Source organism: Pantoea sp. X-Soil-TKNS-1280 (assembly GCF_059730475.1).
In genome coordinates this window covers 114,014-171,684 of sequence record NZ_AP035966.1, presented here as the reverse complement: position 1 = coordinate 171,684, position 57,671 = coordinate 114,014, and the positions used below count along the sequence as shown (strand labels likewise).

Annotated in this window: 44 protein-coding genes (2 of these 44 running past the window's edge); 34 read left to right on the top strand and 10 right to left on the bottom strand. The window is 49.8% G+C overall.

Annotation, left to right across the window (positions count from 1 at the left end; translation table 11 throughout):
• Nucleotides 1–5, bottom strand: the start of a protein-coding gene (locus AC6I8X_RS28025) for an MFS transporter (RefSeq protein ID WP_497841982.1). Its footprint begins 1,261 nt before the window's first position; only the first 5 of its 1,266 coding nucleotides appear in the window; the start codon lies at nt 3–5; its stop codon lies beyond the left edge, outside the window.
• A gap of 55 nt (nt 6–60) precedes the next feature.
• Nucleotides 61–3,168 (bottom strand): beta-galactosidase, encoded by a 3,108-nt coding sequence (locus AC6I8X_RS28020; RefSeq protein ID WP_497841981.1) that lies wholly within the window; start codon nt 3,166–3,168, stop codon nt 61–63.
• A gap of 204 nt (nt 3,169–3,372) precedes the next feature.
• Here AC6I8X_RS28020 and AC6I8X_RS28015 point away from each other — a divergent pair, with 204 nt between their 5' ends.
• Nucleotides 3,373–4,443, top strand: a complete 1,071-nt coding sequence (locus tag AC6I8X_RS28015) for a LacI family DNA-binding transcriptional regulator (protein WP_497841980.1) — start codon at nt 3,373–3,375, stop codon at nt 4,441–4,443.
• A gap of 348 nt (nt 4,444–4,791) precedes the next feature.
• Here AC6I8X_RS28015 and AC6I8X_RS28010 read toward each other — a convergent pair whose 3' ends face one another.
• Together AC6I8X_RS28010 and AC6I8X_RS28005 are read right to left on the bottom strand one after the other, a co-directional pair.
• A complete protein-coding gene (locus AC6I8X_RS28010; RefSeq protein WP_299456695.1) occupies nt 4,792–5,661 on the bottom strand; it encodes an ATP-grasp fold amidoligase family protein in 870 nt (289 codons plus the stop codon).
• A complete protein-coding gene (locus tag AC6I8X_RS28005) occupies nt 5,658–6,902 on the bottom strand; it encodes an oligosaccharide flippase family protein (protein ID WP_299456694.1) in 1,245 nt (414 codons plus the stop codon). The genes AC6I8X_RS28010 and AC6I8X_RS28005 overlap by 4 nt, the downstream gene beginning before the upstream one ends.
• Before the next feature lie 1,462 nt (nt 6,903–8,364).
• Here AC6I8X_RS28005 and AC6I8X_RS28000 point away from each other — a divergent pair.
• The 13 genes from AC6I8X_RS28000 (at nt 8,365) to AC6I8X_RS27940 (ending at nt 24,507) form a co-directional block, all read left to right on the top strand.
• A complete protein-coding gene (locus AC6I8X_RS28000) occupies nt 8,365–8,640 on the top strand; it encodes a hypothetical protein (protein WP_299456693.1) in 276 nt (91 codons plus the stop codon).
• Nucleotides 8,637–10,817 carry a polysaccharide biosynthesis tyrosine autokinase gene (locus AC6I8X_RS27995; RefSeq protein ID WP_497841979.1) on the top strand — a complete coding sequence of 727 codons (2,181 nt, stop codon included), beginning with the start codon at nt 8,637–8,639 and terminating at the stop codon, nt 10,815–10,817. Before AC6I8X_RS28000 ends, AC6I8X_RS27995 begins: the two co-directional genes overlap by 4 nt.
• Nucleotides 10,818–10,889: 72 nt before the next feature.
• Nucleotides 10,890–11,633, top strand: coding sequence for a hypothetical protein (locus AC6I8X_RS27990; RefSeq protein ID WP_299456690.1), 744 nt, complete (start codon nt 10,890–10,892; stop codon nt 11,631–11,633).
• 317 nt (nt 11,634–11,950) lie between these two features.
• Nucleotides 11,951–14,101 (top strand): polysaccharide biosynthesis tyrosine autokinase, encoded by a 2,151-nt coding sequence (locus tag AC6I8X_RS27985; protein ID WP_497841978.1) that lies wholly within the window; start codon nt 11,951–11,953, stop codon nt 14,099–14,101.
• 98 nt (nt 14,102–14,199) lie between these two features.
• Complete coding sequence (locus AC6I8X_RS27980; protein WP_299456686.1) at nt 14,200–15,057, top strand: glycosyltransferase; 858 nt, start codon at nt 14,200–14,202, stop codon at nt 15,055–15,057.
• A gap of 31 nt (nt 15,058–15,088) precedes the next feature.
• On the top strand, nt 15,089–16,345 hold the full coding sequence (locus tag AC6I8X_RS27975; protein WP_313683252.1) for an EpsG family protein: 1,257 nt from the start codon (nt 15,089–15,091) through the stop codon (nt 16,343–16,345).
• A gap of 29 nt (nt 16,346–16,374) precedes the next feature.
• Complete coding sequence (locus AC6I8X_RS27970; RefSeq protein ID WP_497841977.1) at nt 16,375–17,412, top strand: glycosyltransferase family 4 protein; 1,038 nt, start codon at nt 16,375–16,377, stop codon at nt 17,410–17,412.
• 39 nt (nt 17,413–17,451) lie between these two features.
• Nucleotides 17,452–18,267: a glycosyltransferase gene (locus tag AC6I8X_RS27965; protein WP_299456680.1), complete on the top strand. Its 816-nt coding sequence runs from the start codon at nt 17,452–17,454 to the stop codon at nt 18,265–18,267.
• Nucleotides 18,268–18,335: 68 nt separating this feature from the next.
• Nucleotides 18,336–19,646, top strand: coding sequence for a flippase (locus AC6I8X_RS27960; protein WP_497841976.1), 1,311 nt, complete (start codon nt 18,336–18,338; stop codon nt 19,644–19,646).
• Entirely contained in the window at nt 19,646–20,182 is a 537-nt protein-coding gene (locus tag AC6I8X_RS27955; protein ID WP_299456675.1) for a serine acetyltransferase, read from the top strand. Before AC6I8X_RS27960 ends, AC6I8X_RS27955 begins: the two co-directional genes overlap by 1 nt.
• Before the next feature lie 70 nt (nt 20,183–20,252).
• Nucleotides 20,253–21,128 (top strand): beta-1,6-N-acetylglucosaminyltransferase, encoded by an 876-nt coding sequence (locus AC6I8X_RS27950; protein WP_299456673.1) that lies wholly within the window; start codon nt 20,253–20,255, stop codon nt 21,126–21,128.
• 49 nt (nt 21,129–21,177) lie between these two features.
• Nucleotides 21,178–22,848 (top strand): hypothetical protein, encoded by a 1,671-nt coding sequence (locus tag AC6I8X_RS27945; RefSeq protein WP_299456671.1) that lies wholly within the window; start codon nt 21,178–21,180, stop codon nt 22,846–22,848.
• An 84-nt stretch (nt 22,849–22,932) separates the two neighbouring features.
• Nucleotides 22,933–24,507, top strand: a complete 1,575-nt coding sequence (locus tag AC6I8X_RS27940) for a phage tail fiber protein (RefSeq protein WP_497841975.1) — start codon at nt 22,933–22,935, stop codon at nt 24,505–24,507.
• Nucleotides 24,508–24,560: 53 nt separating this feature from the next.
• Here AC6I8X_RS27940 and pckA read toward each other — a convergent pair whose 3' ends face one another.
• On the bottom strand, nt 24,561–26,186 hold the full coding sequence (pckA, locus tag AC6I8X_RS27935; RefSeq protein WP_299456667.1) for a phosphoenolpyruvate carboxykinase (ATP): 1,626 nt from the start codon (nt 26,184–26,186) through the stop codon (nt 24,561–24,563).
• A gap of 218 nt (nt 26,187–26,404) precedes the next feature.
• Between pckA and AC6I8X_RS27930 the strand changes: the two genes are divergently transcribed.
• The 10 genes from AC6I8X_RS27930 (at nt 26,405) to AC6I8X_RS27885 (ending at nt 42,555) form a co-directional block, all read left to right on the top strand.
• Nucleotides 26,405–27,304 (top strand): LysR family transcriptional regulator, encoded by a 900-nt coding sequence (locus AC6I8X_RS27930; protein ID WP_299456666.1) that lies wholly within the window; start codon nt 26,405–26,407, stop codon nt 27,302–27,304.
• Between the two features lie 343 nt (nt 27,305–27,647).
• Complete coding sequence (locus AC6I8X_RS27925) at nt 27,648–28,757, top strand: SDR family oxidoreductase (protein ID WP_299456664.1); 1,110 nt, start codon at nt 27,648–27,650, stop codon at nt 28,755–28,757.
• 290 nt (nt 28,758–29,047) lie between these two features.
• The gene (locus AC6I8X_RS27920) at nt 29,048–31,807 is read left to right on the top strand and encodes a hypothetical protein (protein ID WP_497841974.1); all 2,760 of its coding nucleotides are present in this window, start codon (nt 29,048–29,050) and stop codon (nt 31,805–31,807) included.
• Nucleotides 31,791–36,134 (top strand): hypothetical protein, encoded by a 4,344-nt coding sequence (locus AC6I8X_RS27915; protein WP_497841973.1) that lies wholly within the window; start codon nt 31,791–31,793, stop codon nt 36,132–36,134. The genes AC6I8X_RS27920 and AC6I8X_RS27915 overlap by 17 nt, the downstream gene beginning before the upstream one ends.
• 287 nt (nt 36,135–36,421) lie before the next feature.
• Nucleotides 36,422–36,865 carry a hypothetical protein gene (locus AC6I8X_RS27910; protein WP_299456660.1) on the top strand — a complete coding sequence of 148 codons (444 nt, stop codon included), beginning with the start codon at nt 36,422–36,424 and terminating at the stop codon, nt 36,863–36,865.
• Between the two features lie 662 nt (nt 36,866–37,527).
• Nucleotides 37,528–38,628 carry an ABC transporter ATP-binding protein gene (locus AC6I8X_RS27905; protein ID WP_299456659.1) on the top strand — a complete coding sequence of 367 codons (1,101 nt, stop codon included), beginning with the start codon at nt 37,528–37,530 and terminating at the stop codon, nt 38,626–38,628.
• A 27-nt stretch (nt 38,629–38,655) separates the two neighbouring features.
• Nucleotides 38,656–39,933, top strand: coding sequence for an ABC transporter substrate-binding protein (locus tag AC6I8X_RS27900; protein ID WP_299456657.1), 1,278 nt, complete (start codon nt 38,656–38,658; stop codon nt 39,931–39,933).
• 10 nt (nt 39,934–39,943) lie between these two features.
• The gene (locus tag AC6I8X_RS27895; protein WP_299456655.1) at nt 39,944–40,855 is read left to right on the top strand and encodes a carbohydrate ABC transporter permease; all 912 of its coding nucleotides are present in this window, start codon (nt 39,944–39,946) and stop codon (nt 40,853–40,855) included.
• The gene (locus AC6I8X_RS27890) at nt 40,852–41,646 is read left to right on the top strand and encodes a carbohydrate ABC transporter permease (protein WP_299456653.1); all 795 of its coding nucleotides are present in this window, start codon (nt 40,852–40,854) and stop codon (nt 41,644–41,646) included. Before AC6I8X_RS27895 ends, AC6I8X_RS27890 begins: the two co-directional genes overlap by 4 nt.
• Nucleotides 41,647–41,658: 12 nt before the next feature.
• Entirely contained in the window at nt 41,659–42,555 is an 897-nt protein-coding gene (locus AC6I8X_RS27885; protein ID WP_497841972.1) for a metallophosphoesterase, read from the top strand.
• Here AC6I8X_RS27885 and AC6I8X_RS27880 read toward each other — a convergent pair.
• From AC6I8X_RS27880 to AC6I8X_RS27865, 4 genes are all read right to left on the bottom strand, one after another.
• The gene (locus tag AC6I8X_RS27880) at nt 42,552–43,328 is read right to left on the bottom strand and encodes a TraX family protein (protein WP_299456649.1); all 777 of its coding nucleotides are present in this window, start codon (nt 43,326–43,328) and stop codon (nt 42,552–42,554) included. The two genes, AC6I8X_RS27885 and AC6I8X_RS27880, sit on opposite strands and share 4 nt — an antisense overlap.
• 177 nt (nt 43,329–43,505) lie before the next feature.
• Nucleotides 43,506–43,907 (bottom strand): H-NS family histone-like protein, encoded by a 402-nt coding sequence (locus tag AC6I8X_RS27875; RefSeq protein WP_299456646.1) that lies wholly within the window; start codon nt 43,905–43,907, stop codon nt 43,506–43,508.
• A gap of 600 nt (nt 43,908–44,507) precedes the next feature.
• On the bottom strand, nt 44,508–45,782 hold the full coding sequence (gene otnK / locus AC6I8X_RS27870) for a 3-oxo-tetronate kinase (protein ID WP_497841971.1): 1,275 nt from the start codon (nt 45,780–45,782) through the stop codon (nt 44,508–44,510).
• The gene (locus AC6I8X_RS27865; RefSeq protein WP_497841970.1) at nt 45,776–46,444 is read right to left on the bottom strand and encodes an aspartate/glutamate racemase family protein; all 669 of its coding nucleotides are present in this window, start codon (nt 46,442–46,444) and stop codon (nt 45,776–45,778) included. The genes otnK and AC6I8X_RS27865 overlap by 7 nt, the downstream gene beginning before the upstream one ends.
• Nucleotides 46,445–46,642: 198 nt before the next feature.
• On the opposite strand from AC6I8X_RS27865, the gene AC6I8X_RS27860 reads away from it, so the two are divergent.
• A complete protein-coding gene (locus tag AC6I8X_RS27860; protein WP_299456640.1) occupies nt 46,643–47,893 on the top strand; it encodes an alpha-hydroxy acid oxidase in 1,251 nt (416 codons plus the stop codon).
• A complete protein-coding gene (locus AC6I8X_RS27855) occupies nt 47,890–48,585 on the top strand; it encodes a molybdate ABC transporter substrate-binding protein (RefSeq protein WP_299456638.1) in 696 nt (231 codons plus the stop codon). Before AC6I8X_RS27860 ends, AC6I8X_RS27855 begins: the two co-directional genes overlap by 4 nt.
• Here the strand turns inward: AC6I8X_RS27855 and AC6I8X_RS27850 are convergent.
• Nucleotides 48,582–49,616 (bottom strand): LacI family DNA-binding transcriptional regulator, encoded by a 1,035-nt coding sequence (locus AC6I8X_RS27850; RefSeq protein ID WP_313682140.1) that lies wholly within the window; start codon nt 49,614–49,616, stop codon nt 48,582–48,584. The two genes, AC6I8X_RS27855 and AC6I8X_RS27850, sit on opposite strands and share 4 nt — an antisense overlap.
• Before the next feature lie 265 nt (nt 49,617–49,881).
• Here AC6I8X_RS27850 and AC6I8X_RS27845 point away from each other — a divergent pair, with 265 nt between their 5' ends.
• From AC6I8X_RS27845 to AC6I8X_RS27810, 8 genes are all read left to right on the top strand, one after another.
• Complete coding sequence (locus AC6I8X_RS27845) at nt 49,882–51,204, top strand: MFS transporter (RefSeq protein WP_299456634.1); 1,323 nt, start codon at nt 49,882–49,884, stop codon at nt 51,202–51,204.
• Complete coding sequence (gene otnC, locus AC6I8X_RS27840) at nt 51,201–51,839, top strand: 3-oxo-tetronate 4-phosphate decarboxylase (RefSeq protein ID WP_497842023.1); 639 nt, start codon at nt 51,201–51,203, stop codon at nt 51,837–51,839. The genes AC6I8X_RS27845 and otnC overlap by 4 nt, the downstream gene beginning before the upstream one ends.
• Before the next feature lie 45 nt (nt 51,840–51,884).
• A complete protein-coding gene (locus AC6I8X_RS27835) occupies nt 51,885–53,036 on the top strand; it encodes a lactonase family protein (protein ID WP_497842022.1) in 1,152 nt (383 codons plus the stop codon).
• 51 nt (nt 53,037–53,087) lie between these two features.
• Nucleotides 53,088–53,795, top strand: a complete 708-nt coding sequence (locus AC6I8X_RS27830) for a hypothetical protein (protein ID WP_299456628.1) — start codon at nt 53,088–53,090, stop codon at nt 53,793–53,795.
• A gap of 137 nt (nt 53,796–53,932) precedes the next feature.
• A complete protein-coding gene (locus AC6I8X_RS27825; protein WP_313682133.1) occupies nt 53,933–55,339 on the top strand; it encodes a c-type cytochrome in 1,407 nt (468 codons plus the stop codon).
• Nucleotides 55,329–55,853: a sugar dehydrogenase complex small subunit gene (locus AC6I8X_RS27820; protein ID WP_497842021.1), complete on the top strand. Its 525-nt coding sequence runs from the start codon at nt 55,329–55,331 to the stop codon at nt 55,851–55,853. The genes AC6I8X_RS27825 and AC6I8X_RS27820 overlap by 11 nt, the downstream gene beginning before the upstream one ends.
• Nucleotides 55,850–57,487 carry a GMC family oxidoreductase gene (locus AC6I8X_RS27815; RefSeq protein WP_299456621.1) on the top strand — a complete coding sequence of 546 codons (1,638 nt, stop codon included), beginning with the start codon at nt 55,850–55,852 and terminating at the stop codon, nt 57,485–57,487. The genes AC6I8X_RS27820 and AC6I8X_RS27815 overlap by 4 nt, the downstream gene beginning before the upstream one ends.
• Before the next feature lie 148 nt (nt 57,488–57,635).
• On the top strand, nt 57,636–57,671 hold the start of the coding sequence (locus tag AC6I8X_RS27810) for a hypothetical protein (protein ID WP_497842020.1). It continues 1,386 nt past the right edge of the window; 36 of the gene's 1,422 nt are visible here — the first part of the coding sequence; it begins with the start codon at nt 57,636–57,638; the stop codon falls past the right edge of the window.

Below are 57,671 nucleotides of genomic sequence, written 5' to 3'. Positions count from 1 at the left end.
TTCATTGTGACTTTTCCATATTATTATGCCTGTAGGGTAGGGGGCTCGCACCCCCGATTATTATTGGAAATGAATCGTTAACTGATATTGCCATTGTGTTTCGAGCAGCAACCATTGCGGCAGTACGCTGGGTGTCCAGGAATCATCACCACCAACGCCCATATGCTGGCCATCAAGCGTTATCCAGACACCGTTTTCCGGCTGCATCCAGTGCCAGTGGTCAGTCTCCATTAATTGCGCGGTGCTGTAGGGGTGTACGGAGAAGTGGAAATCCCCTGCCACGTGCCAGCGCCCCCAGTCCAGTACTTTGCTGTCGCAACGCAGTCCGTTTTCGCTGGGGAAAATGTATGGCGTGCTCATCTCCTCCAGCGGCAACGTCCAGCGAGAGAAACAGGCGCTGGTACGACGATCCGGGTAGTTCTCATGCGGGCCAAAACCCAGCCACGAGACCGGCGTACCCTGGTCCGGGACCTGGAAATTCAGTCCAACGCGTGGCAGTGGCGGCAGGGTACCTGCACGTTCGCCATCAATCGCCAGATGCAGTTTGCCTTCGGCATCAAAGGTCATCCGCCAGTGGCTGACAATCACCACCTCGTCACCACTCAGGTAGTGCCAGCGGCTATCAATCACCACGTCATGGGCCAGCGTCTGTGCCTCACATTGCACACAGCGTGCGGTAAGGGTGTACAAACCGGCACTTTTCCAGCGTTCTATCCAGGCATTGGGATCGATGCGCTCGACTTCGCTTACGCCGATGTCATTATCCAGTGGTGCACGCACAAACTGGTCGCGCAGTGGGGTGAGCAGTTGCTCGGCACCGTCCACCTGCCAGTGGATCAGCAGACCGCTTTCACGGTCGATCACCCACTGTTGTGATCCGGAGCGTACCGTCCACGCACGGTTGCTGCTCTCCAGCACGGGTGCCATTCCTGCCGATGCCGGAGCAGGTAAAACCAGCGGGGCGGCGAGGGCAAACTGCTGCCAGGCGGCACGATGACCGGCATCAGACCAGACAGTCGCCTGCGGCTGGATAACTTCCAGCGTCAGCCACACCGCTTCGGCACCTGCTGGCAGCGTAAGCGCCTCGCACAGCGTCAGTTCACACTGGGCTTCGGGACGAAGCTCAAGCGTCACGCTGCCGTGGGCAACGGTTTCACCAGCCGCCTGCACCTGCCAGTGCAGCACTTCGTTATCTGTCGCGCGGAACAGGTATTCGCTGGTAATGCTGATACGCAGCGGGTTTTGCGCCAGCAGAGCAAACTGGAAATATTGCTGCGCATGTTTGGCTTCAATCAATGAAGGGTGCGGGCGGCGGTCAGGGAACACCAGACCGTTCATGCAGAACTGACGGTCGTTCGGTTTATCCCCAAAATCACCGCCGTAGGCCCATCCCGTGCTGCCATCGTCAAAGGTTTTGCTGATGGCCTGATCGGCCCAGTCCCAGATAAACCCGCCCTGCAGGCGCGGGTAGTCACGAAATGCCTGCCAGTAATCGGCAAAATTGCCCAGGCTGTTGCCCATCGCGTGGGCGTATTCACACAGGATCAGCGGGCGCTGCTCGCCAGGCATACTGATCCACTTTTTGATCCCCCATTTAGGCACCGCAGGAATCAGGAGATCGTTTTCTACGCGGGCATACATCGGGCAGAGAATATCGGTTGTCGTGCTGTTGGCCCCGCCGCCTTCATACTGCACCGGGCGTGACGGATCATTACGCTTGAGCCAATGGTACATCGCTTCATGGTTGCTACCACCGCCGGATTCATTACCCAGTGACCAGATAATAATCGACGGGTGGTTACGGTTGTTCTGCACCATCCGTGTGACGCGGGCGCTGTAGGCTGGCAGCCAGGAGGGATCGTCGGAAAGACGACTCATTGGCACCATGCCGTGCGTTTCGATATTGGCCTCATCAACCACGTACAGGCCATAGCGGTTACAGAGCTCATACCAGCGCGGCGCATTGGGGTAGTGTGAGCAGCGTGCGGCATTAAAGTTGTTCTGCTTCATCAGCAGAATGTCCTGCACCATGTCTTCTTCGGTAACAACCTGACCACGCTGGTGGTGATGCTCATGTCGGTTGACGCCACGGATCAGCAGCGGTTTACCGTTCAGTTTCAACAGGCCATTGCTGATTTCGACCCGGCGAAAGCCGATATCCCAGGCTTCAGCTTCGATCAGTTCATCGCCGCGCCACAGGGAAACCACTGCCCGATAGCAGTTCGGTGTCTCCGCACTCCACAGCGCCGGGCGTTCTACCGGCAAACTCATTACGGCGCGTTCTGCATAGTTGCCGCGCTCATCAATGATCGGCGAACCGGGCTGTTGCTGATGGCTGGCGACCCGCTGCGTGTCATGCCACAGTTCAACCTTAACTGTCAGTTTTTCCAGCAGCTGCGCCGGAGCGGCAACAGTGACATTGACCTCCAGCCCGGCGTCACGATAAAGCGCATCGAGCTGCGGGGTGAGTTGAACATCACTCAGGTGCAACGTTGGCTTATTCAGCAGCCAGACAGAACGGAAGATCCCGCTCATACGCCACATATCCTGATCCTCAAGCCAGGTGCCCGCGCTCCAGCGCATCACCATCACGCAGATACGGTTATCTCCTGCCCGCAGCTGATTGCTGAGATCGAAGGCCGCAGGCAGACGGCTGTCCTGCGAGTAGCCCACCCATTCCCCGTTACACCACAGATGAAAAGCGGAGTTCACACCATCGAAGATGATTTGCGTCTGTCCTTCGCTCAGCCAGCTTTCGTCAAGGGTGAGCGTCAATGAATAGCAGCCGGTCGGGTTGTCTTCGGGGACGCGCGGTGGGGGAGTGTCGATGGGGTAACGGACATTGGTATAAACAGGGGCGTCATAGCCCTCCATCTGCCAGTTAGAGGGGACCGGCGTACTGCTGCTGTCTGTCAGATCGCTTTCCAGCCAACGGGCATCCACCTCAAACGGGCTACGGGCATAAGAAAACTGCCACTGCCCATCCAGCAGGCGGCGGTGTGCTGAGGGCTGATTATCCTTTGCGCAGTCAACGTCGCGCCAGCTGGCGAAAGTCGGATGGGCTGGTAAACGGTTAAGATGCGTAATGGTTTGGTTTTGCCAGTCTTCACGGACAAGCACTTCATGAAACAAAGGGGCCCGGGAGGTACTGGAATCGTGTTGATGCATATGCATTCCTGATGGATAAATGGAAATGTCATTCGCTAGACAAGTTGGGATGAGTTATCAGATATTTTGTTTAAATCCACAATATTGGCGGAGGCGAAACTCACTATCGATCACGAAACACGACGGAATTGGCGGATTTTTGTCGTCAGTTAGACATAAAATGTTAGCGGACGACATTGCAGTCGAGGAAAAAAGGAGAAGACGATGCAGCGCCATACGGCAACATTAGAAGATGTGGCTCGCGCAGCGGGAGTGTCTGAGCAAACCGTTTCAAGAGTATTGAATAAACCTGATGTGGTATCTGAACGTACCCGCGATAAAGTCATCCGTGCGATGCAGGCGTTGCACTATGTGCCAAATCGCTCGGCACAATTACTGGCGGGAAAGTCCGCACCGTCGATTGGCTTGATCACCGCGTCCTTGACCTTGCATGCGCCATCGCAAATCGCCGCCGCAGTGAAAAGCCACGCGGGTATACATCAACTGGAAGTGGCGATTGCTATGCCAGTAATGGCAGATTACGCCTCACTTCAGGCGCGGCTGAATGAGTTCCGCGCGCAGAATATTCGCGGTGTAATTATAAATTTGCCGCTGGAAAGCAGCATTGCCGAAAAGCTGGTGAGCGAAAACCCGGATATTTGCTGTCTGTTTTTGGATATCTCGCCGGAGACCGATGTTTGCTGCGTGCGGTTTGATCATCTTGATGGCTGCGGGGCCTGCGTAACCCACCTGTGGGAATTAGGGCATCGGGAGTTTGGGCTACTTGCCGGGCCGGAAAGTTCGGTTTCGGCACGCATGCGCCTGAGCAGTTGGCGTGAAACGCTGCATCGGCTGGGGGTGAGCAACGCCGTGACGGTCTTTGGTGACTGGAGTGCGGCCAGCGGCTGGCACAAGGCCTTCGAATTGTTGCATCAGTATCCGCGGATCAGCGCGATTGTCGTGGCGAACGACCAGATGGCCCTCGGCGTGTTAAGCGCACTGGCGCAACTGAATCGCACGGGGAGCAGGGCGGTTTCCGTCACCGGCTATGACGATACGGCGGACAGCCTCTATTTTCAGCCGCCGCTCACGACCGTTGCACAGAATTTTAATAAGCTGGGTAAGCGGGCCGTTGAATTGTTAATCCAGAAGATGGCGGCTCCGCAGATAAGGATCCGCGAATTGTTGCCGACGCGTTTGGTTATCCGTCAGTCAACCTGGTCCAGGGGTGGAGATACCGCAGATGAGAAAGAAGCTGTCATTGCGCAATTAAAATCGCTGGTGGAAAAACTGTGAAAATGTCGCGTTCAGGTCATGTGGTTGAGAGGGAGCGGTGCGGGTCAGGTGTATATTGCAGCTGATTTTGAAGACGTAGCTCCCTAACTGACTCCATATGAAACCGTGACCAGGATAGCGCTGACTGATGCCATACAGATGTAGTCGTTCTCACCAGGCTGCCAGTCCTGACTCAAACGTATTTCATGCAGGTATTTTGTGACGGGAACTGAGGAAAGGAGAATGTGGATCCCTTTTAATTCCTAACCAAGGCGGCATACCGCTGAATTGCCGACTTGTGGTTATTGCCAGACTAAGTGGTAACGTAGTTCTCTGTTCCAATAGTCAGTATCTATATCGGTTTGCACACTATAATTTTAGCTGGCTGCCTAAAACATTATCTGCTTCCTGTAATGCAACATCCAGTCCCGCTGAAGGGGTAAATGTCAGTTCGCCGAAAATAACCATGCCATTTAGCAGGTAGAAGTCAACCCTGACAAACTTAAAATCAGATGCTAATTTAATGGCGTAATCTTTCATTATATCAAAACCATCAGGCATCTTTGGATGCTGATTTTCATTGATTAATTTAATCGTGTCCTCGAAAGGAAGAGGGTTCCAGTTCATGTCAAAATAATAGAACTTAGGTGTTCCTTTGTCTCGTCCTACGCAAACCATTACCGCGTAGGGTTTACCATTGAAACAGTAAAATTTATAATCGTCAGGAAAGCCACCGCGTTCATTTTCAATGAACTTTTCACATAGGATTTTTCTTTCTATCTTTCTATATTGTGGCTCAACAAAATTCGCCGAGTAGTCCTGCTTTAACCATTCAGTGAGTTTTTTGTTTGTTTTCTCAACGTCCATGGATGATTTATCATTGCATATTATGTTATATCCTGCTCCATGGTTGCATTTAAGTGCAAATTTTTCAGGTAACGCATCGTAATCTATATCTTGTGGCTTATCATACACGCCGTAGAGGACATTAAGGATTTCACCACACCCTTTAGAGGAAACATACTCCCTGACCTTATATTTATCAGCACATCTCGTGTAAATATCATTGTTAAGTTCATTGAACTTAAGCCATTGAATTTTCTCATTAAAGCTGGTGGGGTTTGATAAGTTTAATTTTCGCTTGAACCTGATAAAGTAGTGAGCTTTAGCATAAAACTCAGGGAAGGTGTTAGCGCTCATTTGCAGAGCCGATCTAACTGTTTGCTTGATCATTCTCATTTTAATACCCTTGGATTGAAAATATTAAGGTGCATTTTGATGATTGTTTTATTTCCGAAGAAATAATTAAGTAAAGTGCAAGACAGAACCTCTACAATCAAAAAGCAATAGGCAGCGCCATTAATCCCAAATGTACTAATCATCATCCAGGACAATGGTATTGTTAATATGCAACATAAAAACATTTTCTTAGCCAGGTAACTATACCCGGACTCTTTTATTATATACCTGTAACAAATTGTCCCTAACGCAGAGAACATTGTGGCAATAATTATGATGGGGATGATATTAATTGAAGCTATATAATTATCTCCATATAGTAAATGTACAAAAAAATCACCAAAAAGATAAAATCCGCATAAAGCGATAAGAGAAATCAGGATGACAATTCGATTGATTTTAATCAGTAGCTTATCGATGGTTGCCTGGTCTTTTTCATTATATATCTTTGAGAAGAAACTCGTGATTAATGCCAAAACAATGAATGACCAGGCGCCTCCTATTGTTAATGCGACGCTATAAATCCCCAGGTTTGAGTAAGAAAGTATCCTGGTTAAAAAAATACCCGATATCTGAGTGTATATGTCTACTGACAGGCTCGATAAAATTAACGTCCCCCCGGTGTATAGCATGTACCTGTTATACACTCCAGCACCTTTGCTGTTGTCTTCGATTTTTGTCGTGTATTTAAAATATATCAGGCGCATGACATAAGGGATGAGGGGGATTATGATAATGGGTATTGTGAAATAGTAAACCGGCATTTCGAAGTGCGAGATGCTGAATCTGATTAATAACGCAAAAGACAGCCCAATCACATTGGTTATTGTGTTGATCTTTGACTTTAATTGAGTGTTGTTGTAAATGGAAAAGAAATCCATCACGATGTAGTATGTGGCAATGCAATTGGCCACGCCAAATAAAAACACAATTGAATCAGTGAATAAGTAGAGATAAATTAAAATTGAACCTGATGACAGGAGAAAGAGGACCCGCCGTTGGTTCTGAGTGTGTATCGCCATTGCGATTCCGGATTTTGTTCTCTCACTCATGCGTTTAAATAGAATATTCTGACCACCAAACCATGATAATGTTTGCACGAATATAAACAGCGAGGTTGAAATATTTATTTTCCCAAAGTTTTCAGGCCCAATGTACTTCGCCATAAGTGAATTGATATATATCAGTCCGATAATGTTGACCGATTTTTCTAACATGATCCATATTGCGTTAGAGTACATTTCATGTCTCTCATGTGTATAGTTATTTTTGTTGTTTACTTATGAACAAAATGTATATTTATCTGATAGGCTGCTATTTATTCAGATGGATATATATTTTCACTCATTGTTTTACGCATTTTATTTGGTGGGTAGTGTGGTTGTTTATATAAAAATAGTGAAGTCCATTTTCAATAAATCAGATTAATAGCAATGACACCCTTATAATAAGTCCGCATGTTAGTCGTGTTTTATGGTCAGATGCCGCGATGAATGGGATGATGCTCTTCGGGAGTATACTTTTCACTGGACCTGTCGTCAGCATTCTGATCCTGATATTGTTTACCCCCTGTTTAAATAAGGGGTGATCTGCACGCCCATCGGTTTACTCACAGCACATAACAATGTTGCTGCGAGCCTCTATGTTAATTGATGATTTTATTTTTACGCAGGGAAGTGACGACTGGTCTGAATTAAAATCTCACTTAATAATAAATCATTAATGTGATGCGGGTGTTATGAATACACATTAATAATCACGCGTAACCCAAATGGTCAGAATCTGGCAATGGCTTTGCTGTAAGCGCTGGTACTAAGATAAATCGCAGAAGCCGACCATTAAACATTAAAGGAAAATAAAGTAACTGCAATAATGGTTATCAATGTGCCATGGGAGGGGCCTCGTGAGGGTTGTGAAAAACCAGGGTGTAATACCGACGATTGTTACTTTAGATTGGGGGTAATAAGGCAATGAAATCCCACATGGCAGGAATCTGAAGACCTTACGTTACCGAACAGTTCTGACCTGAGTGTCATTATAATGCCTATTCCGTAACTCTCTGTAATTATGATGATTTTTTGAGTATTTAAGCCTGCTTTTTTTTATTCTTCGTATCCATCCATATCATGGCCTATCACCTCTTTCCCACAATCGCTATAAGATAATCACTAAATCAAATATCCTTGCAGTGGTGCCTAAAAGAGCCGTTATGTGCAGTGATCTGAGTCTGAAAAAAATATTCAGGCTTGTTTATGACGTTATGTCCAGATTCTGAAAAACATTGAAAATCACTAAAAATCCTTCTTTAAAAACCGGAGGTTAGAGATTTTAATATTCTGGGTGACGCTATTATATCAATCGGGAAACTACGCTATGGAAAGTAAATCAAGGCGTCAGAAAGGAATAGCCAGATACCGGAATAAGGTTGTCATTGAGTATGCATTGTCAGCATTTCTCGTATTTTCGGAAAGAGGCTATATTCTTTTTAACTTAATAGGCAGATAGTGCCAACCAGGACGAAGACATTTTCTTGCAGGCTACCTGATACCGCGATGTCTGTTTTATTTTCCCTGCCTGCGCCCTGGTTCCTGAACATGTTTTATCCATGAGTAGTCAAGATCTGATTAAGTAAATGGATGCAGATTCGACACCGATGAATATCGGATCTCCTCTCTCCATTGGTACCAAAAATTAATAGAGTCATTGCAACCGAAAACGGTGATTTCCAGCCAATCGCTGGAAGATGAAATTAGAAAAATTCGATATCGTTTCGGCATTGGTGATGTGCTGATGGTTGCGCGTTCGCCTCAGGTAAGAGGGAAAATCATGCTATTCAGGCACGGGTTAGGCCAGCAAGTCATTATCAATACCTGGCACCAAAACACGGAAGCTTGCGAACCGTTTTTCAACTTATCGATCAGGCCTGTAAGCGTGGGGCAACAAGGCTCACTGGCTGATTACACAGGAATCATGGCATGACAACGGCTATCAAACATAAAATCATCACCGCCGAATCAGATGAAATCGATTTGGGGCGCGCGTACGGTGAGCTGCTTGATCATCGTAAATTGATTATTGGCGCGGCAATCGTTTCCACGATGCTTGCGGTAACCTATGCGTTATTCGCCACGCCGGTTTATCAGGCAAATGCGATGGTTCGGATTGAGAAAAATCAGGGTAATGCCATCCTCGAAAGTATTAACCAGATACTGCCGGATACGCAGTCCGTTGCTAAACCCGAAATGGCTTTGCTGCAATCGCGCATGATCCTCGGAAAAACCGTAGAGGATTTGAACTTACAGGCCGTTATTAGTCAGAACTATTTTCCGCTATTTGGTCGTGGCTGGGCAAGAATGACCGGAGAAGTGCCGGGCAAACTCAGTATCAGCCGGTTATATATGCCGCGGACCAGCAAAGATGTCCCGCATATGACCTTGACGGTTTTGGACAACAACCGCTTTCATGTTGAGGGGGATAACATTCAGTTTGATGGTGAAGTGGGTAAGCTCGTGACCCGCGATGGTATCGCTCTGAATGTTGACAGCATGAATGCTCAACCGGGTACCCAGTTCACCATTCAATATGTCTCACGCCGGGCCGCGATTGCTACTCTGCAGGATGCCTTCAGCGTGGAGGATCAGGGTAAAGATACCGGGATCCTGCTGCTGAGGTTGAGCAGTGACGATAAAGCCAGGGCAGGTTTGCTCCTCAACAATATCACCCAGAACTATTTAGATCAGAACGTTATCCGGCAAGCGGCCCAGGATTCACAAAGTCTCGATTTTATCAGTCAGCAACTGCCGCAGGTGCGTAGTGATCTCGATACCGCAGAAGACAAACTTAATCACTATCGTAGTCAGAAAGACTCAGTGGATTTATCACTTGAGGCAAAATCCCTGCTTGATCAGACGGTGAATGTTGATAGCCAGCTGAATGAGCTTGCTTTCCTTGAAGCTGATATTTCCAAGCTGTATACCAAAGGTCATCCAACCTATAAGACGTTACTTGAAAAGCGTCAGACCTTATTGCAGGAACGCGATAACCTGAATAATCGTGTCGCCGAAATGCCCGCGACCCAACAGGAAGTTGAGCGACTGAGCCGCGATGTGGATTCTGGCCGCGCGGTTTACATGCAGCTGATCAATCGTCAACAAGAGCTGGATGTATCGAAGAACAGTGTCATCGGCAGTGTGCGTATTATTGACACTGCCGTCACACAACCTAAACCTGTCCAGCCACAAAAACTGATGGTTGTTGTCACCGGTCTGGTTTTTGGTTTGATGTTTGCACTACTTGTGATCGTGCTGAAAATTTTGCTGCGCCGCAGAATTGCCTCTCCTGAACAGCTGGAAGAGCAGGGTATTAGCGTTTATGCCAGTATCCCGCTGTCCGAATGGCTCAGTAAACTGAATAACCGCGGGAAAGCAAAACGCTTCAAAGGGAAGAACTCCGTTTCAGAGAGCAAATTTCTGGCGATCGAGAATCCTGCTGATATTGCCATTGAAGCCATGCGCAGTCTGCGTACCAGCCTTTACTTTGCCATGATGCAAGCCAGAAACAATGTTCTGATGATCTCTGGTCCCACACAAAATGCGGGTAAGACATTTATTGCCAGTAATTTAGCGGCAGTGATGGCTCAGTCAGGCAAGAGGGTGTTATTTGTTGATGCAGATATGCGCAAAGGTTATGCCCACAAACTGTTTAACCATACGGGCACGCAGGGATTGTCGGACATTATCACTGGCGCAGTGAACCCAGCGGAGTTAGATAAGAAGATCCCCTGCGCAGCATTCGATTTTATTGCCCGCGGGAGTGTTCCGCCGAATCCTGCGGAATTGCTCTCTCATAAAAGATTTGAAGGATTTTTAGCCTGGGCATCCAACAATTATGATCTGGTCCTTGTTGATACTGCACCGATTCTGGCCGTCACTGATGCAGCCATTATTGGACGCCATGCCGGTACGTCGATGCTGGTGGCACGGTTTGAGGTTAACACGCTCAGGGAAGTCGAAGTCAGCATTAAACGTTTTGCAAGTGCAGGGGTGGAAATTAAAGGATGCGTTCTTAATGGCGTGGTCAATAAAATGAGTAGTTATTATGTCTACGGATATAGCCCATATAACTACACCTATGCAGAAGAAAAAAATGGACGATAGCTGTGAGTAAATGCAATTGCCGTCCTAAGAGAGTGCTTTTAAACGCTAAACTCAATGGTTAAGGGTTTTCCTATGCGTAAAACTATCTTCGTAGTGATTTTAAGTGGTAAAAATTACAAAGACTCACGCGTACTGAATTGCATGATGAACAGGACCTATGCTGATACGGATCTTCTGATTATCAACCGGGGACCTAATCCACTACAATTTGATAAAGATTTTATTCATACGCTGGGCTTTTTTGTGAATAGTATCGATATTAAAGAGTCGATTGGTGACCTGCCGCTCGGTGAAGTCTGCAACGACGTCATCAGGGGTAGTGAAAGGTACGAGCGATTTATTTTCTTTGATGATGACAGCATTCTGAACAAAGAATATATAAAAAGACTGGATCGTTATCATGAAAATGGTGTGGATTTACAGATACCGAGTATCCGGGGCCGACTGGATGGGAAAGTATACTATCCCATCATTAACGATTCGGTATGCAAAACCAGTGATGGCCTGAAGATCAATACTGAAGTAAACGTAAAATCATTAGGTTTAGGTCTGGTGATCTATCGCTCTTTGGTGGAGAAATTTTCTGCAATAAGTACGAGCGTATTCGACAGCCATTTTACACTGAATGGTTGTGATACCGGATTTTTTAGTCGGCTCGAATTGCTGAAAATGGAAAAGATTGATGTAGCAATACAGGTGGTTAATACACTTAATTATTCACTGGCGCAATCCCACGATTTAACCAGTAAATGGCGCTTGCTGGACAAGATACGGGACGGATTCTTATCCGTAAAAGTCAGTCGCTTTCGCTATTGAAATGAATTCATTGTTAATGATGCCTTTACGGAAGAACGGGTTGTGCATTTTTAAGATTTTTTCAGAAAATACGTAAAATAAAATATTCAGTGATGTAATTGATTGGATTTACTTTATATGACTACTTTACAGCAGCGCATACACTTTAACGCCGCCTTGTTAATCTCTCTGGCATTGATTCATTTTATGGCGCACTCGCCACTGGCAGCGATTACTGCGAAAAATCTCAATCTGGAGATTGCTGCAGATATTTGCCTGTCTGTCATTTGGCGCGGGCTATGCCTGTAAATTATGCAGCAAGATAACAGGATGAAATCATGGCAACAAAACCCGTTGTGAGTATTTATAGGGAAGAAGAAGATGGCGTTGAGGTAAGCCGACTCTGCGCAGAGTTGCTTGACTCGCGCCATTTGATTCTGGGCATCACCACTGGTTTTATGCTGCTGGCTTTGGGCTACGCCTTTCTATTGCCCGCCACGTACCAGGCAAATGCGCTGATTCAGGTTGAACCCGAACCGACCAACACTGTTCTGGCCAGCCGCAGCAGCCTGATGCCAGACGGTAAGCCGGTCTCTTCAATTGATGTGAAGCTGTTACAGTCAAGACAGATTATCGGTGAGACAGTGGATGACCTGAATTTGCAGGCCGATGTACAACCAAAGCGTTTACCGATAATCGGTAATGCGCTGGCGCAGCTGACGGGTGAAACCGGGGGTGAAATTGATGTAAGTCAGCTCTATCTCCCCGGGGCAACGGACGATAAAACTGACCAGGCAACATTAACGGTGATTGATAGCCATCACTATCAGGTTGACTATCATAATAAATCATTCATTGCTGAAACCGGCAAAGTAGCCGGTCAGGCGGGGATGAAGATTCTGGCAGACAGAATTAGTGCCTTGCCTGGCGCGCAATTTATCGCAACTTATACTTCGCGACTAAATGCAATCAACGCGGTGATGCGTAATCTGACAGTGCTGGACCCTGTCATGAATAGCGGCATGCTGACTCTGACACTGACAGGTAATAGCCGCAGTGAAACCATTAAGATCCTGGATAATATCGCATCGCATTATCTGAGCCAGAATATCAGCGAGCAGGCGGCGCAGGATAGTCAAAGCCTGGCGTATTTAGATCAGCAACTGCCGATTGTCCGCAGTGATTTAGATCACTATGAAGATAAGCTCAATGCCGCCAGAGAGATCAATGGGACGGTTGATCTGCCGTTAGAAGCACAGTCTGTTCTTGACCAGTCGGTAGCCATTGATAGCCAGCTGAATGACCTCACCATCAGCGAGTCTGAAATTGCGCAGCTTTATACCAAAGATCATCCGGCTTATAAGACCCTGCAGGAAAAACGTAACACGTTGCTGACAGCAAAAGCGAAATTGAATGAGAAGATTTCTGGCATGCCCCTTATCCAGCAGGAGATATTGCGCCTGACGCGGAACGTGGATGCTAAACATGATATCTACATGCGTTTGCTGGCAAGGCAGCAGGAACTGAAAGTCGCCATTTCCGGCGCGATAGGCAACGTCCGCATTGTCGATAGCGCGGTTGATGATTCCGAATCACTGTCACTACAAAAACTCATTATTGTTTTTCAGGGCCTGTTATTGGGAGTTTTTGTCTCAGCGACAGTGATCTTTATCAGAATAGCGATGAATAAGGCCGTGGAATCGTCAGATGAGTTAGAACAACGCGGCATGGCCGTGTATTCCAGTATTCCGTATTCGGAATGGCTGGAAAAAAGGAATCGAAAAAAGTCCTGCCAAATGTCTTCGGCTTTTCTGCTACGTGAAAATCCTGACGATTTGGCAATTGAAGCAATGCGCAGCCTGCGTACCAACCTGTATTTCGCCATGCTTGAAGCACGTAACAACATCCTGATGATTTCGGGTGCTAGCGCGAGCGCAGGGAAAACATTCGTCAGCACTAACTTCAGTGCAGTAATTGCACAAACAGGAAAAAAAGTGCTGTTGATTGATGCAGATTTACGCAGGGGGACTGCACATCAAATTTTCAATATCCCGGGTAAGGCAGGGTTAGCGGAAATACTTGCGGCGGATTATCCGATCTCAGCAGTTCTGCCGGTCGAAATCAGTGACAGCCTGCACTTTATCGCTCGTGGCAAAGTTGCTCAGGGTTTCACCGAACTCCTGATGAGTAAACGATTTGGCGAGTTAATGCGGTGGGCCGAGAAAAATTACGATCTGGTGGTAATAGATACGCCTCCGGTGCTGGCGGTGACAGATGCGGAAATTATCGGTACCTACGCCGGAACCACGATGATGGTGGTTCGCTGTGCAAAAAATACAGTAAAAGAAATCGAAATTAGTCTGCGTCGTTTTGAGCGCAGCGGCATCACAGTGAATGGCTTTATTCTGAATGGTGCAAAACTCCGCGCCAATGGTTACTACAGCTACAGCGATATCCAATATTCATATGAATCCGTTGGTAAAGGATAATAGCAGTTATTAAACGAATCAGGCGAGTTGATTTTTATTATAAATACGTTATCTGAAAATAAAGATGCATATTATTTTCTATGCATGGAGATAAGATTATGAATGCCAGGCACACAGCACAGCCATTGGTCACAGTTTACATTCCCACGCATAACCGTTCGTCGCTGGTTAAAAGCGCAATCGCATCGGTGCAAAACCAGACTTATAAAAATCTGGAAATTATTATCTGTGATGATGGTTCATCAGATGACACCGCAGTCGTCATCGCTGAGATGCAAAAGAGTGACAATCGGATCGTTTATCTGAAAAACGATGTACCGATGGGGGCCTGCTATGCCCGCAATCGCTGTATTGAAATTGCACAAGGTGAGTTTATCACGGGTCTTGATGATGATGATTATTTCTTAAGTGAAAGGATCGCTAACTTTGTCGAAGCCAGTCGCAGGCTGAACAAATCATTCCTCTGTGCCAATATGATCTTCAAGAACAGGGATATTGAACGCAAATGGAAAGAATATACCGGTGATGTCACGTTAAATATGATGGGATTTAAAAACTGGGTCGGGAACCAGGTGTTTATTAAAACGGTGATGATGAAAAACATCGGTGGTTTTGATACCACTTTTCCGGCATGGCAGGATTATGATCTCTGGTATCGCATGATTTTGCGTTACGGCGCATGTTACAGAATGAATGATGCAACTTATGTGGTGAACATTGAAGATGATCGGCCAAGAATTACAACAGGAAGTAAGGCCTGGCAGGGATATCAGAAATTTATTACCACACATAAAGCACATCTGAGTCGTCAGCACCTCAATTCTCTCTATTTTCAGGATAAGCAGAACAGGAAAGATGAGATAAATTTTAAAGAATTTATGAGCTACCCTGGCATTGACAATCTGCTAATACTGGCTAAGCAAAAAGTCAGAAAGCTTATTGGTATCCAGAAATAAAGAATCACTGACAATAATATAAGGTGAGCTCATGACTATGAGACTGAATAAGCTAATGCCTTTGAGCTTAGCAATGAGCATGACTATTCCATTAGGCGGTTTGGCACTTTCCTTTTTCTCTCTGGATAAAAAGGGAATGAACCGTCTGCCATTTTTTGTCATGTCGATGTTCTACTTTTTCCTGCTGATTAAGATTCCGCCATTGGGCGATCTTTACCGGCGCTATCTGGAGATCAGCGCCTATGGTCCGGGAACAAGATTTTCAGATATTGCCGGGGTGCATACTGATGTCCTGCTTTATGTCAATGGCTGGATATTCCAGTTGCTGAAAATCCCGTTCTTTTTCATTCCGGCCTTTTATGGCGGACTGATGTGTTATTTGTTACTGGCCTCGTTCAGAAATGTGACGTTGATAAAAAATTCAGGGATAGAAGATCGTCCGGTATCTTGCGGGAAACTGGCATTGACTTATTTTACTGTGTTTTCAACACTCAATATCTTAAACCTGGTGTTGGGCATTCGCTACGGCACTTCACTGGTATTTATGATCTATGCGGTTACCAGCTACTACAGCCGTGGCAAGATACGATGTGGACTATTTATTGCACTTTCAATACTCATGCACTTTTCCATGGCGTTTGTATTCCTGGTATTTTTAGGAAGTCTTTTCGTTAGAGTTGAAAAGAAATTTGTCATTCCGCTGAGCATATTTTTTGGGCTGTTGAGTGCTGTTGCATTGCGATCGATTCTGCCCAGCATTTCTTTTATGGGGGTTGGTGACTATGCAATGGGAGGGTATGTTGATGGTTCTTTTAGTTCCTCCCCCAACGATAGTAATACAATTGTTGTTGCACTCATTACGCGGCTGCTTGGATTTGCTTCTCTGATCTTTTATCTGCTGAGTAAAAGTGAATTGAAAGGATACGATAGATTCCTGAATGTATTCATTCCCAGCTGTTTCATCATGTCTATTTCATACACGGCAATGGGGCGCTACCTTAACATTGCTCAATATTTGCTTGCGATCAGGCTTTGCTATATCTATTTGTTTTCTGCCGGGATTAACTCGGTGAAATTTCGCATTCTGCTCAGGAATTTTCTGGTGGTATTTGCCCTGCTAAGTTTGCTGGTCATCAATATCTATACCCAGAGAAGGACGTTGTCGATGGGGGGGTTATGGTCCTACGCTTGGACAAGCCCGGTATTTCTGCTGAGTTATAGCGAAAATGATTTTGATAAGTACCTCAACGATATCGACTATGACGGGTACTGGATAAAACATAGATAAATTTATCAATTTTTAAAAGACACCATTAAATGAAAAACAAGATCCTTTTTATTGTCCCGAGTTTAAAAAACGCGGGGCCGGTAAACGTATGTCTGACCATAATAAAAAATCTGCCTGACTTTTATGACATTGAAGTATTGGCTCTTAATGACGGCGAACGTAAAGGGGAGTTTGCTACACGAGCGAAAGTCACCATATTCAAACGAACGGCCATTTTACAGGCATTGAAGTTTATCCGGAAAGGAGGATTTTCGGTTGTGCATAGTCATTGCACGGTCTCCGATATCTTCAATTATTTCTCGTTTGCTTCAGTTCCACAGGTCACCACCATACATAACTATTTTGAAGTGGATTTCGTGCAGACCAAAGGATTCGTTAAAGGGATGCTTGAAGGTCTGGTCGGACGCTTCATGATTCGTCATTTCTACAAAGTTGCCTGTTCAAATGCGGTGATGAAACATTGTGTAAGTCATCACGCGATGAAGAAGGTGACTGCCATCCCCAATGGTGTCGAACAGCCGCGTTCTTTACAACATCAGCATCATGGCAATGTGGTGCATTATTTTTATTTGGGTGTGCTAAACAAAAGGAAAAATGTTCAGCAAATTCTGGAAGCGTTTGAGACCTGGTGCCAGGGGAAGCGCGCTGAACTGCATATTATTGGTTCGGGTACTGATGAAGAACATCTCCGCAGCAGATTTAACAACGAAAAGGTTATTTTTCATGGTAGTACCGATCAACCTTATTCACTGTATAAAGATTTTGATTGTTTTATTTCAGCCTCTCACGCGGAAGGTCTTCCATTAGCCCTGATTGAGTCAATGGCCTCGGGTAAGACATTCATCTGTTCAGATATCGAGCCACATAGAGAAGTTCTTAATTCCTGGGAAGAGAAAAGTGGGTTTTTATTTAATAAAACAACATCGGGGCTGATTGACTGCCTTGATGAGCACTATTTTTTCAACGACAAGGCCAGTCTGTCAGTAAATGCCAAAAACAATTATTCGAAAAACTACTCCGCAAAAAAAATGGCACTTAGCTATAGCGAACTTTATCAGGAGATTTGATTGCATTGATTACTGATTACACACAGCAAAAGGTGACGTATGTTACAACAACCATTCTCTGTATTGATGTCCTTATACTTTAAGGAAACACCAGAAAATCTGGAAAGTTGTTTTCTCAGCCTGGAGCAGCAAACGCTTCAGCCTAAGGAAATTATTCTGGTTATCGATGGCCCTATTGATAATGCACTGGAGGAAGTGGTGACACGGTGGGAAAGTAAACTCTCCGTTCAACGGGTACAACTGGAAAAAAATATCGGTTTAGGACTGGCACTGGCCGAAGGAATGAAACACTGCTCCTGCGAATACATCGCGCGTATGGATACGGATGATATCTGTCTTCCGGAACGTTTCCAGCGACAGATGAAGTTTATGGAGGAAAATTCTGAAATTGCCTTACTGGGAGCTGCGGTTATTGAGTTTGATGAAATCGGCCAGCAGCGACTTAAACGTCTTCCTGAGAACCATACGGATATTAAACGCTTTTCAAGACTCAAAAATCCATTCAATCATATGAGTGTGATTTTTAAAAAATCGGTAGTTGATCAGGTCGGAGGCTATCGTCATCATCTATTTATGGAGGACTACAATCTCTGGTTAAGAATAATCGCAGGGAATTTTACAACACATAATTTAACAGATATTTTGTTGAATGTTCGGGTTGGCTCTGGCATGTTAAAGAAACGCCGGGGTTTTAACTACATTAAGAGTGAAGCGTCTCTCTTTAATCTGAAAAGACAACTGAAGACGGTCTCGATAGTTAACAACCTTGCTGCTTTTCTTGTCCGGGTTTCTACCCGGGTTGCGCCAGAGAAATTCCTTAACTTTCTTTATCGTGTTGATAGAGTAAAAATTTAATCTTTGCCTTGCCATCCCACCATATTTATTTTTGACGTGAAACAGTTTTGCTCTTACAGGAGATTGCTGTGAACAGGCGAGTGGTCACTAATGCTTTCTGGATTATCTCAGAAAAGCTGATAGCTGTATTTGGCCTGATTTTCGTTACGTCCTTCGTAGCAAAATATGTAGGGCCAGAGATATTTGGAGAGATCGCGTTCGCGACTTCAATTTTCCAGATAACGCAAATTGTTGCCCAGATGGGCAGTGATGTCATCATTTTCAAAAGGATGAGCAGGAACCAGCAGTCGGGGATCAAGATCACACTCACCACAGCCTGGTTCAGGTTGTTGATTTTTGCTGTGCTCTGTATTCCCTTCATCGCATTTACCTGGTGGCGATTGGGTGAAGAGGGCATCTATTTTGTCTTTGCATGTTGTCTGGCCTGCTTATTCACCACGCTGGATGTTTATAACCTGTTCTTTGATGCAAAGCTGGAGTCAAAAAAGAACACCTTGATCAATGTGATTGGTCTGGTGGTGAGCCTGCTTTGCCGCTGGGGGATTGCCTGGCTGGAAATGGATCCAGTCTGGTTATGTGTACCGATAATCCTGACAGGACTGATACCTTTTGTATTGCGTCGGTTCCTTTTCCATCTGGAAATTGACCGGCCAACGGTGGTCTGGCGAAATCAGATGCGTTATGCAAAATACCTTTTTTATTCCGGTATGGCGTTTGTTATTTCCTCAATCTCGGTTGCACTCTATACGCGACTCTCGATGATGGGGCTGGAATTTATGAAAGGTCATGGGAGTGTCGGGGTGTTCTCGGTTGCGGCCACTCTTGCAGGTGCATGGTCATTTGTGTTCAATGCTTTTACAACTTCTGCATTCCCTGCAATTTTTTCAGAAAATGATGAAGAAGAGGCATTAAACAAAACGGCCAGGCTTAATATCACGGTTATTGCTTTATCATTACCTGTTTTTATCGTGTCATTCTTTTTTGGTCGCTACTTCATCGATTATTTCTATGGCGAAAAATACGAGGACGCCTATATTCCGTTGTTGATTATTTTTGGCTCGACTATGCTGTCAGCATTGGGAACCGTGTCAGGACGATTTATCGCGAAGTATTCGGGCTATGCATTTTTGTCCAAGAAAACACTGTTGGTACTGTTTACCAGTATGGCTTTGAATTTTCCACTTATTTGGTTCTATGGCATCTACGGTGCAGCGATAGCGACATTATTAACAGAACTTATTTCTCTGACTGTCTTCAACTATTTTTTCAGAAATGGGATTGTCTTCAGACTCCATGTTAGAACATTTCAGATCAATTTGCTTGGTTTTCTTAACAATAAACAAATCAGGATTAACTATAACTCTGGATCAGGTGAGTAATGATGAATATTTTTCGCAGCATGAAACTGACATTGTCAGAAATTAAAATGAATCCAGGTATCAAGTCAAAGCTGGTTGTATTGCTGTATCGGCTGGCATCTTTACATGCCCGGCGTGTGGCGGTGTTTTATCCGATAACATTGATCTTTGTTATCATGCATAAGTTTTTTAATGAATTTATGTTTGGGATTGAAATCTCATATCGGACAAAAATTAGCCATGGATTTGTTATCTGGCATGCCTACTCGGTTGTCATCAATAGCGGGTGTGTTATTGGCAAGAACTTCAATATCAGACAATGTTGTACCGTGGGAGGGAACCGATTGTCCTACCCCGAGCACTTTATCATCGGTGATAATGTCTCGATGGGGGTTAACTCCTGTATTCTCGGTGATGATATCGAGATCGGCCATAATGTGGTGATAGGTGCCGGAGCCATAGTGATGACCAGTGTTGCCGACGATCACTACGTGATAGCGCAAAAGCCTTTTATCAAAACCCGGAAATATCAACCTGAGAACATTCGTGTAGCCTGATATGAAGTGTTGCTTATCCTGTTGATTGAATTCATTAAAATGAGCTGTTTCAACTTTAGGAGAGTAAAGAATGAAGAAAATATTTTGTATTCTTTGCCATAAAATAACCAATCCACTTTTATATACGGTGAATTACTTATCTTCTTTTGAAGAAAATGTCATTTTAATCCATGTGGATGCTAAGTCTTCGATGGATGAATTTGAAGTTTTCACCGCGAAGAATGTTTTTTTTGTCAGAGATCGTGTTGATATATCCTGGGGAGGGTATAGTCTCGTTGACTCGACGATTAAAACTTTCAATGAAGCATTAAACTTTAATTTTGATTATATGTTTTTAATTTCGGGAGATGACCTCCCATGTATGACTAATCAGGAAATCAATGATTTGTTATCTTCCATTGAAATGAGGAATTTGATCCACTATCAGGATAAACGCAATACTTATGTGGATCCTCTGCTCCGGGTCAGGTATGACTACCCACACTATTTCTATAAGAAAGATAAAAGCCTCCCTGAAAAGGTGAAGACTCGAATGTTCAGACTGATTATGCCATTTTATGTCAGCAGGCGTTTTAAACAGGATGCGCATAAGGTGGCGAAGTTTTACAAAGGGACTAACTGGATTTCATTGAACCAGAAAACGTTACAGGCTTTAATGGCATTTATTAATGCCAATGACTGGTATCGTGATTTGTTTCATCATTCTTTTATTTCTGATGAAGTTTTCTTTCATACTGCTCTTAAGGAGATCGGTGTGACCGATAATTATCATGACGAAAATAAGCTGAATGATGCATTGAGATACATCGACTGGACAACCGGACCAGATTATCCAAGAATTCTTGATAGTAGTGACCTTGAAAGGATCAAAGCTTCGGGCTGTGTCTTTACCAGGAAAATATCATCAGGCATTCCTTATGAGTTCTTCGAAAAACTGATCCAATAAATAGTAAAGGGCTGGCATCCTGGCCCGCTCATTATCAGGGTATTTCAGAATGAAGTATATCTATGTTGATCCCTCATCGACTGCCCGTGGTGATGGGAGCCGGGAGCATCCCTTTCGTTCGATGGATGAAGTCATCGCCTCTGGTGTCACCCATCCTGTTACCGTTGCAATCAAATGTGGTACGCGTTTTAACTGGTCCTATCTTAGCCAGAACAAACTCGCCTTTTTCCTGAATCGTTCGGGTACACAAAGTGTCCTGACGTCTTATGGAGAAGGTGCCTGGCCGATCTGGTATCCTAAAGATGCCGCCACACGTCATACCGACACGACTTTCCAGAACTTTAATATCAATTCGTTACAGCTCTCCTCGCCGCCTGGCGAACAGCATACCGGAGGCTATCTGTATGGCACGGTGCGGGGAGACGAAAACGGAATATGCAATCTGGAAATCCACCATATTAATTTTATCGGTGACCCCGCCGCAATTTCTGGATCCGCACCCACTAAAGAAGTCGCCTGCATTCATCTGGCAGTCAGAGACAAGACAAATATTGCCCATAAAATCTTTCTTCATGATATTTACGGTGATCACATCAACTGTGGCATATTTTTTCGTGGTAACCCCAATCTTTCCGATCCTGCAACCTATTATGGCGACCAGCGCAAAAGTTATGGGGTGCGTATCCTTGATGTTTCATTCACTAATATCGTCAACTACGGCGTTTTACTTTCCGGTGCCGCCAGTAAAAATAAAAACCGTGATGTGCGTGGTGATGAATGGGAATCAGGTTGGGATAATATTTATTATTCTTCTTACCGCACTAATGTTTATAACCCGGTTAAAGATCCACAAGCCTGGACCACAGCCCGTGCTGATGTTCCGTTATGGATGACCATGTGCGCTTATGCCACCGGCCAGAATTTTGAGGTGCACGGTTCTGGTCCGGCAGCTCCTGATCGTTACGCACTGGATTTGGATTACCATTGCAATAATTGCCTGTTACGCTGGGGCTACCTGACCAATAATGCCAAGCCGTTTATGCTGGTTCAGGGACCGTTTTCTAATAGCTGGTACCATGCTAACGGCTATAAACCACTCAGTGAAGATACCTACACTCTCTACCATACCTATGGTGTAGGCTGTGTCGATAACGTGATTGAATATATTGTCTCGTACAATGATGGGGTAGCGCGAACGCAACGGACCTCTGATATTTACTGGAAAAAAGCCTGCTGTTTCCGCTACTGCTATAACAACGTGGTGCGTAACTGCCTGTTTATCGACACCGTTTCTCAGGCCAATGACCATGTTCTTTATTGCAATCCACGTAAAGAGGATAACCCGGCGGCTATAGCGTTAACCCTGGAGAATTGTATTTTCTACTGGAAACATCGGGATAATTCAGATCTTATCAGCCCGGAGCATGTTGCGACGTTTGGCAGTTTATTGACCAAATACGCTTTTAAAAATTGTATTTTCTTCTCAGAAGCCTGGCCGGACGCCGCGTCGGCAGCCTTACCGGGGGTTTTGACCCGTGATTTACATTATGTCGATCCTAAATTCAGATTCACTGTACCCCTGGTCCCTCCTGCGGGAATAAAAGAGGCAAAAAATATCCTTCAGCTCGCCAGCGATTCTCCAGCGTTAAAAACAGGCACAGCTAACACCAGTGTGGATATATGGGGAAAAACTGGCAATAACATTGGCTGGCAGCAGTAACCAGTGGCCGATAATAATGATGTCCGGGACTCTTTTTTGTGCTGTAGAGTTTTTTAATATGACCAGCATAGGCAGTGATTAATTATGACGATATCACGCAGAAATCTTTTGCACTGGATCCTTCCTTCAGCACTTCTCACGCTGTTCTCAACCCGAAGTTCGGCGGCAGCTTCCGCTGGGGGCCAGTCAACAACGCATCCGGCACCGGGCATTCCTTTCGTTACCAAAGCAGAACCAATGGCTGATGTTTTTAGCGGTGAAGGAAAGGCGATCGTTGGCAATGGTTTAGCCTCGGTGTTTGATCGGGTAAAACAACGCGGCCAGTTCGATGTTGTGCAGGGCGCTTCGGACCCAAAAGGCATCGCCGGAATGAGTTTTGGCGGCCCGGACAACCGGGCGGCTTTAATTATTGATGAACGCGGTCGTATGCAGACCTATGCGATAAAAGAAGGACGACCCACTGCGGCCAGAGTGGCGATCCCGTTCACTGAACCCTATGGGCAAGGTGTTGCCGCATGGAATGGCAGCATATTGCGATTACCTTTTGCCGGTGCAGAGGATGATACGCTGCACTCATCGTTGATTTTTCTCCCCAAATCTGACGGCTCTGCTGACATGTATATTGCCGGTCCCGGGCAATATACCGATTACGGTGCACCTTATGGCGGGGCCGGGGTGGTTGCTCCACGCGCATTAACGGATAAGGATTTAATCGCGCCGTTGAGGAAGGGCAGTGTCTATCCCACTGGCTGGAACAGTCAGCCTTATTGGGTCAAATTATTCGCGATTAAGACCGGGATCAGAAGCTCAGGTCCCAACTTCACCGGGTTTTATATCTCCGGCGGGACGTTATCAGAATCAATCTATACCTATCTTATCCAGTGCAATGATGTTCTGGTTTCGTCTCTGAATACGACTACCGCAAAGCATGTGTTGCGTATTACGAACCTGCGCGATCCTTCCGACTCACGACATGGCATTGCAGACCTGACGCAATTTGGCTATGTGTATGATGTTCCAAACAACATGCTCATCGTGTATGCAAAAATTGCCGCACGCAATGAAGGTGCGACGTTCATACCACTGCGTTATACCGATGCCGCAAATTCAGGTGTGGATAAAGTCTTTATTAACAGTTCAGGTGATGAGCACGTCACCAGTGAGCCTGATGGTATTGTGTATGTGGAGGCGGCAAATTCATTAACATCAAATACCTATGTTCCACTTAACGACGGGCGCGTCGTGAAGACGCTGGGAGCAGTGATCCGCATTTGTGATGCGATACCGGCAGCAACCCGATCGCCGGTGCAGGATGGCTTTAAACAAAACGATAATTTTAGTGCGATTAATCGCGGTTATGCGCAGTCAGGTCAAATTGCGGTGACAAAGCAATCGACGGGGAAATATAAAGTCACAGGCGCATCCGCAATCAGGAATAATTCCACCTGGAGAATCAGCAATCCGATGATTGCGGGAGGAGGAGGAATGCAGCATCTGGTGGCTGCCATCGAGTCTGACGCTGCCAATACGCTTGTGATTGGTGTCAGGTCGCTGAAGTACGCCTATAACAGTGCGGAAGGCACTGTGACCCCGGTTGCCGGTGACTATGCTGATATTCCTGCTGACAGCTGGGTCGATATACATACGACACTGCTGTGATGTATGCAGATGGCCTCCCCACTGAATACCGGGGAGGCATGCGTGCTTAGCCGTTATTCGCTGGCAACATCAGGCCCTGCCAGGGCGATGCGCGCGCCTTCCGGGGTTTCTGCGTACTGACTGAAGTTCGTCACAAACAGGCGGCCCAGTTTGGTCGCTTCTTCCTGCCATTTTTCTTCAGATCCCCAGCCATTACGCGGATCGAGCAGTCTGGTTTGCACTTCCGGCACCGCATCCGGGATCAGCAACCCAAATACCGGCAGCGTGTTATCGCCGAGCACAATGGTGTCATTCAAAATGCCACGAATGATATTACGCGTATCACGCAGTGAAAGTCGCTCACCGGCACCATTCCAGCCGGTGTTGACCAGCCAGGCTTCTGCACCCGTTTCGGCCATTTTCTCCGCCAGCACTTCAGCGTACTGGGTCGGATGCAGCATCAGGAATGCCGCGCCATAGCAGGCTGAAAACGTCGGAGTGGGTCGGGTAATGCCGCGTTCGGTGCCCGCCAGTTTCGAGGTAAATCCAGACAGGAAGTGATACTTCATCTGGTCAGTCGTCAGGCGCGATACCGGCGGTAATACGCCAAAAGCGTCAGCCGCGAGGAAAATCACTTTAGACGGATTTCCGGCACGCGATACCGGCTTGACGATATTCTCAATATGCGACAGCGGGTAGGAGACACGGGTGTTTTCGGTTTTGTGCCCATCAGCGTAATCAACGCTGCCATCAGCTCTGACGACCACATTCTCCAGCAACGCATCGCGGCGAATAGCGCGGTAGATCTCTGGCTCAGCGGCCTCACTCAGATTGATAGTTTTGGCGTAGCAACCCCCTTCAAAGTTAAACACGCCTTCATGGTCCCAGCCGTGTTCATCATCACCGATCAGCTCACGCTGTGGATCGGTAGAAAGGGTCGTTTTGCCGGTACCTGAGAGACCGAAAAACAGCGCGACATCGCCCGCTGCACCACGGTTGGCTGAGCAGTGCATTGAAGCAATGCCCCGCTGCGGCAGGAAATAGTTCATCACTGAGAATAAACCTTTCTTCATTTCACCGCCGTACCAGGTGCCACCGATCAGTTGCATCTTCTCGGACAGGTTAAAGGCAACAAAATTCTCAGAGTTCAGACCCTGTGCCTGCCAGTTCTGATTAGTGCACTTGGAACCGTTCATCACGATAAAATCAGGTGTGAAATTCTCCAGTTCTTCAGCCAGCGGCGGAATAAACATGTTTTTCACGAAGTGCGCCTGCCAGGCAACCTCGGTAATAAAGCGTACCGCCAGGCGTGAGTCGGTGCTTGCTCCACACCAGGCATCGACGACATACAGTTTTTTACCGGATAACTGGTTTGAGACCAGATGGCGTAATTCAGCCCAGACCGAAGGGGACAGGGGTTTGTTATCATTGCGGCCGGTACCAGCGTCAGACCACCACACGCTATCCTGCGTCAGCTCGTCGCGGACAATATATTTATCCTTCGGAGAACGACCGGTGAACTCGCCGGTATCAACTGCGACGGCACCGGATGCAGTCATCATTCCGCGCTCATAGCCACTGAGTTCAGATGAAGTTTCATGCTCGATAAGCAGATCATAATCCGGGTTATAGATCACTTCAGAAACGTCGGTGATCCCTAAATCTGACAGGGCAGTTTTAATCATCGCAGTGCTGGACATGTTATACCTGACTGATAGCTGGCTGAGTATTGGGTTGCATTAAACTGCGACCGGTTGTTGAGCGTGATAGTTAACTGAGCTGTTAATGAGTTTACGGAAATCAGTTAATCAACTGTTCTGGATACTAGCACCATCATTCAGATGCAATGATTGCATAATTTCTATATGCCATGCATAATTTGCATAGCGCCAGTTATGGTTTTGTGAGATTCCGCACTGTGGTCAGTAATCTTGAAGTTAAATGGTTTTATGACGTCATTGCTCTGGAAGAGACCCGCAGCTTTACCTTAGCGGCGGAAAAAAGAAACATTTCCCAGTCTTCATTTAGCCGCCGGATTCAATCACTTGAGTCTGCCATCGGCTTTGCCATCTTCGATCGCAGCGTCAATCCACTGCAACTTACCCGGCAGGGGAAGAGTTTTGTCGGTTATGCCCGCAACATGCTGGATGATATGGACTACCAGCTGAATCGAATCAAAGGGCTGGATAACTTTCGGCAAAGTATCAAGTTCGATGCCGCCCCCTCACTTTCCGTACTGCTGCTGCCTAACCTGATCGCCGGATACACCGATAGCGCTGAAAGAATTCATTATGTTGAGTCGATCAACGTTGACGAGGCGGTTTATAACCTGAAAGAAGGAAAAAGCGACTTTATTCTGACCTTCTACAACGAAGAATTTATGAATTATCCCTTTATTCATCATAAGGTTTTTGATTCCTTCCTTCATCTGGTCAGCCCCTGTGATGTGGATGGCAGACCCTTATTCAGTCTGAATGGCGATGTTTTGCCGTTGATGAAATATGCCAACGACAGCTATATGGGGCGCCAGGTTAATCAGGTCATCGATAAAATTCCCGAGAATACCTTTACGCTCAGCTTTGTGTCTTCCATGAGTGAGCTGCTCAAACGGATGATCGTAAATGGTCATGGGGTGGGGTGGTTACCGCAGTATTCGATTCAGCGGGAATTACGAGAAGGCAAGCTGGCCATTATGGATGGTTCACTGTCGTTGCCGATCTCGGCATATGTTTATCGTTCGGGAGCGAGGCTAAATCTTGCGGCAGAGCGCTTCTGGCAGCATATAAAATCGCAAAATATCAGGTTGGATGAGTTCTAACTCGCCATATCAGGTTATCGCCCTATTTTATATGAATTCTCTGGTGACCGGGCAGAATGATGGTAATAAGAATGAGAATTCTATCTATTTGATTTTTTTACTGCATGCGCCGATGTTTTTATTAAAGTGTTTCAGGGGTATAAATAAGTGCGTCAAAATGAAAGCGGCTGAAGATATTATCGACAGGATTTCCCTTGTGCCATGGAAGCATTGACCTTTCTTGATAAAGTTCACTCCTCCTGCCAATTTTTTTATGAATTACTTATTTAACTGCCATTTAATCTCGATGGAATAACGTGTGCCGGGATAGCCACTCTTTACACAACACCATTAGATTAAATCCATGCAAAATATATTAATCACAGGCGCAACAGGTTTTCTTGGCGGCGCAGTTACTGCTAATTTGTTAAAGAAAGGTCAAATAAACAACCTGCTACTGCTTGTCAGGGGAGAAACGCCTGAAGAGGGACTGGAGCGGGTTAAAAAAAATCTGGCGAAGTTCGGACTGGATAGCATTCTGCTGGATTCCCTGACAACGCAACAAATCCTGCCTGGCGATCTCTCTGCACCAGAGCATTTTACAGCGGATCCCCGGCTTGATGATGTTACTCACGTCCTGAATTGCGCCGCTGTGGCATCGTTCGGCAATAATCCCTACATATGGAAGGTAAACGTGGAAGGCACCTTCAAGTTTGCCAGCCGTATGAGTCAGGTGAGTGGACTTAAACGCTTTGTCCATGTGGGGACTGCCATGTCTTGTGTTCCTCGTGCCAACAGTCTGGTGACGGAAAGCGAACTGACCACATCCCGTCAGCAGCACATTGTTGAGTACACCTGGAGCAAAGCGACAATTGAAAGAATGATGACGGAGTCCTTACCTGCTCTGCCTCTGGTGATTGCGCGTCCTTCCATTGTGGTAGGTCATTCGCAATACGGTTGTGAACCCTCTGCCAGTATCTTCTGGGTGTTCCGCATGGCGCTTATGCTGGGTAAATTTATGTGCGAGCTTGAAGATCGTATCGACGTTGTTCCGGTGGATTACTGTGCCGATGCGCTCGAATTGCTGCTGACAGCTGACAAAGTTGAGAAGGATGTATTCCACATTTCAGCCGGGGTGGAAAGTAGCGTAACCTTTGCCGAAATCGACATCGCGATGGCAAAAGCATCTGGAGACGCACCCGTTTCTGCAACCTACCAGAAAGTTAATTACAAAGAATTGAGTGCGGATAAAAAGAATTTTTCTGCACTTTTTGGTCCGTGCAACGAACGCATCATGCTGCGGGCGATGAATCTTTATGGCCATTTTTCACAGCTTAACGTGGTTTTCAGTAATGAGAAGCTACTCAAATTAGGCATGCCACAATCATCAAAATTTACTGATTATCTTGATCGCTGCGTAGCTTCAACTCAGGGTTCTACTATTGCGGAGTTGATGGCGATTGATTTTAAATAACAAGGCGTAACCCAAATCATCCCTGTATATGCGATGCGGCGCAATGTATTGCGCCTGTTTCTGGCATCGTCGAGTGCATCCATGGCATCAGCCAGTTTTCTCCGTATTTCTTCTCCTTTACGTTCCCTGCTGCAAAATTTCTTCTGCTTACTGACCGCCCTGATAACAAGCCTATTCGCCTGGTAATTGGGCTAAATACATAAGTTCAGGTCTTTTCCCGATAATCCCGCCGAAGTGTTACCTGTAATCTCCCTGATTAATTTTTCTACTTTTTTACATCAGGGATTTCCATGGTTTCCAACGTTCTTAACAGCCGCATTCACACCCCGGCCGCAGAATCTCTCAGTATCGCAGGCAAATCCGGCAGTGAAGAGTTTCCGGTCCTGGCGGAAAAAAACGCTATCAGCTTATTCGATGCTCTCGAGATGCTTGCTTTTAATCCTGAAGGTGCATTCAACAAAACCGGTTCCGGCGAACTGTTAAACCTGAAGGATGAGCAGTGGGAAATGATGGCCTGGCTGGAAGCTAAAACCAGTGTGACATTAAATTTCAGCGAAGAGAATGGCCCCGTGAAACCTCTGGCAGAGAGGATGACCTGTAACGGGGCACCGGTTTCGAAAGAACAGTTCCATAAGTCGATGGAAGCGTTGGCCGAACTTTCTGAACACAACCCGGTACCTGAGCCCACGGTTGAGCAGGCGGAGACGCCGCTGTTCCCGGCGCTGGAGGAAGACATGCCCGAAGTGAAGCTCCCGGACCTGCTTAAAGAGCACGGGAAGCTGCAGGAGTTCCGCCGTCTGGGGAGGCTTCAGGAGCACCTGGACGTCAATATGGATGAGATGAAAAAGGTCCAGACGGAGATGTCGGAACGAAAGTGGTCCCCCTCGGAACCGTCTCTGAAAAAGGCTGGCGATGCTATCGGGGAGCTGAGCAAGGCCCTGGCGGGGTTGCCTCCGCAGTCAGGCCACCAGAAGGTTGGGATGATGAACGCGCAGCTTTCGTTAAACGGGGTGGCAGAGGCGCTGAAGAAGGCGGATGCAGTGCTGGCCGGGGTGGCGGAGCACCGGAAAAGCGGCGGCGTGGCGCAGCTGGCAGAGGGGCCGGAAGCGGTGCGGCGTGAGCTGCAACAGGCGCTGGGAAAAAGCAGTTTTATGTACCTGTGGCAGGCGGTGGAGGTGTCGGAAAAAGACAAGCCCTGGTCGGAGCAGGCGCTGCTGCATAAGGGTCTTGGAAACGCTTACGATGAGATGAAGTCAGACTGCGAGAAGGTAGTGAAGGCGCTGGAAAAGGTGCGCGACGCGTACCTGCGCGATGTGCGGTCAGAACAGAACGGGCTGCTGGAGGAAGAGCTGGCGCTGACGAAATTAGCAGTGGACACCGACGGGGCGGACGGTATGTCCGCCAGAATCCGGGACGCAGCACGGGCGCTGGCAACGCTATGTGGGGGGATAGGGAGTGAGCTGTCAGAGGAGGCAGGAAACAGGAAGACCGCGTCGTTACAAAACATGAAGGAAGCCGCCGTGGAACTGCGTAATCTGTCAGCGGCGCTGCACAGTGCCGCAGCCATCCGGGAGGTGACAGACGCGGCAGAGAAGGAAAAAGGGGGAGAACCGGTGAGGGCGCTGGCGGTAAAGGCGCTGGAGACGGTGATGAAGGACCTGAGTAAAGCGCGGGAGAGTCTGAAGCAGCACCTGAAGCCGGGGCGTATAAACCTGACGGAGAAAGCGTTATCGCGAGGCAGCCACTCACAACTTGCGCAGCAGCTTGAGAAGGCTGCCGCAGCGGTGAAAAGCGTGAAGAAGGCTATGGACCAGAACCGCAGTTTGCTGAAACTGGAAGTGGAGGTGGAAAAGGACGCGGTAGACGTCTTTCTGCATGTCCTGAAATCTGACAGGGCCATGAAGGCGACGGGGCGGCAGTGGGACAAGGTGGTGGACGTGGCGTCGGCGCTGGGACACCTTGCGGTGAAAGGCTGGCGTGCCACGCAGACCGGTATGGCGCACGGCTTTAATCCGGCGGAGCACAGCGATTTTCACTCGCAGATCAGGGGGGTGGTGTCCGGTCCGCTGGGGATGATGGTGAATGTTCAGCGGGCGATGGAAGACCTTGCCGGGGCGGCGATGGCGGCGTCAGAGAAGAAGCCGCAGGTGAAAAGACAGCTGAATGACGACTGCCGGGCACTGACCCCGGACCAGCGGAAGGAAACGCTGCAGCAGTACCGGGAAGAAAAGCTGGCGGAGCTGGATAAAAAACGGGTAGCGGCAGAGCAGCAGACAGAGATGCTGGGGCTGGTGATGGCGATGACGGAGAGTGAACTGGAAGACATGCTGGCAACCTTCACTGATGATCGGCACAGGAAGAGCATCGGAGTGCTGAGAAATAAGTGCCGCGCCACGGTAAAGCAGTGCCGGGAGGCGACCGGGAAAATGTGCCGTGAGATGGAGCAGCTGGTGAATCCGGGCGGGCGCAGCGGGATACCGGCGACAGCCCTGCGGGGTAAGCAGGATTACAAAAATGCTCAGCGCGCCATCCAGAAATGCCTGCAGTCCTCTGAGGCGGCGATGAAGAGTCTGTCGACGGATCTGGCGGAAATCACCCACAAGGCGATTAACCTGTTTTCAAAGGATGCGAAGCTGGCGAAACATATTGCCGGGGTGGTGCACGCCAGTAAGGCCCAGATACCGGAGAATGCAGATGAGGCGCAACGGGCGCGTTTACTGGTGCTGTTTGACAGGATGGTAGATGAGCTGGGGCCGGCTTTTAAAACAGACGAAGACCCGGAGGGTAAAGATTTTGCGGCGCGTGTCAGGCGGGAGCTAATGCTGCATGACATGGAGGTGAACCTGGTGGCGGAAACGCCGGAACGAGCGGCGGAGCATCTACAGGGCTGGGTGCAGAAGATGACGAAAAAGTCATCCGGGAAGGTGTCCTCTGAGTTTACCAAAAGGATGGCGCAGACGCTGCTGGGACAGACAGCAGCGTCTGCTGGGCGGTATGTTCCATGGGACGAAGATACTGAAGTTCGGGTACAGCGTGGGGAAAGCGGTTGAGTCCTATCTATCGGACACGCAAAAGCTGGAGAGCACCGGGACGGTAGAGCGCCCTGTCCCGCAGTATATGCTTGATGCGGTGGAAAAACGGCTGATGTGCTCATTGATGGAACAGACGGTGAGTTTATTTGCGCCTTCGCTGCTGAAAACGGGTGTGCAGATTGGCTTTATGGTGAATAAAGTCCGGCAGGAAGGCTTCAGTGAGACGATGAAGGAGACGGTTGCGAAACTGCCAGAGAATATGGTTATTGATGGCGGTTTTCAGGGGATTATCGCGGCCGGAACAGTGGAGGTACGTGCGTTGCAGGAAACCGCAGCAACCGAAGCCGTGCAGGCAGCCACCCGCAGTGAAGGAAACGCGGGTGAAGCGGATAAGCCCAAAGTGGGGAAAGGCCGCCCGGCAGAGGCGCACCGGTTAGCGGAGCCGCAGGTAAAAAGCCGGGTCGGACGAAGTGCTCCGCCCGACAGGGAACAGGCAGCATCTGATGCCAGAGCCGTACAGCCACCGGTAAATGCTGCATCGGAAGCGGCAGAGGATGGTATCCCGGTGGATGCTTCACAGAAGACGTCCGTCGGCAATACCGACGCGACCGAATTCACGATGACCGAAGAGGAATATAACGATACGCAAATTGGTATCGACGTCCGCAATAGCACCAAAGTCAGAACATTTATCGAGAAAGATATTCAGGATGTCATAGACAGGCATCCTGATGGGCATGGAAAAATAACCTCCCCCTATAGCTGGGTGGATACCGTTAATTACAAAACAAAACCCCCCACTTTTGATCGCAAGCGTGTGATTGACATCTATACCGGTAACGGTGTTACTGATGATGTAAAGATATTGTGGGAAGGTGGCACGGGTAAGCGTGATTCAACTGACACCACAGAAGCCTTCCGCAGGGATCTTTTTGGTCATAAACCGTATAAATCAGACAAGAATAAGCCTTTCGAAATTATTCGTCTTACACCTGATGATGTAAATAATGCTGAGCGTTCATACACCAGGCTGCATCAGGCATGGACGAATCATATGACTGGAATGCGAAATCGAAAGCCTGAACTGGCAACGCTTTACCGCAACGCATTTAAACTTGGTTTTACCAATGCACTTAATTCGTCGGAAAATAATCATTCCGAAACTGAAAAAATAGCGATAAGGGGGTACTTAAACGGTGATACCAGCGGTGTTATCACTCTGAGATATAATGGGCAACCGGTACAGGACGTTATCGCCCTGGTTGTACCTGGTACCTCGGAGAATGAAACACATATATTAGTTATGGATTATGATGGCAACTTCAAACGGGTTAAGGCTACTCGTGAACTTGGTGAAATTAAGGATGGTGATACCCGCTACGCATTTAAACCTGATGAAGAGACTCAGCAATTTATTTCCCGGCGTCTGGTTTTGGGTGACAGGGAAAAAGCCTCAGCTCAGAGAACCCAAAAAGTCATCATGGACCCTTCCAGTCATTACGACACAAAACTGGCAGACAGGTATCTTACTACTCAGGATAGGGAGTTCAAACGAGTGGTGGCGGATCCAAAGAAGGAAATGCTCGATATCACATATAAAGCGATTGATGATATGGCAGGGCATCTGAGTATGGCGCTGGGTATGGCGGGTTTTCCTGAATCTACGCCGATGGGAGTGCTTGTTGGTGCACTCATAACCACAGGAAAGGGAATTGTAAAATACGTTATCACCCCAGCTGATGAAACGACCCGGTTGCGGAATATCCGCAACCAAACCATCAGAGATGTCCTATCGGGGGGGGTTGCCGACGAAATTACCGGGAAGACGATGGATAACTTGCCAAAGGGTGTTAATAAAACGGCAAAAAGCGGTCTGGTGTGGTATCAAAAATCAACAATGATGTCTGGGGATGCGGGTAAGATATTCAATAAAGGCCTTGATAAGGCATATGACTGGATGGGGTTGGCCATAGAGGATACGACGAGACCCGACACCCTCTTTTCAAATGCTGAGCAAACATCTGCACCCTCAGAGGACGCGCTGACTTCATCTTCCGGTGTCGGCGCGGATAGATCAAAAACTGAAACACTATGGACCCAGACCTTAGCTGATCTTAATAAGGGATTTGACGAACTTAGATATACTAAGCTATCGAAAGAAACCCTGGAAAGGCTGGAAAAATCAGGAATAGATTATAAGAAAATACTGGATAAGCATGGTAGCCCGGCTTCCATTGAAAAAGCGACCGTTAACGGCGTTACGGATTATAGCCAGGTAGTATATGATCAGCACGGCGTGAATGAACTCTGGGGGGAAGCCTCGAAATCGCATAAGAAATGGTCCCAGTCTGAGCGCCTTGAGAGAATGATCGATAAACTGGGGGAGCTGGAGAGTAAAGTAACGGGTGATCAAACCATCCAGATTCCATATAGTTTATTAAAAGACTTTCGCGATGCGGGGATTGATATAGATGATTACCTGTCAGGAAATGCTGTCGATGATGATAATAATCCGCAAACCCGATACGCGCAGAAATCTGAGCGTGCACGGTTAAATCACACTGAGCTAAAAAGATTAAAATTCATAGCGGAAGCGAAAAAGCTGGATCCTTCAGATATTAACGGCGCTCTAAAATTACTTGATGAAATAAGATGGTCTTTGAGTGGCGATGAAAAGACCACCATACCAGATGAGTTGCAGCAAATACTTGAGAAACAGGGAATAAAGGTTAAGGATTATATCCGTACTCATGGCGATGAAGGACCTGCCCGTAAGGCAGTAAGTCAAAAAGGACTTCCACAGCTAGATCGACATTTATTGTTATCCGATCGTACCCTGGATAAACATCAACTCAGTGATCTGGCTGTGATGGCTCGTCTTAAACTCCTTGAGAAAAACGTGCAGGCACCTAAAGATGAGGTTGAGTCACTGATAAACAGTGGCACCCCAGGGCGATTAACTCCGGCGACAATTACGTCACTGAGGAATAATGGCATAAATATTGACGCTATTGCTCATCGTTATGGTACATCGTCTTCAAAAGAGGCGGCAATGAACGCGACAGGCGAACTTAATGTTGAAAAGGTTGATATTGATGCGAGCGGGGCCTTGTTACTTAGAACAAAAATTGAGAAAAAAATCAGGGACTATAAAATCAGTATAATGATTGAGAGAATGAAGTCTCTTAATAAAACGCCAGGTGTTGGCTATCGCCTGCCACATGATATTACTGACTTTATTAAACAAGGTCAGGCAACCAGTGATGGTGAACTCTTTTTGGAACATCTCAGACATAAAAATCTCAGCGATGCACAATTGAAATCGCTGCGCTGGATGTTAGAAGCTGAAGTTGAGTTATCTCCCGAAAGTACGTATGAAGAACTCGCTGCATTTGTACGCAAAATGGAAAGCGAGACTGCACCGGGGGAAAACGTTACTCTTCCCCCTGCTTTAATTCAATATTTAAGAGCGCGTGGGGTGAGTATTGATAAATATCTGCAGGAGAAGGGTAACTCAGAGATTGCGAAAGAAAATGCCAGAATAAGAGGTGATGAAAATCACCTTAACAAGGCAGAAATTGATATAAATAAAAGTCACCTCAAAGAAATAGAGGACATGGTTTTTGCTCAAAAAAGAAGGGCTGAGACTCCTGACATGATGAAGAGGCTAAATGATAGCAGGATGTCAATAGTTGGAAATGGCGAAGTTGACCTGCCTGAAGATATAAGGAAGTTTGTACTTGCCAGTCCGGAAATTGATGATAACAACAAGTTTCTGGAAGAGTTAAAATGGAGGACCGTGACCAAAGCCGAACTGGACTGGCTATATTGGACATTAAAAGCTGAAAATGAGCTAGGCACAGACAGTACTCCGGAACAAACCACTGCCTTTATGCGGGAAATGGAAAGTTCAATGGCCGGGGATGAGGTCAGAGCACTTCCTCCACGTTTAATTAACCGTTTGAAGAGCCATGGTATTGACGTTGATGATCATCTTAAACGGTTTGGTGATACCGGGCTTGCAAAGAATCTTGCGGTACTACGAGGCACTGAAAACATTCTCGACTCGAGAGATATTAAACTGAGTAAGCCTGGGCTCATAAAGTTGAGAGAGATGCTTGCCGCTAAGCCCGGTGCGCGGTTGAGAGAGATGCTTACCGCCGATCCAACTACGCAGTTGAGGGGGATACGTGCCCGCAAGCCAGCTGCGAAGCCGGAAGAGAAGCCAGCCGCCAATCCAACTACGCAGCCGGGAGAGATACCTGCCAGCAAGCCAGTAACGCAGCCGAAAAATGACGACATGATTCCCTTTATGGGAATGTCTGGAGAACGAAGGATGTGGTAGACGCAAGATAAGTCATATGGTCTGCGGAAAGCAAAATAGCGTACACTGGCAAGCGGTTCCCGGCCTCGTCATCTGAGATTGTTCAGCCTGCCTTGTCAGGTGAAACCAGTCTCGCGAGAGTAAGCTTTCTGGTTTTATTCGACCTGGACAAGGCGGCGGGAGCCATTCTGGAAACGAAGTCGCGGTGCCAGTGACTTCCGGCGGCGCGCGGATTTCAGGTTGTCGCACAATGTTGCATGGAGGAAGGTGCTGCCGGTAAAAGCAGTGATAACACAAAGGAAGTGATTATGGACAAAACGTTTATGCCCGCTCTGATATGGGGGACCGTTTGCTTTTTGCTGTTGTATTGCACGCTGCCTTCCGACTTCGCTCAATGGTGGCAGGTTCACCAGCAGTTCGGCGTTCCAATGCTGCAACTGCTGGCGAATAGTATGATTGCCGTCATTCCAGCGCTGATGCCGTTGGTGTGCTATGTGATATTAAGTGAACGGGTAAGCAGCAATAAAGGCGTTATCCTTGTCATCCCCGTGATGGCGTGGTTAATCGCCAAATTGGTGATTCTGGGAGTACTTTATTTTATTGCTGCGAAAACAGGTGATATGCCGCTGTATGCAGAGGGGTTTTTCAGCCTGGTGGGAAGAATTGTCACCCCACACTGGCTGATTAATGCACTGGCTTATATCCTGACCATTATGGCCAGCAGTTACGCCTTTTGGCGTGAGTGCCGGTGATAATGATGAACGCCCTGTCTCTGGCAGGGCGTTCATATTTTAACGTTCTACTCCGGGAAATGTCTGACCGGTACTGGCGTAATCCTGGGGCTGGAAATATTGTAGTGACGCCGTTTTAAAATACATTGTACACAGGGGATAACTTTTCTGAAATTATTCCTCGAAATACCTAACGCAATAACGAGCTGTTCATAACGTCCAATCAGAATCATATCCTCTTTATTTTCGCTATAAATACGGCAGGTAGCGTTATGGAGAATATGGTTATCATGAGTTTTAGATATGCTGATGTAGTATGTGTTTTTCATTGTTATTATCTCTGAGGTATGGGGAAGTGGTAGGATGACTTAGGTATCCGGAAATGTGTAATTATTTTGTATGTTTTGTGATTGAATGCTTATTACGTTTTGTTACATGATTAACTAACATCATGAAAAGCGTGGAATCCCGTTTTTCGGTGAAACGCATTTTTCACACTATTGTTATACGAAATTTATATGAGTCAAAATTTATGATGGTTGAAGCGTTCAATCAGACAATTAATTTGTATTACCAGAAAGGGGCTGTTTGGTACTGCATCACTTAAACGTCATTCAACTTAAATAATTCCTTCATTATCCCCAGCTAACTTACCGCCATTCTGATTCCGGGCCAGAGGGCGCATGAGCTACCTTTCTCTTCATCACATCACCAAAGCCTGGGGCGAAAAAGTTGCCCTGAATGACATCAGTTTTACGGCTGAGGAAGGGACTTTTGTTGCGTTACTTGGGCCATCTGGTTGTGGCAAATCGACGTTGTTGCGGACCATCGCAGGCCTGGAAAACGCCGATCATGGCGAAATACATTGCCGCAATACCCTGATTACTCATTTGCCACCCTCACAGCGCAAGCTTTCCATGGTATTCCAGTCCTACGCTTTGTTTCCGCATCTCAGCGTGCGGGAAAACCTGCTGTTTGGCCTGAAAGCGCGCGGCGAAGATAAACAGACGTTTGCCTCGCGACTGGCGGAAGTCAGTAAGCTGATGGAACTGGACAAACTGTTGGATCGCCAACCATCACAGCTTTCCGGCGGGCAGCAACAGCGCGTGGCGCTGGGCAGGGCGGTGATTGCCAATCATAGCTTGTGTCTGATGGATGAACCGCTTTCCAACCTTGACGCCAAACTGCGCCAGAGCATGCGCCGGGAAATCCGTGCACTCCAGAAGAAGCTGGGGCTGACAATGCTGTATGTGACGCACGATCAGACCGAAGCCATGAGCATGGCCGACAGCATCATTCTGCTCAACGACGGCTGTATTGAGCAGCACGCCACGCCCGATGATCTCTACAACAACCCCGCCAGTGTCTTCGCAGCGCAATTTATTGGTGCGCCGCCGATGAACATTTTGCCGCTGCAGCGGCGGGGCTGTAGCCATTACTTATCCCAGATGAACTGGCCGGTGCTGGATGATGATGAACCGGCCCTGAGTCTTGGCATCCGTGCTGAGGACATTCAACTTATCGACATCGCGCATGCTGCGCTCACCGCCCGGGTAATCAGTTACGAATATATGGGGGCGGATACCCTGTTGGTGTGTGCGCTGCCGGATATCAATGAGCCGTTAACCGTTAAAGTGCCGGGTATGAAACGCTTCGACGAAGGTAGCCGGGTCGGGCTGCAATGGTCAGCCTCGAAGCAATACCTGTTTTCCACCACCACGGGGAAGCGCTGCCCATCGGCTGAACAACAACTTTTCGCATCCGGAAAAAAATACGCTGTTTAATCTTCATCTTTTGATCAGGGAATAATCATGTCTGCTATCCGTCCTTTACGCCTGGCTTCTGCATTATTGCTGTGTACGGCTTCCACTGCCTTTGCCGCTGACGCGGTCAAACTGCAGATGTATTACCCGATTGCGGTCGGTGGCAAGGTCAGCCATACCGTGGATACGCTGGTGGCCGACTTTGAAAAAATTCATCCGGAAATCAGTATTCAGCCGGTTTATACCGGTGACTATGCCACGACGGTGACCAAAGCGCTGACGGCGTTTCGCGGTGGCAATGCACCGCAGATGGCGGTGATTGGTGATATCGAAGCCTATTCGCTGATAGATGCCGGTGCCATTGTGGCTGCCAGCGATCTGGCGAATGATGCAGAAGGGAAAAAATGGATCGACGGTTTCTACCCGGCCTTCCTGCGCCACATTGATGGTAAGGTCTGGGGTATCCCATTCCAGCGCTCCACGGTGGTGATGTACTGGAACAAGCAGGCATTCGAAAAAGCCGGTCTGGATGGCAACACGCCTCCTGCGACCTGGCAGCAGGTAGTCGATTTTGGTAAGAAGCTGGTGATCAAAGATAATAACGGTGTCAGCCAGTGGGGGATCGAGATCCCATCTACGCCAAACGGTTACTGGAACTTCCAGGGACTGTCAGCCACCAACGGTGGCCGTCTGGATAACGGAAAAGGCACGGCGGTGAACTTCAATACACCGGGCAATATCGAAACGCTGCAATGGCTGACCGACCTCGGCCAGAAAGAAGGCGTATCACCGAAGGGCGCTATTGCCTGGGGCACCACCCCACAGGACTTTATCAGTGGCAAAACCGCCATGATGGTCACCACCACCGGCAACCTGACCGGGGTGCGTGAAAACGCCAAATTCCCATTCGGTGTCGCGATGCTGCCGGAGAAAACTCAGCGCGGTAGCCCAACGGGTGGTGGCAACCTTTATGTGTTCAAAAATGCCTCCCCGGAACAGCAGAAAGCTGCCATGGAATTTATTCGCTGGGTTTCTGCTCCTGAGCAGGCCGCGCGCTGGAGTATTGCGACCGGTTACGTAGCCACCTCGCCAGCCGCCTGGGACACCACGGTGATGAAGGATTATGTGAAGGACGTTCCACAGGCGCTGGTGGCGCGTGAGCAGCTGAAGTATGCCCAGCCTGAGTTGTCAACCTACAACAGTGTGCAGATTCAGGAAGCGCTCAACCATGCGATCGAAGCGGCTGTGACCCAGGCGAAGACCCCGGCAGAGGCTCTGGAGTCGGCGCAGAAGCAGGCCGACCGTCTGTTAAAATCGTACCAGTAAGCGCCCTATTATGAGCACGTTACTCACCATGGCACCGGCCACTCGCCCCAGATTCTGGTCGTTGCAGCTATATGGCTACCTGCTGATATTACCTGCGCTGGGTTTTTTGCTGTTGTTTACCCATTATCCAGCGCTGGCTACGGTGTGGGAGAGCGTGTTCAGTGCCGCGCGTAATGGTCATCCAGCTCGCTTTGTCGGGCTGGACAATTATGTCGCGCTGCTGGATGACGATGTGTTTATCCAGTCGCTGCTCAATAACCTGTTATATGCGGTGATCACCATTCCGCTGGCGGTGGTGCTGTCGCTGATGATGGCGCTGGCGGTTAATCGCCACCTGCGCGGTAATGCCATGGTGCGCGCCGCTTTCTTTATTCCTTCTCTGTTGCCGATGATTGCCATCGCCAATTTATGGCTGTTCTTTTATACGCCACAGCTCGGATTGCTGAATAAGCTGCTGGCGGTGTTTTCCCTGCCTGCGGTGAACTGGCTGGGTGAGCCGGGTAGCGCCCTGTATTGCCTGATGGCGGTATCGGTATGGCGCGAAGCCGGATTTTTTATGATTTTCTATCTCGCCGCATTGCAGCAAATCGACCCGCGACTGAGTGAAGCCGCTGAAATTGAGGGCGCATCGCGCGGGTACTTTTTCCGTCGTGTGCAGTGGCCGTTGCTGATGCCCACCACCTTGTTTGTGTTGATCAACGCATCAATGAACGCCTTCCGCATTGTGGACCAGGTGATCGCCATGACCAACGGCGGACCCGATAACAGCAGCAGCCTGTTGTTGTTCTATATCTACCGTACGGCTTTCAGTTACTGGGACATGCCTGCGGCGGCCGCGATGACGGTGGTACTGCTGGTGATCCTCGCCTCTATTGCGCTGATCAAATTCAACCTGCTGGATAAGCGAGCGCATTACCAATGAGATTACTCAACCTGGCGATTTGGCTGGCCGCGCTGCTGTGGTTTTTACCGATTCTGGTGGCCTTGTGGGTGGCAATCCATCCGGCGTCCGACCAGGGCAGTTTCAACCTGTTTTCACCGCTGACGCTGCAAAACTTCGTCAATGCCTGGCATGCCGCGCCTTTTGGTCGCTATTTTCTCAACACCATCCTGCTGGTGCTGATGATTGTGATTTGCCAGCTGGTGCTGGCGACAATGGCGGCTTACGCGCTGGTACGCTTCCGCCTGAAATATTCCGGCGTGCTGTTTGCTCTGATCCTGCTGCAACTGATGATAAGCCCGGATGTGCTGATCCTGAATAACTACAAAACCATCGGCGCGCTGGGCCTGCGCGACACGCTGACGGGCATTGCGTTGCCCTATTTTGCTTCGGCGTTTGCGATTTTCCTGCTGCGCCAGGCATTCAAAAGTATTCCACTGGTGCTGGAAGAGGCAGCGATTATCGAAGGGGCCAGCCGTTTCTATATCCTGCGCAAGATCTATATTCCGCTGGCGAAGCCGATTTATGTCGCGTTTGCGCTGGTGTCGATTAGCTTTCACTGGAATGATTTCCTCTGGCCGCTGGTCATTACCGATTCCGTCAACGTGCGGCCATTAACCGTGGGTCTGCAACTATTTTCCGCGCCTGAACAGGGTGTGCAATGGGCGCTGATTGGGGCCGCGACGCTGATGACCACCTTACCGTTGCTGATCCTTTTTTTGGTGTTCCAGCGCCAGTTTATCCAGTCCTTTATGCGCGCCGGTATTCGTTAAGGAGTGATACCCATGGCATTTCCTGTTCCCTTCACGCAGCAGCAGCGTGAATTATTGGGTGACGTCAGTCAGCTTTATCAACTGCCCGCCTTACGTCCGGCTATGCTGGATCCCACCCGGTTGCGTTTTGGTTTGATTGCCGATCCGCAGTATGCCGACGTGGATACGGACTGCGAAAATAACCTTTACTATCGTCACGCGTTGCACAAACTGCCTGGCGTGATTGATCAACTTAACCAACAGCCGCTGGATTTTGTGGTGACGCTGGGCGATTTGGTTGATCGTCATTGGGAAAGCTATGCCAGGTTGCTGCCGCTCTATCAGGCGCTGCAACACCCCCATGCGGTGGTAATAGGTAACCATGATGCCCAGACCATCATCGGACATCTCAAAGACGCCGCGGCGTTGCCGAAAAGTTATTACGCTTTCCGTCTCCAGGGCTGGCGCTTTGTGTTTTACGACGGTAATGACATCAGCTTTTATTGCCAGGGTGAGGAACGCCAGCAGGCCGAATTATGGCTGGCCGATTTAATGGCGCGTGAACAACCCCAGGCGCAGCCGTGGAATGGCGCAGTAGGCAGCCAGCAGTGGCAGTGGCTTGAACAACAATTGCAGGATGCGCAGGCCTGTGGCGAGCAGGTGGTGGTGTTTGGTCATTATCCTCTGGCACCGCATAAGAAACATATCCTTTGGAATGGTACCCAGCTGGCGCAGTTGTTCAGTGATTACGGCGTGCGCGCGTGTTTCGCCGGACATGATCATCGCGGTGGTTATGCCCGTAGCGGTAATACGGAATTTATCACCCTGAAGGGGATGCTGGATGGCCCTGATGCTGCACCTTTTGCGATAGTGGATATCACTGCGGAGTCATTGACGGTGACGGGGTACGGTGGCGAGATCAGCCGTTAAACGCGTACCGGCATCACCGCCAGCACGCCGAGCAGGGTAAGGTGTCCGGCATAAGCATGATAGAAGAAGCGCCGCGGCCAGAGTCGCGTGGCCGAGATATGCGGCAGGGCGGCCACTGCCGCGATAATCAGCAACGGCACCGCCAGCGTGGGTAGCAGATCATACATGAAGGTGTTTTCATAGCCGCTGCCCGGCGTATTCAGCCAGGCCAGCGCCGCCAGCACCAGCAATAAAAACAACCGGCTTTCTGCCACGGCACTGATGCAGCGGGCGGCCATGCACAGCAGGCAAAATACCACACCGGGAATGCCGTAGCTTGCCGGTGTCAGTGGCCACGCCAGCATCAGCAGCACCGCCAGCCCGGCCATTGCGCCATTGACACCCCAGCGGGACGCCCAGCTCAGCATCTGCGTACAACCGGCATAGGCAAACAAAATATTCAGTGCCAGCCAGGATTGACCTTTCATCATAAACGCCAGCCAGAATAATGGCTGGGTTGCCATTGCCCATAACCAGAGACGTCTGGCGCGCTGACGCAGACGTACGGCGTCATCCGGCAGATTGGCGGCCCAGATAATGGTAAATAAAGGAAAGGCAATATGGCCGATGGCCGAGAGTAACGCGCTGCGACCATTTAATAAAATGGTGTTGATGTGATCAGCTAACATCGCTGCCAGGGCAATAGTTTTTATGATATCGGCCTGAAATGGGCTTAACGATTTAACCTGGTCAAAAGGTGAGGGGAACCTAAGAGAAGTAAGCAGCGCGTGCATGGGTGGTCACCGACTATTTATGTTTATACCGGTCATACTTCAATCTTTCGCTAACCGAAACATTACAATGTGCGTCAGCGCGAGTAAAGCAGGTAATAATCCTAATCAGCCAGGGAAAAAAGTAATGTGGGCTGGGCAGCCCACATTTTATCATTTGAGGATCGACGTGATCGGCAATTAGATCAGGAAGTCGTCCAGGGATTTACCACTTTCGATAGCGGCTTTAATCACCGCAGGGGTACGCCCCTGACCCGTCCAGTTTTTCTCCTGACCGTCTTCGTCAGTATATTTATACTTCGCTGGACGCGGCGCGCGTTTGCTACGGGTTTTACCCGCTGCCTGCAATGCACCTAATAATTCGTTCGGGTCGATACCGTCACCCAGCAGCAGGTCACGATACTTCGCCAGTTTTTCCGCTTTCTCACGTACGGCGGCTTCTTCTGCCTGGCTCTCATCGCGACGTTCAGTCACAATAATGGTGAGCTTCTCCAGCATTTCTTCCAGCTCGCTGAGCGGAAATTCACGCGCCTGGGCGCGCAGAGTACGAATGTTATTTAACGCCTTAAGTGAATCACTCATGGACTTCTCCCAAAAAAATCTGTGTCGTTGAACGAATAAAATGAGGTTATGTTAATTTATACAACGCAATTATAGGTAGAGACGCTATCCTTACATTTCTGTGCCGAGAGTACAACACAACCTCGCTGTAGAATAAAGTACGTTGAGTGTTAGTTTTAACTTTCTCTGCGAAACATCCTGTAAGTAGTGAGACAATTTTAATGCTAAGTTGATGTGAATTACAACGTTTCAACGGTTGCAGCACAAATTCATCATTTATTGTTGTGAGAAAGTTCAAACGTTGGCGAGGATCTTTAATGTCAGTTGTGTCAAAAAAGATCCTTGCTGTTTATTGTGATCGACAGAGAAGACGCGGGCTGGCGGGAAGTCTGGAGTAGTGATTTTAGTTAATGGTTTCGATAAATATTAAAAACAGTCTGAAATCATATGAGAAAAATCTATCTGCTGGCGGATTTAACGACTTAAGAAGTGCCATATAGACCTCTCAATTCAAGAAAGTTAAGGGCGACTCATGTCGCTTATCGGTTATTTTTGCGAGGGGAGTATAACAACGCTTTAAAGCCAAAAAACCCGGTGAGCGGGTTTTTTGTATGCTTGATCTCAAATCAACTCTTTCCCTGCCAGCCTGTCCAGCGCATGCTGGAAAAAACTCACCCGGCCAAAGTTGCCAGATTTTAGCGCCAGCGCCAGTGGTTTTTCTCCGCCGGAGAATAACGCCGGGACGCCAGGATCGATTTCAGCACCGACCCGCAGTTGGCCGAGATTAAGTGCGCTAACCACCGCGCCCGAGGTTTCGCCACCCCCCACCACCAGGCGTTGTATTCCGGTTGCATGAACCAGTTTTTTAGCGGTTTCACCAAACAGCTGATCCAGCGCAGCCGATATTGCGTGCTGACCATAGCGTTGCTGCGCGCTTTTGATGGTGTCGGGATCGCCGGAAGAATAAACCAGCGGGTATTTATCCAGGTTGGCACTTATAAAGGCCACCAGGTCATCCGGCCCCACGCTGCCCGCCATCACGGCATCAAGGGCGATTGGCAACACCGCCCAATGGCGCTGATGCTCCGCTATCTGCCCGAGGGTGGCTCCCGAACAGCTGCCTACCAGAATCGCCCCCGGTCCCGGCAGAGAAGGGGGTTCCGTCTGGCCTCCCTGGGTTTTGCCCGCCTGAATAAAGTTATGAGGCAACGCGGTGGCGATACCGGAACCGCCACTGACCAGGCGTGACCCGGCGGCGGCGATACCGATCAGCGTTAAATCATGATCGGTGATCGCATCGGTCACCAGTAGCGCCGGATCGCCGTTATGCAGCGCCTGACGAATCGCTTCGCTACCCTGGACTACCTGCTGCCAGCTGATAAAACCTACCGGGGTTTTCGCCTGACGGGCCAGCACCCGGCGGATATCGGCATCGGTCATGGGGGTGAGGGGATGATGTTCCATGCCGGACTCATTCAGCAGGCGGTCACGGACAAACAAATGCCCCTGATACAGGGTGCGGCCCATGGCCGGAAACGCCGGGCAGACAATCACGCGCGGCGCGTCCAGCCTGGCGGCCAGCGCATCCAGCACCGGACCGATATTGCCTTCATCGGTAGAATCAAAAGTGGAGCAATATTTAAACACGATCTGCTCGCAACCCTGATCCAGTAACCAGTTGCAGGCGGCCAGTGACTGTTGCACTGCCTCTGCGGCGGGTAGCGAGCGAGATTTCAGCGCCACCACACCGACCTCAACATCCGGTGATGCCGGTTGTTGTTGCAGGCCAAGATATTGTGTGGTGCGCAGCCCGCCTTCACCCGGCAGACCTTTGGTGAAGGTCACGGCGATATCGCTGGCACCGGTAAAATCATCTGCAATCACCCCAATTAACATGATGCCGCTCCTGTTACCTGCAGCTTCATCTTATCGACCGCCGCATGAGGTGCCGTCAGTACCGGAACCGTAACCAGGCGGCGGACTGCTTCCGCCGCCTGCGAGGTGGAGAAGTGCGCCAGCATAATCACATCGCAATGGCTGAGCTGAGGAGCGGCGGCGGCCACCAGGCGGTTATGGCTGGCGACATCGCCTTTACGCAGCAGGTCGATGGCATCGGGTACCAGCACGCTCTCCAGTGTCGCCGTCGAGCCGATTAATGACGCGTAGTGGTCGAACTCCTGCGTCATGGTGCCGAGTGAAGGTCCGAACGTTGCCAGCATGCCAATGCGCTGGCCCTGTTGCAGTGCGGCTTCAAACATCGCTTCGTTAGGTTTCAGCACCGGAACCGGCACGCTGGCCGCCAGGGCATCGATCGCCGGGCCGAATGCGGAACAGGTCACCAGAATCCCCTGTGCCTGCATGGCGTAGCCGTAGCGCCCGAGGGTGACGAAGCGATCGGTCAGGGCAGGTGACAACTGATCTTCTTTCGACCGGTCAAGGGTCAGGCCGTCATCAAGCAGATTCACCACTTCGGCTTCAGGCCAGTTATCTTTAAACGCGTTCTGCACCGGTGCCATGGCTACCGGTGTCGCGTGCAGTAAAACAATTCGTGTTGTCATCTTTTATTCCCGTCGCGGAAGAGTTGCGCTGAGGTGCTACAACACCATAACTTGCGCGACATGAAAATGTAAGGGCTTACAAAATTACTCGTAAGGTGACAGCGATCACATAAAAAAACTCAATTCCTGTCAGGATTAGCGTGGGATGCATTCACCTGAGTGCGCAATTTGAAATCGCTTACACGCTGAGAGCGCAATATGACAACACATGGAGAGACGACATCGTTAGATGCGGTGGTAACCCCACAGGCGCAGACCCGTCCGGCCAATACGGTGCCACGACCCTTCCGCGACCTGCTGGCACTGGAAGATTTCGAACGGCACGCGCGCAAGCGCTTACCGAATATGATTTATCAATACGTGGCGGGTGGGGTAGAAACCGGACGCGGTATCGCGGCCTGTTATGAGGCGTATCAGCAGTATGTTTTTGTGCCGCGCATGTTTCGTGACGTCTCGGGACGCGACCAAAGTGTCAGCCTGCTCGGCCATAACTGGTCCCATCCGTTTGGTGTTGCGCCGCTGGGTGGTGCCTCGTTTGTCAGCTATCGTGCCGATATCATGCTGGCCCGCGCTGCCCGCGCGATGAACGTGCCGATGATTCTCAGCGCATCGTCGCTGATCCCACTGGAAGATGTGATCGCTGAGAACCCCAATGCCTGGTTTCAGGCGTATCTGGCCGGAGATCAGCCACGTATTGATCGTCTGGTGGACCGCGTCGCACGCGCCGGTTACCAGACGCTGGTGGTCACCGGCGATACCCCAATGCTTGGCAATCGCGAGCACAACACCCGTAGCGGCTTCAGTATGCCGATCAAACTCACCCCAAAAGTGATGTGGCAGAGCGCGTTAAGCCCGCGCTGGCTGTTGGGCACCGTGGCCCAGACGTTTCTGCGCCATGGCGCACCGCATTTTGAAAATACCGATGCGGAACGTGGGCCACCGATGATGTCCAGCAAAGTGCGTAACACCAACGCCCGTGACAAACTGAGCTGGAAGCATGTCGAAGCGATCCGCAAAAAATGGCGCGGCAATCTGGTGATCAAAGGCTTGATGTCGCCGGACGATGCCTTTATCGCCCGCGACCTTGGTGCGGATGCGGTCATCCTCTCCAACCACGGTGGCCGCCAGCTCGATCATACCGTGCCGCCTCTGCACACCCTGGCGGAAATCGCCGCCGCCAAAGGGGATATGAAGGTGATTATCGACAGCGGTATCCGGCGTGGCACTGACGTGATGAAAGCTATGGCTCTCGGCGCGGATTTTGTCTTTCTTGGGCGCCCGTGGCTGTATGGCGCAGTGATTGGCGCACAGGCGGGTATTGAACATGGCATGCATATTCTGCGGGATGAAATTGATCGCGATATGGCGCTCATTGGCGTGACACGTCCGGATCAGCTGGACAAATCATTGCTGCGGCGCGCCCCGTTATTTGCCCGTGAGGAGGGATGATGGTGACTTTGCACATCTACAGTGCGCTGGCGCTGAGTGCGCCGTTCGAGCGCCTTGCCCGTTTATGGCAGGCAGCGTATCCGCAGATCGCGCTTCAGTTCCGCTGGCATCCGAGCACCGTGATTGAGCAGCAGATCAACGCCGGGCAGGCGGCGGATGTGGTGATCGCCACGGTGGAGACGCTGGACCGCTTAACCCAATCCGCACGGGCGGAAACGGCAAGTCGCATCGAGCTGGTGGATTCGCCGATCGGGCTGGCAGTGCTGGCGGGTGCGCCAAAACCGCCGATTCATGATACCCAGGCGCTGGTGCAATCGCTGCTGGCGGCACGTTCGGTGGCGTGGTCAGAAGCCGGGGCCAGCGGTATTTATTTTTCCGGCCTGCTGAAGACGCTGGGCATTGACGACGCGCTCCGCGCCACGGGCACGGTAATCCCGGCGGGCTTCACCGCCGAACAACTGGTGAACGGGAAGGCGGATGTGGCCGTGCAGCAAATCAGCGAGCTATTGATGGTGGAAGGGATTGAGATCGTCGGGCCGCTGCCAGCGGAGGTACAGCAACCTATCTCGCTGTCGGCGGCGCTGCTGGCTACGGTGCAACAGCGTGAGGCGGCAGAGATATTGCTGGCCTGGCTGAAAACACCGGCGGTGACGGATGTTTTCAGCCATTTTGGGCTGGTGAGCCGCAGTTAACGTTCCTGGCGGGGCACGGAGCCGCTGCTGCCCCGCACAATCAGTTCCGTTTTGATCAGCGTATGCCGTTGTGCCGGCTGATTATTCAGCGTTGCCAGCAGGTATTCAGCCGCGTGGGTGCCAATCGACGCCAGATCGACGCGCATGGTGGTCAGCGGATGTTCCAGATGCTCGGCGTATTCGTAATCGTTGAAACCAACGATGGAGATGTCGTTAGGAATACGCAGATAGCGCTCGCTGGCGGCGCGCATCGCACCAAAAGCCAGCAGATCGTTACCACAGATGATGGCGGTGGGCGGTTCCGGGCTATCCAGCAGACGGAAAACCGCTTTGCGCGCATCGTTCATGCTGTAGGCGTTGTCAATCAGATGGCTTTCCGGCAGGGTCAGGCCCTGTGCTGCCAGCGCTTTGCGCGTGCCGTACAGACGATCGGAGATACGATCGTTCGAAGGCGGCGTGCCGACAATCACCCCAAAGCGGGTATGTCCCAGCGCCAGCAAATGGCTGGCAATGGTCTGGGCGGCCCCCTCGCTGTCGTATCCTACGCAGGGTTTCTCGCTATCCTGGGAAAAAGTTTGCACGCAGGGCAGATCCTGCGCGTTGATGCGTTCCCATAACTTCGGATGATGGGTATGGCCCACCAGCATCAGGCCATCAATGCCGTATTCAATCAGTTTGTTAACTTCTTTCAGCTCGGTATCAGGGTCGAAATTGGAGTTGGCCAGCAGCAGCGTATAACCCGCGTCGTGGATTAACTGCTGAAACGCCGCCAGCGGGCGTGAGAAGGTTTCGGTGGCCAGCGTCGGCACCACGGCACCAATCGTCATGCTGCGGCGCGAAGCCAGCGTGCGTGCGGCGCGGTTAATCACATATCCCAGTTCTTCACACGCCTTTTCCACCGCCGCCCGGCTTTTGGCTTTGACGGTATCGCTGCCGTTCAGTACGCGTGATACGGTCGCGGTGGAGACGCCAGACAGGCGTGCGACATCCTCCAGCGAGACGCGTCCAGATCCATTCTGCTTTTCACTCATCAAGTCACTCCTGTTGAAACAGTGAGCTTGTCCACAAAATTCGCAGACAAACGCCCTGCAATTTTGAAAGCGCTTACTTTTGGCTTGACTCCATTTTGTAATCGCTTACTTTTTACCTCATGTTATCAGGTTGGGGTGGCCTGCTCACGTTTAATTAACGGTTTTATGACTTCTCACCCCATTTGGTAAACAAACAGCCTCTGATGACCGCCGTGCGGCAGCAGAACCTCTTGTTACTCATAAATAAATCATAAAGGAATTCACCATGCGCAGATATCCACGTATTCGCTGGCTGATGATCGTGTTCTGCTTTTTCGCCATCGCCATTAACTATATCGACCGTATCAACCTCGCGATCGCTGCGCCGCATATCAAAGCCGATCTCGGGCTGGATGATGTCAGCATGGGGCTGATCCTCGGAGCCTTTTTCTGGACTTACGCCCTGCTGCAAATCCCGGCGGGTCGCATTATCGACAAACTGGGTACCCGCGTCGGGCTGGCGCTGGCCGTGGGCTGGTGGTCGCTATTTACCGTGTTTACCGCCTTTGGTAAAGGTTTCACCTCGCTTTTTGCGGCTCGCCTGATGCTAGGTGTGGGCGAATCCGGTGGTTATCCGGGTTGCGCCAAGGTGGTCTACAACTGGTTTGCGAAGAAAGAACGTGCGACAGCCAGCGGCATTTTTGATGCGGGTCCGCGTGCGGGGAGTGCGCTGGCGTTGCCGCTGGTGGCCTGGCTGATCAGTACCTGGGACTGGGAAACCTCCTTTGTGGTCACCGGGGCGCTGGGTCTGGTGTGGGTGGTGATCTGGCTGGCGTTCTACCGTGAACCGGAGGATATGAAGGGGCTGAACGATGCTGAACGCCAGAACCTGCTGGAAGATCGCGCCGCACCGACAGTGAGCGCCAATGCCAGTGTGAAAATCGGCGCGCTGTTCCGCTACCGCACGGTGTGGGGCATGATGATTGGCTTCTTCTGCATGAACTTCGCCACCTATTTCTTTGTCACCTGGTTCCCGACTTATCTGACCATGGCACACGGCTTCTCGCTGAAAGAACTGGGTACGCTCGGCGCGATCCCGGCGCTAATGGGTATCCCCGGCAGCCTGTTAGGCGGCGTCGTGTCCGACTGGTTGTACCGCAAAGGCTTCAGCCTCACCACCGCACGCAAAACCTGCCTGATTGCCGGGATGCTGCTGTCGTCGGTGATTGCTTTCGCTGCCTTTACCGACAGCATCGCGGTGATCCTGACGCTGTTCTCGCTGACCTATGCCGGTCTGGCATTCACCGCCGCCAATATCTGGACCTTACCCGCCGATGTGGCACCGGCTTCCGGTTATGTGGCCACGCTGGGTGGTATCCAGAACTTCGCCGGTAATCTCGCCGGGATTGTCACGGCCTCCTTTACCGGCCTGATGCTGACTCTGAGTCACGGATCTTTCGTGGTGCCATTGCTGGTGGCGGGCGGTATCTGTTTGCTCGGTGCCGTTAACTTCATGTTTATCATGGGAAAAATCGAACCCCTCAAACTCACCCCTGCTGACGACGTTGATGTTGTGACAACCGCCAGCAAAAAAGGAGAGCTGTTATGAAAAGTGAAAATCAGATCCGTGAGGAGATTGTCCAGGTCGGTGCTGACTTGTTCAACCGTGGCTACACCACCGGAACGGCGGGGAACATCAGTGCGCGGCTGGAAGATGGCTGGCTGATCACCCCCACCGATGCCTGCCTTGGTCACCTGGAGCCTGCGCGCATTGCCAAAGTCAGTCTGGACGGTGAGTGGGTGTCCGGCGATAAGCCATCGAAAACCCTGCTGCTGCATCGTCAGATTTATGACCGCAATACCGAAGCGCAGGGGGTGGTGCATACCCATTCGACCCATCTGGTGCAGCTGACGCTGGCCGGGGTATGGCAGCGCGACAGCATTCTGCCGCCGCTGACGCCCTATCAGGTAATGAAAGTGGGGCGCATACCGCTCATCGGCTACCAGCGTCCTGGCCATCCGGCGGTGGCAGAGCAGGTGGCCGGACTGGCGAATGAGGTGCGCGGGGTGATGCTGGAACGCCTGGGGCCGGTTATCTGGGGTGCATCGGTTTCGGCCGCCAGCTTTGCTCTGGAGGAGCTGGAAGAAACCGCGCGCCTGTGGCTGAACTGCCCGGATAAACCCGCCGCGCTGGCCGATGCAGCAGTGCAGGAGCTGTGCGCGCACTTCAATACCCGCTGGTAACTCACGCTGTACCCTACAACGAGCAGACGATATAAAGAGAAGACGATGAAAAAAACGTTAATGGCGGCAGGTATGATGCTTTTTGCTACATCACTGATGGCACAGGAAACACCGAGCTACGTCTATGTCTCGAATGGTGACAGCGGCACCGTCACGGCGTATCAACTGGATAAGGCTCATCACCACCTGCAACCGATCGGCGAGTATCCGACCGGCCTGAAAAGTATGCCGATGGTGGTATCGCACGATAAAAAGATGCTGTATGTCTCGGTACGCAGCAAGCCTTATCACGTCTCGGCATGGCATATTGCTGCGGATGGCAAACTCAGCCATTTCGCCGATACGCCGCTGCCAGAAGCGATGGCTTATGTGGCGCTGGATAAAACTGGTCGCTTTTTGCTGTCGTCATCTTATGGTGGCGATCTGTTCAGCATCAACCGCATCGCGGCGGATGGTAAGGTGGAAAGTGCCCCGGTGCAGGTGGTGCACACCGGCAAACGTGCCCATGCAATCCAGACTGACCCCAGCAACCGCTTCCTGTTTGTACCTCTGTTAGGCGCGGATCAGCTGTTACAGTTCCGCTTTGACGCGGCCAGCGGCAAGGTCAGTGCGAATTCTCCCGCTTTTGTGAATATCCAGCGCGAAGCCGCCACCGGCCCACGCCATTTTGTCTTTGCGCCCCAGCGCGATCGGGCCGGACAGCAAAACATGTATCTGCTGACCGAGATGGCAGGTAATATCTCGCGCCTGACGCTGAATGATGACGGCACCATGACCGAGCATGAGGCCATGCCGTCACTCGATCCGGCCATCGCCCGCGATATGCAGCGCGGTGAGGCGCGCCCATTAACCGGTGACGACGATTTGCCCAAATCGGCAAAACCGCGCCTGTGGCAGGCAGATATCCATATCACCCCCGATGGCCGTTTCCTGTATTCCACCGAACGGACCAGCAGCCATATCACCGCATTTCGGGTATCGCCAGAAGATGGCCGACTGCAATTGATTAACAGCACGCAAACCGAAACTCAGCCGCGTGGCTTTGCTATTGATAATAGCGGTCACTATTTAATCGAGTCCGGACAGAAGTCGGATAAGGTCGCGCTATATTCCATCGATCAGCAAAGCGGCAAGCTGTCTTTAATTGAGCGCGTTCCGACCGGTGCCGGTGCGAATTGGGTGACTATCGTCGAATAAATAAGTTATGTCCGGTTATTAATATTCTCATGCGTTAAACAAGGAGTTCTTATGGCTAACATTCGTCCGGCGCTGCTGTGTGCGGCTTTATTTTCTGCTGCCTTCAGCACGGGAATGCCGACTTATGCGGCGGAACACGTCGTCGCTACCCATCTTGAACCACTGCATCACGTTATCCTGGAAAACAAATATGTCACCGTGATGCGCGTACTTATCCAGCCGGGACAAAGCACGTTATTTCATGAACAACACCTCGATTATGTCAATACACATATCGAGGGCAGCACGGTGAAAATCGAATACCCGGATAAACCGGCGAATAACACCGAAATGAAAAGCGGCAATGTCAAATTCGGTGCCCATCAGGGTAAATCCGAAACCGATAAAGTCACCAACACCGGGAATAACGTCAATCATCAGGTGGCGTTTGAGATCAATATTCCCGGACCACAACATTTTGGGGGCGCAACCCGTCCCGCCAGTGACGCTTTCCAACCGGTATTGGATAAACCCACGGTGAAAGGCTGGAAGGTGACGCTGAAACCCGGGGAAAGCACTGGCGAGTATGTGCAGCACGGCCCGGGCGTCAGGGTGTTCTTCACCGAAGGGCGGATACTGCTGGCCGATCATGCCCATCCCAACCGGGTTAAGGAACTCTGGGTTCATGCCGGCGATGCGTTTCTGACCTCACCCGGTAAAGTCGATATCACCGCAGCCAGCGATCAAAATATTGTGTTCAATGATTATGAGTTGTTGTAGTTTCGTTTAGGTTTGTTTCGATCGTGTATAAATAACGTAATCAAAAATCTGTTATTGTGTATCCCGGCAGGGAATACCTGTCGGGATGTGCGTATTATTTCAACTATTCTAATTATTATTTACCGGAAGCAATTAAAATGAAGGCAAGAAAGGTTAGACGGGGTTGTCTGCCTTTCGCGTTGAGCATTCTGCTGTCTGCCACATTTTCAGCCCATGCTGAAAATGCGACAGACTCTGCGGCGCTTATTGCGAAAGGCAAGTATCTGGCTATTGCAGCAGACTGTGGAGCCTGCCATACCGCACCCGATCATGGTGCAGAAATGGGTGGGGGATATATTATTTCCTCACCACTGGGGAATATCGTTTCCAGCAATATCACGCCATCAAAAATCGCAGGAATTGGTAATTATAGCGAGGCGGATTTTGCTAAGGCGGTAAGAGAAGGCGTTAATAAACAGGGGCAGAATCTTTATCCGGCGATGCCCTATACCTCCTATGCCAAAATTAGCGATGACGATATTCATGCGTTATATGCTTATTTTATGCACGGAGTGAAACCGGACGATAAGGTTCCTGCACAAACTGATTTGCCTTTCCCGTTTAATATTCGCGCCAGCATGATGGTGTGGAATTTATTGTTCGCTGATGACCAGCGTTTTACCCCGGATGCGGGTAAATCGGCGGCCGTCAATCGCGGTGATTATCTGGTGAATGCGCTGGCACACTGCGATACCTGCCATACGCCACGTAATGCGCTGATGGGGCAGAATAACGACAAGGCACTGTCTGGCGGCAGCCTCGGCAGCTGGTACGCACCGAATATCACCCCGGATCGTGAAGCGGGCATTGGTAACTGGAGCGATGCTGAAATCGCGCAATACCTGAAAACCGGTCATGTGGCAGGCAAAGCGCAGGCGGCAGGTCCGATGGCCGAAGCGATTGAGCATAGCCTGCAATATCTGTCGGATGATGATATCAACGCGATGGTAGCTTATCTGCGCCAGATCCCGGCTGTCAGCCAGCCTGGCCTTCCGGCTCGCGATAACCAGGGTAAGCCGGCGGTCAATGAAGCTGCGCTGCGCGCCTTGCCAAACCCTGATCCGGGCTGGGCGGTGTATAGCAGCACCTGTGCCAACTGCCATCAGCCGGATGGTGCAGGCAACGCTGTCTATCCTTCACTGTTCCACAACACCGCCACCGGCGCACCGCAGGCCGATAACCTGATCGCCACCATTGTTTATGGCGTGCATCGCACGGTTAACGGCAAGCCGGTGGATATGCCTGGCTTTGGCCCGGAGGCCTACTTTACCGATCGTCTGACCGATCAGCAGATTGCCGATGTCAGCAATTACGTGCTGAAAAATTTTGGCAATGCGCAACTCACCGTTACACCTGAACAGGTGAAAACCATCCGTAACGGCGGCGAACCTCCGCTGATTGCCAGGCTGGCACAACCGCTGACCTGGGGTGGTGCCGTGGTTGTCCTGATCATTATTGTGCTGGCTGTTTCGATTTCGCGCAGGAGAAAACATCATGGCGCATAACATTTCGCTCTCAAGGCGTCGGTTGCTGCAGGGCATGGGGATTCTTTCACTGGGCGCGATGTGCAACACGATTTTCCCGGCACGCGGGCGGGCGGCAGAATTGATGGCCGACAATCCGTTCCTGGCAATTTCCAGCTTCCTGGTCAGTCGTCCGGTCAGCCCAATCCTCGGCCAGCGCTACTATGCCGCGCTGACAAAGCATGATGCACAATTCACTCAAAAGCTGGATGCATTGCATACCCTGCTGCAACAGCAGCATTTTTCTCATGTTGACGACTTCCTTGCTGCCACCGGCCCGGATAATGCCGACTGGCAAACCGCGCGCACCATCATCTCCGCCTGGTATTCCGGCGTGGTGGGAGATGGCAGCGATCTGGAGCTGATCGCCTACGCCGATGCACTGATGTATCTGCCCACGCGTGACGTACTGGTGGTGCCGACCTACGGCGGCGGACCTTTTTTCTGGGCGGTAACAGAACCGGGTAAAGTGGCAACAGCAGGAGAACGCGCATGAGTGCACAAAATAAAGATGCCGATGTCATCATCATCGGCTCTGGCGTAATGGGCGGACTGATTGCCACCCAACTGGCGAAAGCGGGTAAATCGGTGATCATTCTTGAGGCCGGTCCCCGCGTCTCAAGGCAGGAAATTGTTGAGCGTTTTCGTAACTCGCCCTTCAAGATGTCGTTAACCAACATCAAATTGCAGGGCGTCGGCTCACCTTATCCGAATCCGCCGCATATCCCCTCCACCTACGGTGATTATCTGCAACAGATTGGGCCGGTGAAATATTCCACCAAATATCTGCGCGTGGTGGGCGGCACCACCTGGCACTTTGGGTCGGCGCTGTGGCGCATGATCCCCAATGATTTCAAACTCAACACGCTGTACGGTCGCGGACGTGACTGGCCGTTCGGCTATGACGAGCTGGAACCCTGGTACGGCAAAGCAGAACATGAACTGGGTGTGTCCGGCATGGATGGCCAGGACGAAAGCGGTCAGGGTGGTAAAGCCTGGCCACCGCGTTCCACACCGTTCCCGATGCCCGGTCTGCCCACCAGTTATATGTTTGACCGGTTGACAGAAATGCTCGGCAAGGGCGGCTATAACCCCGTGCTGGAGCCGAACGGCCGCGCGACTAAGCCGTGGGGCAAACGCCCGATGTGCGCTGGTAACAACAACTGCAACCCGGTGTGTCCGATTGCCGCGAAGTACGACGGTTCGATGCATATCGATGAAGCGGAACGGCTGGGTGCGAAACTGCTGGATAACGCGGTGGTGTACCGTATCGAAGCCGGAGACGACGGTAAGATTACCGGTATCTGGTACAAAAAACCGGACGGTTCGGAACATCACTTAACCGCCGATTATTTTGTGCTGGCAGCCTACGGCATTGAATCACCGAAGCTGTTGCTGATGTCCACCTCGGAAAAATATCCCAACGGTATCGCCAACTCTTCCGATCAGGTAGGACGTAACCTGATGGGACATACCGGCATCAGTATGAATGTGATGATGTCGGAAGATGTGTGGCCAGGACAGGGACCGACCGAACTGCTGGTGTATCTGAATAATCGCGATGGGGCGTTCCGCAAGGATTTCCCCAGCTACAAGATCAAAGTGCGTAACACCGTGCCGACCGCCGATTACACCGCGTCGCTGATCGCTAAAGGGGTACTGGGGTCAAAACTCGATGAAGAGATTCGCCGCCAGTCGGCGCGCTCGCTGAACTTCGCCATCGATTTTGAAACGCTGCCGCTGCCGGAAAACCGTGTGACGCCGAGCAAAACCAAAAAGGATGCGATTGGTATTCCGTTACCGGAGATTTATTACAGTGTCACGGATTACTGGCATGCGGGTAAGGACGAGGGTATCAAGGATTTCCATAAGTTCGCCGAACTGCTGAACGCGGAAATTTTGTCGATCGATACCAAGTATCAGGATCGCCAGCACATTATGGGCACCACCATTATGGGCGATGATCCGAAAAACTCGGTGGTGGACAGCGATTGCCGTACCCATGACCATCCGAATATGTGGATTGCCGGGACCAGCGTGATGCCTTCAGCATCCTGTATGAACCCGACACTGACCGGTGCGGCACTGAGCCTGCGACTGGCGCAACATATGCTGAAAACCATGGCGTAAGGAGCAATAACCGTCGCGGTGCGATGTGGACTACATCGTGCCGCGACGACTCCTGATTTTACCCTGATAAAAGCAGGAATATTTAGCATGTCACGGAGGTAAGCAGTAAGGTTCCGGCAATGGATTTCCTAAAAATCAAGGAGCGACTATGCCGATAGAATCGATTGCGAAAGGTTCTTTGCTG

Coding starts and splice junctions, on each gene's coding strand:
- AC6I8X_RS28020 (WP_497841981.1), bottom strand. CDS start 3,168: ATGCATCAACACGATTCCAGTACCTCCCGGGCCCCTTTGTTTCATGAA.
- AC6I8X_RS28015 (WP_497841980.1), top strand. CDS start 3,373: ATGCAGCGCCATACGGCAACATTAGAAGATGTGGCTCGCGCAGCGGGA.
- AC6I8X_RS28010 (WP_299456695.1), bottom strand. CDS start 5,661: ATGAGAATGATCAAGCAAACAGTTAGATCGGCTCTGCAAATGAGCGCT.
- AC6I8X_RS28005 (WP_299456694.1), bottom strand. CDS start 6,902: ATGTACTCTAACGCAATATGGATCATGTTAGAAAAATCGGTCAACATT.
- AC6I8X_RS27995 (WP_497841979.1), top strand. CDS start 8,637: ATGACAACGGCTATCAAACATAAAATCATCACCGCCGAATCAGATGAA.
- AC6I8X_RS27990 (WP_299456690.1), top strand. CDS start 10,890: ATGCGTAAAACTATCTTCGTAGTGATTTTAAGTGGTAAAAATTACAAA.
- AC6I8X_RS27985 (WP_497841978.1), top strand. CDS start 11,951: ATGGCAACAAAACCCGTTGTGAGTATTTATAGGGAAGAAGAAGATGGC.
- AC6I8X_RS27980 (WP_299456686.1), top strand. CDS start 14,200: ATGAATGCCAGGCACACAGCACAGCCATTGGTCACAGTTTACATTCCC.
- AC6I8X_RS27975 (WP_313683252.1), top strand. CDS start 15,089: ATGACTATGAGACTGAATAAGCTAATGCCTTTGAGCTTAGCAATGAGC.
- AC6I8X_RS27970 (WP_497841977.1), top strand. CDS start 16,375: ATGAAAAACAAGATCCTTTTTATTGTCCCGAGTTTAAAAAACGCGGGG.
- AC6I8X_RS27965 (WP_299456680.1), top strand. CDS start 17,452: ATGTTACAACAACCATTCTCTGTATTGATGTCCTTATACTTTAAGGAA.
- AC6I8X_RS27955 (WP_299456675.1), top strand. CDS start 19,646: ATGATGAATATTTTTCGCAGCATGAAACTGACATTGTCAGAAATTAAA.
- AC6I8X_RS27950 (WP_299456673.1), top strand. CDS start 20,253: ATGAAGAAAATATTTTGTATTCTTTGCCATAAAATAACCAATCCACTT.
- AC6I8X_RS27945 (WP_299456671.1), top strand. CDS start 21,178: ATGAAGTATATCTATGTTGATCCCTCATCGACTGCCCGTGGTGATGGG.
- AC6I8X_RS27940 (WP_497841975.1), top strand. CDS start 22,933: ATGACGATATCACGCAGAAATCTTTTGCACTGGATCCTTCCTTCAGCA.
- pckA (WP_299456667.1), bottom strand. CDS start 26,186: ATGTCCAGCACTGCGATGATTAAAACTGCCCTGTCAGATTTAGGGATC.
- AC6I8X_RS27925 (WP_299456664.1), top strand. CDS start 27,648: ATGCAAAATATATTAATCACAGGCGCAACAGGTTTTCTTGGCGGCGCA.
- AC6I8X_RS27920 (WP_497841974.1), top strand. CDS start 29,048: ATGGTTTCCAACGTTCTTAACAGCCGCATTCACACCCCGGCCGCAGAA.
- AC6I8X_RS27910 (WP_299456660.1), top strand. CDS start 36,422: ATGGACAAAACGTTTATGCCCGCTCTGATATGGGGGACCGTTTGCTTT.
- AC6I8X_RS27905 (WP_299456659.1), top strand. CDS start 37,528: ATGAGCTACCTTTCTCTTCATCACATCACCAAAGCCTGGGGCGAAAAA.
- AC6I8X_RS27900 (WP_299456657.1), top strand. CDS start 38,656: ATGTCTGCTATCCGTCCTTTACGCCTGGCTTCTGCATTATTGCTGTGT.
- AC6I8X_RS27895 (WP_299456655.1), top strand. CDS start 39,944: ATGAGCACGTTACTCACCATGGCACCGGCCACTCGCCCCAGATTCTGG.
- AC6I8X_RS27890 (WP_299456653.1), top strand. CDS start 40,852: ATGAGATTACTCAACCTGGCGATTTGGCTGGCCGCGCTGCTGTGGTTT.
- AC6I8X_RS27885 (WP_497841972.1), top strand. CDS start 41,659: ATGGCATTTCCTGTTCCCTTCACGCAGCAGCAGCGTGAATTATTGGGT.
- AC6I8X_RS27880 (WP_299456649.1), bottom strand. CDS start 43,328: ATGCACGCGCTGCTTACTTCTCTTAGGTTCCCCTCACCTTTTGACCAG.
- AC6I8X_RS27875 (WP_299456646.1), bottom strand. CDS start 43,907: ATGAGTGATTCACTTAAGGCGTTAAATAACATTCGTACTCTGCGCGCC.
- otnK (WP_497841971.1), bottom strand. CDS start 45,782: ATGTTAATTGGGGTGATTGCAGATGATTTTACCGGTGCCAGCGATATC.
- AC6I8X_RS27865 (WP_497841970.1), bottom strand. CDS start 46,444: ATGACAACACGAATTGTTTTACTGCACGCGACACCGGTAGCCATGGCA.
- AC6I8X_RS27860 (WP_299456640.1), top strand. CDS start 46,643: ATGACAACACATGGAGAGACGACATCGTTAGATGCGGTGGTAACCCCA.
- AC6I8X_RS27855 (WP_299456638.1), top strand. CDS start 47,890: ATGATGGTGACTTTGCACATCTACAGTGCGCTGGCGCTGAGTGCGCCG.
- AC6I8X_RS27850 (WP_313682140.1), bottom strand. CDS start 49,616: ATGAGTGAAAAGCAGAATGGATCTGGACGCGTCTCGCTGGAGGATGTC.
- AC6I8X_RS27845 (WP_299456634.1), top strand. CDS start 49,882: ATGCGCAGATATCCACGTATTCGCTGGCTGATGATCGTGTTCTGCTTT.
- otnC (WP_497842023.1), top strand. CDS start 51,201: ATGAAAAGTGAAAATCAGATCCGTGAGGAGATTGTCCAGGTCGGTGCT.
- AC6I8X_RS27835 (WP_497842022.1), top strand. CDS start 51,885: ATGAAAAAAACGTTAATGGCGGCAGGTATGATGCTTTTTGCTACATCA.
- AC6I8X_RS27830 (WP_299456628.1), top strand. CDS start 53,088: ATGGCTAACATTCGTCCGGCGCTGCTGTGTGCGGCTTTATTTTCTGCT.
- AC6I8X_RS27825 (WP_313682133.1), top strand. CDS start 53,933: ATGAAGGCAAGAAAGGTTAGACGGGGTTGTCTGCCTTTCGCGTTGAGC.
- AC6I8X_RS27820 (WP_497842021.1), top strand. CDS start 55,329: ATGGCGCATAACATTTCGCTCTCAAGGCGTCGGTTGCTGCAGGGCATG.
- AC6I8X_RS27815 (WP_299456621.1), top strand. CDS start 55,850: ATGAGTGCACAAAATAAAGATGCCGATGTCATCATCATCGGCTCTGGC.